Origin of the sequence: Pseudoalteromonas sp. McH1-7 (assembly GCF_013366255.1) — a bacterium.
Classification (GTDB): Bacteria; Pseudomonadota; Gammaproteobacteria; order Enterobacterales; family Alteromonadaceae; genus Pseudoalteromonas; species Pseudoalteromonas peptidolytica.
This window is the reverse complement of record NZ_JABWPQ010000004.1, coordinates 1-57671: the sequence shown is the minus strand read 5'-3', so window position 1 is coordinate 57671 and position 57671 is coordinate 1. Positions and strand designations below refer to the sequence as shown.

30 protein-coding genes (1 of these 30 running past the window's edge) are annotated in these 57671 nt (G+C 44.4%); 18 read left to right on the top strand and 12 right to left on the bottom strand.

The window, feature by feature from the left end; genetic code table 11:
* The 7 genes from HUZ36_RS03840 to ahpC form a co-directional block, all read right to left on the bottom strand.
* Positions 1-82, bottom strand: partial view of a type I polyketide synthase gene (locus HUZ36_RS03840; RefSeq protein ID WP_176032039.1) — the 5' portion only. The gene continues 4004 nt to the left of window position 1, outside the view; only the first 82 of its 4086 coding nucleotides appear in the window; it begins with the start codon at positions 80-82; its stop codon lies off the left edge, out of view.
* On the bottom strand, positions 76-21237 hold the full coding sequence (locus tag HUZ36_RS03835) for a non-ribosomal peptide synthetase (protein WP_176032038.1): 21162 nt from the start codon (positions 21235-21237) through the stop codon (positions 76-78). The genes HUZ36_RS03840 and HUZ36_RS03835 overlap by 7 nt, the downstream gene beginning before the upstream one ends.
* Before the next feature lie 36 nt (positions 21238-21273).
* Complete coding sequence (locus tag HUZ36_RS03830) at positions 21274-22422, bottom strand: retropepsin-like aspartic protease (protein WP_176032037.1); 1149 nt, start codon at positions 22420-22422, stop codon at positions 21274-21276.
* 40 nt (positions 22423-22462) lie between these two features.
* Positions 22463-23761, bottom strand: a complete 1299-nt coding sequence (locus tag HUZ36_RS03825; RefSeq protein WP_176032036.1) for an amino acid kinase family protein — start codon at positions 23759-23761, stop codon at positions 22463-22465.
* Between the two features lie 5 nt (positions 23762-23766).
* Complete coding sequence (locus HUZ36_RS03820; protein WP_128731656.1) at positions 23767-25140, bottom strand: diaminobutyrate--2-oxoglutarate transaminase family protein; 1374 nt, start codon at positions 25138-25140, stop codon at positions 23767-23769.
* 498 nt (positions 25141-25638) lie between these two features.
* A complete protein-coding gene (gene ahpF, locus HUZ36_RS03815) occupies positions 25639-27207 on the bottom strand; it encodes an alkyl hydroperoxide reductase subunit F (RefSeq protein WP_176032035.1) in 1569 nt (522 codons plus the stop codon).
* Positions 27208-27313: 106 nt separating this feature from the next.
* A complete protein-coding gene (gene ahpC / locus HUZ36_RS03810; RefSeq protein WP_125251725.1) occupies positions 27314-27883 on the bottom strand; it encodes an alkyl hydroperoxide reductase subunit C in 570 nt (189 codons plus the stop codon).
* A gap of 228 nt (positions 27884-28111) precedes the next feature.
* Between ahpC and HUZ36_RS03805 the strand changes: the two genes are divergently transcribed.
* From HUZ36_RS03805 to HUZ36_RS03785, 5 genes are all read left to right on the top strand, one after another.
* Positions 28112-28534 carry a DUF3429 domain-containing protein gene (locus HUZ36_RS03805; protein ID WP_176032034.1) on the top strand — a complete coding sequence of 141 codons (423 nt, stop codon included), beginning with the start codon at positions 28112-28114 and terminating at the stop codon, positions 28532-28534.
* Positions 28535-28601: 67 nt separating this feature from the next.
* Positions 28602-29444: a GGDEF domain-containing protein gene (locus HUZ36_RS03800; protein WP_254879459.1), complete on the top strand. Its 843-nt coding sequence runs from the start codon at positions 28602-28604 to the stop codon at positions 29442-29444.
* 148 nt (positions 29445-29592) lie between these two features.
* Complete coding sequence (locus HUZ36_RS03795) at positions 29593-30675, top strand: methyl-accepting chemotaxis protein (RefSeq protein WP_176032033.1); 1083 nt, start codon at positions 29593-29595, stop codon at positions 30673-30675.
* 260 nt (positions 30676-30935) lie between these two features.
* A complete protein-coding gene (locus tag HUZ36_RS03790; protein WP_176032032.1) occupies positions 30936-31724 on the top strand; it encodes a class I SAM-dependent methyltransferase in 789 nt (262 codons plus the stop codon).
* Between the two features lie 178 nt (positions 31725-31902).
* Positions 31903-32751, top strand: coding sequence for an EamA family transporter (locus HUZ36_RS03785; protein ID WP_128731660.1), 849 nt, complete (start codon positions 31903-31905; stop codon positions 32749-32751).
* A 321-nt stretch (positions 32752-33072) separates the two neighbouring features.
* On the opposite strand, the gene HUZ36_RS03780 is transcribed toward HUZ36_RS03785, so the two are convergent.
* On the bottom strand, positions 33073-35556 hold the full coding sequence (locus HUZ36_RS03780) for a prolyl oligopeptidase family serine peptidase (RefSeq protein ID WP_444428302.1): 2484 nt from the start codon (positions 35554-35556) through the stop codon (positions 33073-33075).
* 270 nt (positions 35557-35826) lie between these two features.
* Here HUZ36_RS03780 and HUZ36_RS03775 point away from each other — a divergent pair, with 270 nt between their 5' ends.
* The 4 genes from HUZ36_RS03775 (at position 35827) to HUZ36_RS03760 (ending at position 43212) form a co-directional block, all read left to right on the top strand.
* Complete coding sequence (locus HUZ36_RS03775; RefSeq protein ID WP_128731662.1) at positions 35827-36855, top strand: LacI family DNA-binding transcriptional regulator; 1029 nt, start codon at positions 35827-35829, stop codon at positions 36853-36855.
* Between the two features lie 523 nt (positions 36856-37378).
* Positions 37379-38605 carry a threonine/serine ThrE exporter family protein gene (locus tag HUZ36_RS03770; RefSeq protein ID WP_176032031.1) on the top strand — a complete coding sequence of 409 codons (1227 nt, stop codon included), beginning with the start codon at positions 37379-37381 and terminating at the stop codon, positions 38603-38605.
* Positions 38606-39048: 443 nt separating this feature from the next.
* Positions 39049-41625, top strand: coding sequence for a TonB-dependent receptor (locus HUZ36_RS03765; RefSeq protein ID WP_128730816.1), 2577 nt, complete (start codon positions 39049-39051; stop codon positions 41623-41625).
* A gap of 258 nt (positions 41626-41883) precedes the next feature.
* Entirely contained in the window at positions 41884-43212 is a 1329-nt protein-coding gene (locus HUZ36_RS03760) for a TonB family protein (RefSeq protein ID WP_147390853.1), read from the top strand.
* A gap of 35 nt (positions 43213-43247) precedes the next feature.
* On the opposite strand, the gene HUZ36_RS03755 is transcribed toward HUZ36_RS03760, so the two are convergent.
* Complete coding sequence (locus HUZ36_RS03755; protein ID WP_176032030.1) at positions 43248-45353, bottom strand: winged helix-turn-helix domain-containing protein; 2106 nt, start codon at positions 45351-45353, stop codon at positions 43248-43250.
* 99 nt (positions 45354-45452) lie between these two features.
* Here HUZ36_RS03755 and HUZ36_RS03750 point away from each other — a divergent pair, with 99 nt between their 5' ends.
* Complete coding sequence (locus tag HUZ36_RS03750) at positions 45453-48053, top strand: TonB-dependent receptor (protein ID WP_176032029.1); 2601 nt, start codon at positions 45453-45455, stop codon at positions 48051-48053.
* Here the strand turns inward: HUZ36_RS03750 and HUZ36_RS03745 are convergent.
* Positions 48036-48941 (bottom strand): LysR family transcriptional regulator, encoded by a 906-nt coding sequence (locus HUZ36_RS03745; protein ID WP_125251738.1) that lies wholly within the window; start codon positions 48939-48941, stop codon positions 48036-48038. The two genes, HUZ36_RS03750 and HUZ36_RS03745, sit on opposite strands and share 18 nt — an antisense overlap.
* 95 nt (positions 48942-49036) lie before the next feature.
* Between HUZ36_RS03745 and HUZ36_RS03740 the strand changes: the two genes are divergently transcribed.
* The 3 genes from HUZ36_RS03740 to HUZ36_RS03730 all read left to right on the top strand — a co-directional run bounded on the left by HUZ36_RS03740 (position 49037) and on the right by HUZ36_RS03730 (position 52121).
* Positions 49037-49342: a hypothetical protein gene (locus tag HUZ36_RS03740; RefSeq protein WP_128730812.1), complete on the top strand. Its 306-nt coding sequence runs from the start codon at positions 49037-49039 to the stop codon at positions 49340-49342.
* A 118-nt stretch (positions 49343-49460) separates the two neighbouring features.
* Positions 49461-51515 carry a S9 family peptidase gene (locus HUZ36_RS03735; protein ID WP_128730811.1) on the top strand — a complete coding sequence of 685 codons (2055 nt, stop codon included), beginning with the start codon at positions 49461-49463 and terminating at the stop codon, positions 51513-51515.
* A 60-nt stretch (positions 51516-51575) separates the two neighbouring features.
* Positions 51576-52121 carry a GNAT family N-acetyltransferase gene (locus HUZ36_RS03730; RefSeq protein ID WP_176032028.1) on the top strand — a complete coding sequence of 182 codons (546 nt, stop codon included), beginning with the start codon at positions 51576-51578 and terminating at the stop codon, positions 52119-52121.
* A gap of 35 nt (positions 52122-52156) precedes the next feature.
* Here HUZ36_RS03730 and HUZ36_RS03725 read toward each other — a convergent pair whose 3' ends face one another.
* Both HUZ36_RS03725 and HUZ36_RS03720 read right to left on the bottom strand, forming a co-directional pair.
* Complete coding sequence (locus HUZ36_RS03725; RefSeq protein ID WP_125251742.1) at positions 52157-52408, bottom strand: TIGR03643 family protein; 252 nt, start codon at positions 52406-52408, stop codon at positions 52157-52159.
* Positions 52409-52744: 336 nt separating this feature from the next.
* Positions 52745-53626 (bottom strand): LysR family transcriptional regulator, encoded by an 882-nt coding sequence (locus tag HUZ36_RS03720; protein WP_125251743.1) that lies wholly within the window; start codon positions 53624-53626, stop codon positions 52745-52747.
* Between the two features lie 124 nt (positions 53627-53750).
* On the opposite strand from HUZ36_RS03720, the gene HUZ36_RS03715 reads away from it, so the two are divergent.
* The 5 genes from HUZ36_RS03715 to HUZ36_RS03695 form a co-directional block, all read left to right on the top strand.
* Positions 53751-54365: a glutathione S-transferase family protein gene (locus HUZ36_RS03715; RefSeq protein ID WP_176032027.1), complete on the top strand. Its 615-nt coding sequence runs from the start codon at positions 53751-53753 to the stop codon at positions 54363-54365.
* Between the two features lie 7 nt (positions 54366-54372).
* Positions 54373-54741: a nuclear transport factor 2 family protein gene (locus tag HUZ36_RS03710; RefSeq protein WP_125251745.1), complete on the top strand. Its 369-nt coding sequence runs from the start codon at positions 54373-54375 to the stop codon at positions 54739-54741.
* A gap of 10 nt (positions 54742-54751) precedes the next feature.
* Positions 54752-54964, top strand: a complete 213-nt coding sequence (locus HUZ36_RS03705; RefSeq protein ID WP_128730807.1) for a tautomerase family protein — start codon at positions 54752-54754, stop codon at positions 54962-54964.
* 256 nt (positions 54965-55220) lie between these two features.
* The gene (locus tag HUZ36_RS03700; RefSeq protein ID WP_176032026.1) at positions 55221-55667 is read left to right on the top strand and encodes an Hsp20 family protein; all 447 of its coding nucleotides are present in this window, start codon (positions 55221-55223) and stop codon (positions 55665-55667) included.
* Between the two features lie 288 nt (positions 55668-55955).
* Positions 55956-57671, top strand: a 1716-nt coding sequence (locus HUZ36_RS03695) for a hypothetical protein (RefSeq protein WP_176032025.1), incomplete at its 3' end; no start/stop codon positions are given.

The following is a 57671-nucleotide window of genomic DNA, read 5'->3' as shown; positions in this document are numbered from 1 at the left end:
AACGTCCAGCCATACCTATGATGGCAATACTGTCTTCCAATTCTTCTGCCAGCTCAGTTATTGTTGTTGGTTCGCTTAGCATGTTTCTTTCCCTCTACGTTGACGTTGACGCGCTTGGCGTCGTTTATTACCAGCTTGACTACCTAGCTTGGGCTTAGCTGCAACTGTCTCATCACTTAACCAGCTGGCTTGTGCCGAAATTGTGGTGTGTTTGAATAAGGCCAATAGTTCAACTTCTTTTTCGAATGCTTGATTTATCGCCGCTTGTAATCGCGTGGCGAGAATCGATTGGCCTCCAACATCAAAGAAATTGTCGGTTACTCCAAAGTCGCTATGACCCAAAATCTCCTGCCAGAGTGTCATTAAGGTTTGTTGTACCTGACCACTCGCTTGTTGCCTTGGGCCAGAACTCACCACCTCAGCAGCGGGTAAGGCTGAGCGCTTGATCTTACCGTTGACGTCGGTGGGTAAAGCTGCAAGTTCACCCCACAACTGAGGCACCATGTAACTCGGTACTAGTGATTGCAATTGCGCTTTGACTTGTGCGGCTGGAGCTGTGGTTACAATATATGCAGCGAGCGCTGTGACGGTTTCGCCTTCGTACTGCGGCACCACCGCGGCTTGGCTTACTTCGGCTAAGTTGCACAGTACCGCCTCAACTTCTTCAAGCTCAACACGGTGACCACGCAGCTTTATCTGATTATCGGCGCGGCCAATAAACACCAAGTTACCGTCGCCGTCATAGCGCACGAGGTCGCCAGAGTTATACAAACGGCCATGGCTTGGATGCGTGGTAAACCGCGCGTCTGTCACGTCTGGCTTGCGCCAATAACCTAACCCCACACATGGACCGCCGATGTATAGCGTACCAACAGCCCCAGGTGGCACTGGTTGTAATTGGTCATCCAATACAAACAACTTACTGCCTGGGCGTGGGACCCCCATGTGCGGTTTGCGATTGCGACTAATATCAAAATCCCCCAATGACACACCTACCCCCGTTTCACTCGGGCCGTAGGCATTAATAATGCGGCGCATTGGTGCACTCCAAGATTGCAACAGTGCATAGGAAGGCGCTTCACCTGCCGTTAAAATGGTGTTTAGTGCTGGATACGCATGAACAGGAGTATTGGCTAATACCGATGGGAATAGGATGGCAAAATTTACCTGCATGGTTTCAAGGGTTTGGGCCAAAGCAATGCCCGGCATAACAGCCATTTTGTCTGCTAACAGTAAAGTTGCACCATTCATTAACGCCGCCCAAAACTCTAATACGGCAGAGTCGAAGGCGATGGAAGCAAATTGCAACACCCGAGTACCAACTTGAATATCCAGTAAATTATCTGAATTACGGGCAAAGCCCATGACTGCACTATGCTGTAACAATGTGCCTTTAGGACGCCCAGTAGTACCCGAGGTATAGATCACATAAGCCAGTTGATCGCAACAAACCTTGATTTGAGGATTTGTCCGCTCTATAGACGCGATAATATGCTCAAAATCATCCAAAAATAAGCATTCCCCTTGCACTGACTGAGCAGTTTCTTGGGTACACAGCAACAAGTCAGCATCACTGTCTGATAAAATATAATCTCTACGCTCGCCTGGTAACTCAGGGTCTAACCCAATGTAAGCGGCACCCGCTTTCAACACCGCAAGGGCAGCAATCACACTGAGTTCATTACGCGGCAGGCACAGCGCCACCCTCGAACCTACTTGCACGCCTCTAGCTAATAGAACACGTGCTAAGCCATTGGCCTTTTCGTCGAGCATGCGATATGTCAGCGAAGTGCCATTTAACACCTCAACAGCAACGGCATCGGGATAAACTTCTGCGCGGCGTTCAAACTCTCCGTGTAAGGTAGCGGTTTGCGGCCACTGACCATCAACTTGACTCCAATGACTAAGTTTTTGCTGTTGCTTAGGAGAAACTACACTTAGCTCATTGATAGGCATTGCTAACCAACTCGACAGTTGCGTTAATGCATATTCATAGCTACCAATTAAGCTATCAATCAGTCCGGCTTCAAACAAATCAACATCATACTCAAGTTGGATCACCATGCCGTCGTCGCTATGCTGAACAAACCAGCATAAGTCGAGTTTTACACTCTCAGGTTCACTTTCAACTGGAGTGATAGTTAACCCGTCTAATGTGACCGAATCCGAAGGCAAGTTGTGCAACGAGAAAGTGATCTGAAACAGTGGATTCATCCCAGCTAAGCGGTTGGGCGCAACAGCTTCAACAATTTGGCTCAGTGGTATGGTTTGATGATCTAGCGCATCAAATGCACTGTCACGCACCTGTGACAAGAATTGCTGGAGCGTCTGCTGAGGATCCAACTGACCGCGCAGTGGTAACGTATTCACAAACAAACCAATCGTGCGCTCAAACGCCACGTCATCTCGTCCCGACACAGGGAAACCTGTCACTAAGTCCGTTTCTCCGGTGAATTTATGCTGTACCAACTGCCAAGCTGCCAGCAGTAACATAAAGCTAGACATGCCTTGAGATTGTGCCAGTTGGGTCAAATCGTCAGTGACATCCTGAGTTAATACCACCTCTCGTCTTGCGCCTTGTTGACGACTCACCTCTCGTTCCATCTGTAGCGGCAATTGGTGACTTTGCGGTGCAGCAGCCAAATGACCTCGCCACCAGTATAAGCCTTCTTCAAGCTGCGTTTGCGGCAATGCCTGATACTGCCAGTAGTCTGAGCCACTGATCATGGTTGTGTTTTTGGCTTGGTATAAAGCCATAAACTCTTCAGCTAAAATGGTCAGTGACCAACCATCGGCGATTAAATGCGAGACTACAAATTGTAAGCACGCCTGCGCACCTTTGGTCAGCAATACCACTTTAAATAACGTATCTCCATCAAAGCTAAAGGGTTCTGCACCAAGTTGTTGCGCATGTTCGATTAGTGATTTATCTGTCCCTAAATTGATTACTTCAAAGGGCGCAGGCGCAGTCGCTTCACGAGCATGCTGCCAAAGACCTTGGGTGTCTTGTTTTAGATACACACGTAAGGCTTTGTGACCCTGCCAAAGCGCAGTAACCGCGTGCTCGATACGAGCAAGGTCATAGGTTCCATCAATCAATAACGCCAGCGGCATGTTGTAAGCACTCTTATCACCTAGCAAGCTCTGTGCAATCCAAAAGCTTTGCTGCATCAAAGTCGCGGCTTTACGCTCCACCTGAGGTAACTCTGCCAACTCGGTTTTTTCTTGCGTAAGCGGTTCGTCAGGACCAACCAAAGCAGCCAGTTCACGAACAGTTGCCATTTGGAAAAAGTCACGCATGGCAATTTTGTAATTGAACTGCTTTTGTAAGCGCGATATGACACGAGTTGCTAACAGTGAGTGTCCACCAATTTCAAAGAAGTTGTCGTCTCGGTAAACCACTTCTAAGTCGAGTAATTCAGCAAATACTTGGGCGACAAACTGCTCAGAATTGGTTTGTGGCAATTCGCCCACTCGAGCTTGCAATGCAGCCTTAGGTTCAGGCAATGCACGGCGGTCGACCTTGCCGTTGGCAGTCAGAGGGAAAGCTTCCATCATCACAAAATAAGCAGGCACCATATATTCAGGAAGACGCTGTTGTAACGCGGCTCGAAGTTGCTGTTCACTCGCACGACCTTGGCTGTCCATGATATACGCCACCAAAGCAGTACCTCCCTGAGGCTCTTTGTGCGCCATGACCAACGCTTCATCGACACCTGACATGTCACTTAGCAAGGCCTCGATTTCACCAAGCTCAATTCTAAAACCACGAATTTTTACTTGGTTATCGCAACGGCCGAGATATTCTAAATCGCCATCAACCGTTACCCGTGCCAAATCACCCGAGCGGTAGAGGCGATCTCCATTGACTGTAATAAAGCGATCTGCGGTTTGCTCTGGTAAGTTGAGATACCCACGAGCCAGACCAGCACCTGCAACATAGATCTCTCCTGCTACGCCCACAGGCACTAGGTGTTGATGTTCATCTAAAATCAAAATATCAAGATCGGCTATACCATCACCAATTAAGCTGGCAGTGGCTGTCTGCTCAAGCACATCACTAGCTTGAATGCGACGATGGGTTGCATGTACTGTGATCTCGGTGATCCCATACATATTGATAATTTCAATTTCATCTTGATAACGCTCAAACCAGCCCCGAAGCGCCGTAAAATCGATTTCCTCACCCCCAAGTACCACGCGGCGCACTGGCAGTTGCTGACTACTTTGTAGGTTTTCTCGAACCACTTGTAAAAATGCCGATGGAGTTTGACTTAACTGAGTGACGCCTTGCTCACACAACAGTTGATGGAACGCTTCGCTGTTGCGTGTTGTTTCATAAGGCACCACCACCAATTTACCACCATGTAATAATGCCCCCCAGATCTCCCATACCGAGAAATCAAAAGTGCATGATGAGAACAGACTCCACACATCGTTTTCAGTAATTGGGATCCGTGTAGCGGTCGCATCAAACAGACGCACCACATTGCGGTGCTCTAGTAACACGCCCTTAGGCGTCCCGGTAGAGCCTGAGGTATAAATTACATAGGTTAAATCCTCAGGTTGACAACGCACCGGCGGGTTATCGCTGTTGTGGCTAGACATCATGGTCATTGCCGTATCGAGATACTCGACCGTGCTAAATTGCCCGCTGTACTGAGTATCACCAATCACCAACGTAAGGTCAGCGTCATTAACAATATAATCAATACGCTGCTGCGGATGTGTTGGGTCTAGCGGCACATAAGCACCACCGGCCTTCATCACACCTAAGATTGCAATCAGCATATTAATTGAGCGATCTACACAGACACCCACTAAACTCCCCGCCGTAACGCCTCGTTCAATTAACTGCCAAGCAATACGGTTAGCGTGTTGATTGAGCATTTGATAGCGGATTGATTGTCCTTCACACACAATCGCAATGTGTTGCGGATATTGCGCAGCGATCCGTTCGAATCGGGCATGGGTCGTTTCATCGCACATAAAGTCCTGACGCGGTCGCTGGTATAGCTCACACACCTTACTCGCCACCTCATCACTAAGTAGTGGTAAGCTATCAAGCTGTGCCGTTGGCTGCGCCAACATACGCGCTAGTATCGCGGTAAAGTTAGACATCATGTCAGCAATTGTGCTTTCATCGAATAAGGCACTGCTATATTCCATTGTCAGCCATGTCCCCTCAGATTGAGGCGTAACATTGAGCAGCAAGTCGTACTTAGCTACGTCCAATTGTGGGTCGATGGCGCTTACCTCAAGACCATTAAGCTCCAAGCCGTCATAGGCCAAATCTTGATAGGACAGTACCGCTTGGAATACAGGCGTGCGGCTAGTATCTCTAACCTTTACGACCTCTTGCACAATGCGCTCAAATGGAACTTGTTGATTCGCCATCGCCGCTGCCAATTGACGTTGTACAAGAACCAGCAGCTGCTCGAAGCTCTGCTGCGCATCGAATTGCAACCGCAGTGGCAGCATATTGACGAAGAAACCCACTAATTGCTCAAGTTGCGTCGTCGCTCGGCCCGCCACTGGAGTACCAATAACAATGTCATCTTGGCCGGAGTAACGTCTCAACACAGTGGCAAAGGTCGCCATCATCACCATAAAGCCGGAATAACCTTGGCGTTCATAGCTATTCAATGTTGTCACCAGCGATTGCGGCAATAGGCAGCTATACGTCGCTCCAGCTTCACTGCGGGTCTGCGTGCGAGGTCTGTCGGTATATAACTGCAGATCGGGAGCATCGGCCAATGTATCACGCCAGTAATCCAGCTGTGCGGTAAACGCATGATCATCAAAATGTGATCTTTGCCACTGAGCAAAATCACCATACTGACAGCTTAGTACCGGCAACTCTGGTGTTTGCTGGTCACAATAAGCACGATAGGCCTGTCGTAATTCATCAGCAATAATGGCCAAGGACCAGCCATCCGCCATGGCGTGATGTACATTGATAAGTAGTGCTACATCCTCGCTATCTAGCATAAAGACATCAGCACGAAATACTGGTCCTTGGCGTAAATCAAATGGCGTCGCGGATACCTTAGCCATCATAGCTTCAAGCTCATCCTCAGCGCAGTAGTGCAGATTAAAAGGCACTTTGGCGCTGGGGTCGGCTTGCTGGTAGGCTTGCTCATTGTCTAAAACAACACGGCTTTTTAGCACTACATGACGATTAGCAACCAATTCAATGGCTTTACTTAATGCGTCTAGCCTTACCTTACCGCGCATTCGGTAAGCAAGAGGGAGGTGGTACGCTAAGCTTTCTGGTTCCATATCGTGTAAGAACCACAGTCTTTCTTGAGCAAACGATAAGGGGTGTATCGCGTCAATAGCAGCGGCTTGGATGCGTTCTTGTTGCCCTGCCGCGCCATCGTTTTGAGCTTGTTGTAGCAGCGCTAGCTGATCCCCTAACCGCTGTTTTAGGAACACTTCAGCAATGGGCAGTTCGATATCAAATTCATCTTTTACTCGGTTTACAAGCTGCATAGCAAGTAACGAGTTACCACCTAAGGTAAAGAAACTATCTTGTAACGAGGGCTGTTTACCTAAAAGCTCTTGCCAGATATCAGCAAGCTGTGCAGCTTGACCTTCCAAGACACCGCTACTTGCCAATTGTCCCCAATCTTCTGCACTTGGCGTTGGCAATACTTTGCTGTCTATCTTGCCGTTTGCATTCAACTTAAAGCGCTCAACAAAGGTAATCGTCGACGGCAACAAATAGTGCGCCACTTTATCTGAGAGCCACTGCTGAAGAGATTGGCGAGTTAACGCATGACCTGGTTTTAGCTGCACATAAGCGGCTAAATAAACCTGCTCTTCGTCTTGACGAACTTGAACATAGCTAAGCTCTACGGCGTCATGTTGGTTCACCCGAACTTGCAGTTCTTCAGGTTCGATGCGGTGTCCACGAATTTTCACCTGATTATCAGTACGACCAATAAAGTGCAGTACACCATCGCTATCTTGACTCACTCTATCTCCAGAACGATAGAGTTTTTCTTCACTGTATGGGGTGAAAACAAACGCCTGCTCAGTTAAGTCTGGACGGTTTAAGTAGCCATGGGCGACACCTGCCCCACCGAGGTACAGCTCACCAGGTACGCCCAATGGTAACAGGCTACCGTGGTCATCCATTACTAAGTGATAACTCCAAGCACAGGCACGGCCAAGTGGCACATCTTGACCAGCAAGAACACTTGGTGTCAGCGCAAATGTGGTTGAGAAAATCGTATTCTCTGTCGGTCCATAGGCACTACACAATTGCCCCTGATAGCCACTAGCTAGTAAGTCACGGCAATAGCGGATTGGGATCACTTCACCGCCAGTCCAAAGTACCCGATAGTGATGTAATATTGTCGGGTCGGTTTGCACATATTGATTAAACAAGGCCACCGTCATAAAGCCATAGTCAACGCCATAATTCGCTAAAGCCTGCCCAAAGTCAGCGGGCGACAATACTTGCGAATGGGAGATCACGGCTAAGCATGCGCCACTTAGGAGCGCAGACCAAATTTCGAAGCTTGCGCCATCAAAAGCAGGGTTATTCATAAAGCTAACCACATTATTTTGGGTTAACTCACCTTGCTCTGGGTTAAGCACCAAGCGGCTGATCCCACGATGAGGAGTGATCACGCCTTTCGGCTTTCCGGTAGAGCCTGAGGTATAAATAACATGGGCAACGGTCTCTGATGAGACACTCTTAAACGGCGCAAGGGTAGAATAATGAGTGAGCGCTAAGTCCCTACTATCAATTGAGGTTAACTGGTTACTACTGAGCGTTGCTTTACTGTGCTTATCAACAAATACCAACTGCATTGCTGCTTGCTCGGCCACAAAATCTATTCGCTCTTGCGGCCAAGCTGGGTCTAACGGCACATAACCTGCGCCAGCTTTTATGATAGCCAAGGCATTGATAATCCAGTCTACCGAGCGAGACATCGCGATTGCAACCAGCGTATTTTTTTGCACACCTTGCTCAATAAGATAGTGTGCCAGCTGGTTAGCCTGCTCGTCTAATTGTCGGTAACTCAGTGCGCTATCTTGTTGTTTTACCGCTATACGCTCGCCGTGCTCGGCAACCACATGCGCAAAACCAGAGACGAGATCACTAGGTTCAGCCTGCGCCTCAAAATCGGCTTGTCCCAGCGCCATTAATTGCTCAGCTTGCGCTGCGGACACCAAAGAAAGTGATGCAATGGATGCCGATTGCGCTAAAACAAGCTCTCCAACAAAATGGATAAAGCCATTAACTAGTTGGTCGCCTAGCGCTTTAGGGAAGACATCCAGTGCAAACTCAAATTCACCAAACACCTGTCCTTCACGTTCAGCCATCGCGAGCAAGAGATCGAATTTAGCGGTGTCATGACTCATTTCAAGCTCGGAAAATTGCACCGTCTCTAGCTCAGCTCCCCCTCCTTGTTGGTCAAGCGTAAACAAAGTCTGTACTAAGGGGTTAACACCAGCGATCCGTTCTTGTTCAAGAGCGTCTACTAAATGTTCAAATGGCACATCTTGATGTGCAAGTACTCCTAACCACTGCGATTTAACCTGGGCAAGATAGTCTGTGAACGCAGCTTGATGCTGACACTGACTACGCAGAGGTAAAGTGTTAACAAATAACCCAACTACCCGTTCAAGTTCTGAATGTTCACGACCAGAAACAGGCACTCCAACTATCAGATCTTGTTGCCCAGTTAAACGCGATAAATAGGCATTATATGCAGCTAACAAGACCATAAATAATGATGCATCTTGCTGCTGGGCGAGCTTACTTAACCCAAGGCTAGTAGCATCATCCAAAGTAAATGCAATACTATAGCCAACAAACGAGCGCTGTTGTGGACGGCGATGTGGGGTTGGCAAGCTTAGCACCGTTGTCGCATCACCCAGCGTTTCTTGCCACCAATTGAGCTGCTCGGCAAGCTGCTGCTGATAACTATCACTCATTTGCCAGTGGACAACATCACTGAAGGTGATTACGCTTGGGTTTTGCACGGCTTCACCGCTTAACAGCCCCCGTAAGTCATCAAGCAGTAACTGACTGGACCATGCATCCGTGATCACATGGTGCATCATTAGCATCAGCACTTGCTCACCTTGCTTTGAACGCAACAGGTAAGGTGCAAATAAACTCGCAGCAAAGTCAAAGCTTTGTTCCGCTCGGTCGCGACACCAAGCCATGAGTGCCGCATCGGTATCAAATGTTTTAAGTTCAAGTGCTTGAATATCATCGCTGATATACTGTTGTTGCTGTGCCAGTTGCACCCTTGCTCTTAACATCGGATGTTGCTGCTGCAACTGCTCCATCGCGAGGTTAAGCTGTGCCTCATCCAAGTGTCCATGCACGCGCCACAACGTTGGCATATTGTACAGTGGCGTGCCCGGCTGTAAGGTCTCAAACCACACCATTTGCTGTTGTATCGCACTGAGTGGGAAATGCTGCAGTGGCATGAGTTCATGATGACTGATCTGCGCACGCGCCTCAGGCTGTAACTGAGTGATATATTGTGCCAATGCCTGTGGACTCGGCTGTTCAAATAGGTCTTTAACGGTAAGCGCATTACCTACTTCCAATACACGGCGTAATGTTGAGATCAGGCGCATTGCAAGTAGTGAGTGTCCTCCTAATTGGAAGAAGTCAGACAGCCTACCGATCCGATCGACATCAATTTTTAGTAAGGTCGCCATATGCGCCGCAAGTTCAGACTCCAGTCCCGGTTGGGGCGCTTCACCACGCTCGTCAATTCCCGCCTCCGCTAAATTGGGGAGAGATTTGCGATCCACTTTACCGTTGGCAGTAACAGGGATCTGAGCCATCAAGATATAATGGGTTGGCACCATAAAGTCCGGTAACCAAGCGGCAGCATGACGTTTTAATTCAGCCAATTCAGCGCGGCTTTCTAAATAAGCAATGAGTACCCCGTTTTCGACACTGACGACACAGCGTTTTGTCTCTGGAGCTTGTTCCATCACAGATTCAATTTCGCCCATCTCAATCCGCATTCCTCGGATCTTAATCTGGAAGTCGCGGCGCCCCAGGAACTCAAGCTCGCCAAGATGGTTATAGCGTCCTAAATCTCCTGTTTTATAGAGTCGGCTGCCCGGTTCTCCAAATGGATTGGCAACAAATGCATTGGCGGTTAATGATGGTGCATTTAAATAGCCTCGACCTAATACCACCTCACCTGCAACACAGATCTCCCCTACCGCGCCTTGCGGAACAGGCAGCAGATCGGCATCGAGTAAATAGATGGCCGACTGATACACGGGCTTGCCAATAGGAAGTTGCGCGTAGAACGCTGCCGGTGTTTCTTTCATCACATGCAACGTCACATCATCACTACATTCCGCAGGGCCATAGGCATTCATCATAGGAATATGGGGGTAACGCTTAAACCACCTTCTTGCCATTTCTGGCGGCAGTGCCTCACCGGTAGGAATAAGATGGCGCAAATCACCTAAGCTGTCATAGGCGCCTGCAGCAACTTCATCCATCAGTTGCTGAAGCTGAACTGGCACTGTTTGTAATACCGATACTTGATGACGTGTTAGAGCCTGTAAAAACAGCAATGGGTCAAGCACAGTTTCATCACTGAAAATTGCCACGCAGCCCCCTTTCATCAAAGCGCCAAGGTACTGCCAAACACTGATATCAAACGACAATGCTGCGGTCTGTGCAAAGGTATCGACAGCGCTAAATTTAAGGGTATCTAGCGCCGCCCAATTATGGTTTACCATGCCCTGATGGGTGGTCATCGCCCCTTTAGGTTTGCCCGTTGTACCTGAGGTGAATAACACATAGGCAAGCTGCTCTGGATGTCGCACTACAGCGCTAAGATCAACGTTTTGCGTCGCTCGGTCATTTGGGTGTACCACACAAACGTCATCAAATGGGCCAGCTCTATCTGTGATCACTTGTTTTATATGATGCTCGTCTAACAACATGCGAATTCGCTCGGTTGGTAAACGCGTATCCAGCGGTAGGTAACATCCACCAGCTTTAAATATTGCCAACATCGCAATCATCACGTGGCAACTACGAGTGAGGTGAACTGCAACCGGATGATCCGCCACAGCACCTTGTTGTAATAACACAGCGGCCAGTCGATTGGCTTCGCTGTCTAGCTCTCGGTAGGTCAGGCTACGCTGGCCATCATCAACAGCAATTTTATCACCATATTGTGCGACGACTTCATCGAAGACATCCAAGTAATGTGCATTACGATGTTGAGTCGCGGGCAACGTTGCAAAGTCGTGCCAAATGCTGTTGTCGCCTTGATCAAGTAGCTCAAATTCTGCAATCACCTGTTCTGGCTTAGCACTCGCTTGCTGCAATAGCGTTAAGTACTTGTGTGCAAATCGGGCGATGGTTTCAGGTTCGTATAAGGTAGCGTCATATTCAAAGCGCAAACGTGTACCTTGCGGTAACGACTCAAGCACCACAGTCATGTCAAATTGTGGCTGATCCGCTGGCAAATCGAGTAATGTCAGTGGCTGTCCAGCTAACTGAAGAGAATCACTTGAGAAACTATTTTGCAGATCGAACATCACATTAAATAGCGGTGACTGTCCGCCACGAGAGAGCGCACTCATTACCTCATCATAAGGCAACATTTGGTTTGCCATCATGGCACCAAATTCATGACCCGATTGCTTGATAAGGTCAACAAAGCGCATTTGTGGTGAGTAACGTTGCCGATAAGAAAGCGTATTAACGAACATCCCTAATGTTTGCTCAAAGCCACTTTGCGTGCGACCAGCTGATACGGTGCCAATCACCAAATCTCGCTCACCGCTTGCATGGCTGAGCGCCAAACTAAAGGCACACAAATAAAGGTTAAATGGTGTAACAGCATATCGACTAGCCAGTTGCTCAATTTGAGCCACGACACTCGCTTCCAGATTAATATCATAATAAGCAGCGACAGAGTTACGCTCTGGACGCTTTTGGTGGTCAACCGGTAAGCTAACCCCTTCATTGGCTTGCTCTAAATATGCTTGCCAAAAGGCGCGTTGCGCTTGTGCTTCGGCGCTTTGCATCCAGTTCGTTTGTTGATAGCAATAGTCGTTATAATCCAATGCAAATGGTTCTGCTACAGCAAGTTCACCACCTTCATACGCTACAGCTAAATCATTGAATAACTTGTTTAGTGACCATCCATCCAAGGCAATGTGGTGTGCACTCAACGCTATAAAGTGTCGAGATTGGCTGTTGATTAACGTAACACGTAAAGGACAGTCGCCGGCCAAATCAAAGGCTTTGCTAACACATTGCGCTGCATATCGCTCGACCTCATGTTGATCATCACTATCAAGCTCAACCACTTCAAGCTGGCATGGGTTTCCTGCAATGCGTTGGATCACACCCGCTTGCTCTTCAAACCGTTGACATAGCACCGGATGCATATCGCTCAGCGCTATCAAGGCTTGCTGTAGTTGCTTCGCGTCAAGCGCTGCACATTCAGCCACAAGATTGATGTTGTAAGCTGTACTTGTGGGCTCCAACTGCTGCATAAAATACATACGAGTTTGTGCAGGACTTGCTTGTGAGAATGATTCAGGTGTGGATATTGCAGCAACTTGAGACCGTTCAGCTTGCGTAAGTAACTCGGCTTGCCCTTCGAGCGTTTGCGCCATAAACAACTCAGCAATGCTTAGGTCTGTTGCTAATGCCATCTTCACTTCACTGACCAACTGCATCAGCAAAATAGAGTTACCACCAAGCGCAAAGAAGTTGTCTTTTGCGGTGGGTGTCACCTTTAATAGTTTATGCCAAATGGCGGCTAGTTTTTGCTGCTGTTGGGTCAGTGGCATGTCATCTATCACTTTGCCCCAATCAGCTTCAGTTGGCTCAGGTAAGGCCCGCGCATCTACTTTGCCATTGTGCGTAAGCGTAAATTGCTCAACTAGAGTAACAGTAGATGGAAGCAAATAATGGGCGACACGAGATTTCAGCCAAGTTAGCACTGTTCCACGGTTTATCTGCGCTTGAGGTGTTACTTTGATATACGCAGCCAAATACGCCAGCTCACCGCGTTGTTTCACGACAACAACGCTATTTTCAATGTCTGGGTGCTGATCTAACTGATTTTTTAGCTCTTCAGGTTCTATTCGATGACCACGGATCTTAACCTGATTATCGATGCGCCCAAGGAAATGTATAGTGCCATCAGCTGCCATATACACCTGATCTCCTGAGCGATACAAGTTCCCTTCACCATAAGGGTTTTGAATAAATGCTTGAGCCGTTAGTTCAGGACGAGCAAGATAACCGTGCGCCAATCCTTCACCGGCTAAACATAGCTCACCCGGCGTGCCCAATGGCACTAATTGTCCTGCGGCGTTTAGTATAAGGTGACTACCCCAAGCACAAGCATGCCCAAGTGGCACATCTGTCCCTTGCACCATCGCTAAGGTGATCTCACAGGTTACAGAGAAAATCGTATTTTCCGTAGGGCCATAACCATTACACAATTTGCCTTTAAAACCACTTTCAAGCAGTGCCTTACAGCTCGGAGAAGACACCGCTTCACCGCCAATCCAAAGACGTCGATAGCTGTGTAGCATGCGCGGTTCGGTTTTCACATATTGATTGAATAACGCAACGGTCATAAAGCCATAGTTAATTCCCGTTTGTTCAACCACTTTGGCAAATTCAGTTGGCGCAAGCACTTGCTGCTCTGTCACCACAGCCAAGCAACCGCCGCTTAGCAGCGCCGACCAAATTTCAAATGTCGCGCCATCAAACGCTGGGTTATTCATAAAACTGACCACACAGTGTGAATCTAACCCACCTTCTGCTGGGTTCAGTACCAGCCTGGTGATCCCACGGTGTGGCGTCACAACCCCTTTAGGTTGACCCGTTGACCCTGAGGTATAAATAATATTGGCAACACTGTCAGCAGTTACGCTCTTAATTGGCGCCGTGATTGCATAGTCATTTAACTGAGGAAGCAGAGTGGGCAAAGAAAGTGACGAGACTTGCTCAGACAACGACTGCTCAGCAAATGCAATATTAATATTGGCCTGTTGTAAAACAAAGTGAATGCGCTCTTGCGGCCAGCGCGGATCAATAGGCACATAAGCCGCACCTGTTTTGATTATGGCTACTGCTGCAAGGATCCAATCCATTGAACGAGGCATAACAATAGCAACATTACCTCCTGCCTGAACCCCACTTTCAATCAAGTAATGAGCTAATTGGTTAGTCACTCGATCAAGCGCTTGATAACTTAGAGTTTTATCTCCTTCACGCACGGCAATTCGCTGTGGATACGCGGTGGCGCTGGACATAAAACTGCTGATAAGATCGCATGAAGTATGCTGAGGAGATACCAAAGACTGACCAAGCTTAAGCACTTGCTGTTGCTGCGCCGTATCAATAAGTGGTATCGCCGCTAATGGTTTGTCTGCATCTTGAACCACTTGCTCAACAAAATAAGCAAAGCCATTAACAAGTGCCTGCGCTTGAGCGTCATGGTAAAGATCGCTAGGAAGCTCAAAGCTCCCCTGACACAGCTGACCATCATAAGACATCGATAACAGGCAATCGAATTTGGCGGTATCGTGATCTGTGACTATTTCAGTGCAAGTCAATCCACCAAAAGTTTGCGATGCGCCACCTTGTTCAAAGTTGAACATCAGCTGCACAAGAGGGTTAATACCCGCGCTTCGCTCAACACCTAAACCATCAATAATAGCTTCCAGTGGGGCTTGTTGATGCGCAAGTATCTCTAACCATTGTTGCTGTGTTTTTGCCAAGTATGCTGTAAAACTGAGCTCAGGCTGGCACTGGGCTTTGAATGGCAGCGTATTCACAAACAAGCCAACTACCTCATCAAATTCAGTGCGGTCACGGCCTGCAACAGGCACCCCAGTTATTAATTGTTCAGCCCCTGTCAACAGCGACATATAAGCCGTATAGCAGCTTAGCAATAAGGTAAATAAGCTAACTTCAGCATCCTGCGCCAACTCAGCAACCGCGCTAGATGCCTCAGAAGACAGACTAAAACTCCACGTTTGACCTTGGAACGTACGTTGCGGTGGACGCTTTTGCGCCGTAGGTAACGCCGACACATGCGGTGCATCATGTAAGTAGTCGCACCACCAAGATACCGCTTCTTGAACCTCTTGCTGATAGCTCGCTTGCTGCTGCCAATTCACCAAATCAGCGTAATGATAGGTGTTTGTGTCTTGCACTGGCTGATTGCTGTAAAACGCCATCAAATCCGCCAACATCACTTGGCTTGACCAAGCATCCGAGATCAAATGATGCATATTAAATACTAATACCTGCTCACCACTTGGCCAGCAAAGTAAAATGGGCTCGAACAAGCCAGCTGACAGATCAAATGGCTGCTTGGCTATCAACTTAACTGCTTGCGACATAGAGGTGGTTTTGGGCACTTGAGTCACAGTCAGTGGTTGATTGTGTTCAGAGATAAACTGTAGGTTGTGGGCCTCATCAATACGTGCGCGCAACATCGGGTGTTTGCGTTGTAAAAATGTCACCGCGGCCTCTAGTTTGGCACTCTCTAGCTCGCCATGAATTTGCCAAGCATTAGGCATATTATAAAGCGCGGTGCCCGGCTGCAGTTTCTCAAACCACAACATTTGCTGCTGCGTTTGTGTTAATGCAAAATGCTGGTTATCGGCAAGCGTTACTTGGGCCAGTACCTCACCCGGTGCAATAGTCGATTGGGCAACAAACGTGGCCAGTTCGCTTAAGTTAGGATAATCAAAAATCGCCTTAACGGTTGCTTTTTCGTTGAGTGAATAGTGCTTACGTAAGGCAGAAATTAGCTTCATCGCCAACAGTGAGTGTCCACCTAAGCGAAAGAAATGCGCATCGCGGTACACTTGGCTTACTTCTAAATCAAGCAGTTGCGCGTATTGCTTTGCCAAATACTGCTCAATTTCCCCGCAAGGTGACTCACCCACTTCCGTTGTTCTAACTTGTGCCAATGTTGGGAGTGCTTTTCTGTCTACTTTGCCGTTGGCAGTCACAGGCAAATTATCCATCACCACAAAGTAGCTCGGCACCATATGCTCTGGCAGTTGCTCCTGTGCATGTAGGCGCAGTGTATCGACGCTTAATTCACTTTCCAGATATGCTAATAAGAGCCCTTGTTCAGCACATACGATACAACGAGCTGTGTTAGGTGCCATTTCCATCACAGACTCAATCTCACCAATTTCAATCCGCATACCACGGATCTTAATCTGGAAGTCGCGACGACCAACAAACTCCAATTCGCCTGCAAAATTAAAGCGACCTAAATCACCGGTTTTATACATTCTGCTGCCAGGCGCGCCAAACGGGTTTGCCACAAAAGCATTGGCGGTCAGTGCTGGAGCATTCAAATAACCGCGTCCAAGTACCACTTCTCCTGCAATACAAATTTCACCGATAGCGCCAACAGGTACCGGCTGCAGTGCTTCATCTAAAAGATATACACCACACTCAGTAATGGGTTTCCCAATAGGTAAAACGCTTTGATGAGCAGGAGGCGCTACAGATAAATGATGCAACGTCACATCATCACTACATTCTGCGGGGCCGTATGCGTTAAACATTGGAATGGAATAATTATCAAACCAAGTTCTCGCAAGACTTGGAGGCAGCGCTTCTCCGGTTGGGATCAAAATGCGTAAGGCAGCAAGCGGGTCATGTGCCAATTGCGCTGCTTGATCTATAAGTTGTTGCAGCTGCGCAGGCACCACCTGCAACACACTCGCGTTATAATGTGCTAGCGCTTGCAAGAATAACAAAGGGTCGAGCACTTCTTGGTCGCTTAAAATAGCCACCCGAGCACCACACATTAATGGTGCTAAATGCTGCCACACGCTAATGTCAAAAGATAATGCAGCCGTTTGCACAAAACAGTCAGAAGTTGAGAATGACAGTTCGTCAAGCAATGCATAATTGTGGTTCACCATACCTTGATGGGTTGTCATTGCCCCTTTTGGCTTGCCCGTGGTGCCAGAAGTAAATAGCGTGTACGCCAATTGAGCAGCAAAGCGTGGGATCTGTGTTAACTCTATGGTGTCACAACCAACTGCGTCCGAATCCACAACAGTAACGCCAGTAAACGGACCTTCACTGTCGCTAATCACAAACTCTATGCTTTGATCTTCGATGAGACTGCGGATCCGCTGCGCAGGTAAGCGCATATCAAATGGTAAATAACTGCCACCCGCTTTAGCAATGGCTAACATTGCCACCAGCACTTTATGACCGCGCGCTAGATGGACCGCAACGGGTTGCTCTAGCTTCACTCCAGCCTCAACTAAAGCCCTAGCTAATGCGCAAGCCTGTTGGTCTAGCTGAGTGTAAGTCAGTGTTGTATGACTGTCTTGAACCGCGATAGCATCAGCAAACTCAGCTACACTGGCGTCAAAGGCGTCGAGATAGTGCTGATGGGGATACGAATTAGCTCGAACCGATGCATAGTTATCTACAAGCTGCTGCTCTTGGCTAGTAAGCGCCATTAGCTCGTATAGGGGTTGTTCTGGATGTTCGCATGCTCTGCCGATTAGCTCACGATAAGCGGAAATAAAACGCACAATCGTGGCTTCTTGATAGAGGCTCGCATCATACTCACAAATAATGTTAAGGCCGTCATGCTGAGACTCTAAAGTGACCGTCAAATCAAACTGGGGGTCATCAACACGCATCCGCGTGCTAGACCAGTTCCCTTCACTGTTGCCGCCCCAAGTGATTGCGTTTTGCATATCAAACATCACGTTAAACAGGCTTTCACTGCCACTAATGCTATGCTGCACTCGCTCATAGGGTAGCTGTTGCTGTGCAAATGCTCGCTGATTTTCCGTGCCGACTTGTTTGCAGATTGCTTGAAAACTATTGCTAAGATCAACACTGAAGTTTAGCGCTAGCGTGTTGACGAACATGCCCACAGTATCAGCAAACCCGCCCCATTCACGACCAGCAACAGCAGTACCTAAAGTAAGCTGCCTTTCACCATTTTGATAGCCTAGTTGCGCATAAAAAGCACTGAGGAAAACGTTAAATGGCGTTAGCTGCCAGCGCTTAGCCAGCTCAGTTACCCGCAGATTAATATTGTTACTGATCACTTGTTTATGCACAGCTGCACGTGCCTTATGATCCGCTTTTTTCGCAAAATCAAACGGCAATGCACTGCTAGGGTTATGCTCAGCTAAGTATCGAGACCAAAAGTCGGTACTCAACTCGGCCTGCTCACTGGTTAACCATTGCTGCTCTAGTTGGCAATAGTCGTCAAAAGCGCGGGCTTCTTCGTTGTGTTCAGCACCATGATAAAGGCTATGTAGTGTCCGTAAAATAATATCTAGTGACCAGCCATCCACGATGCTGTGGTGTGCACCAATATATAACGTGGCACTATTATTATGAGTTAACAAAGCAACCCTAAAGAGACAATCTGTGTTTAAGTCATACACCTGCTGATTAAGTAAGTGCAGCTGTGTATTTACGTCTTGCTCGCTAGTACAGGCATGCTCTGTTACGCCATCAAAACGACGTGTTTCGCGCCATAATTTACCATCATAAGCAAAGCCTTGTGTCAGCACTTCATGTTGATGAATTAACTCGTTTACCGCGACAGCTAACCGTTTTGCATCAATGGGTGTCTGGCTCGTTAATGTTACTCCTAGGTTATAGGCAACACTATGAGGGTCTAATTGCTGCATAAAGTACATCCGCTGCTGCGCCGCTGATGCGAGCTTTTTACCGGTAGCACAAGCGGCTTGAAGCTCGACGTTACGCAATGGCTGCAGATGTAAGGCCATTTCATGTAACCTTGGGTGTCTGCTAATACAAGCAGGGTCTAATTCAAAGCCGTGTAAATAAGCATGATGAACAAGCTTCATTGCAGCGATGGAATCACCACCCAAGTGATAAAAGTTGTCGGTTCTGCCTACCTTCACCTCGAGCACGGTTTGCCATAACGTCGCCATCGCAGCTTCTAACTCACCTTGTGGGGCGATGTATTCAGATTGCTCGCCACGATCAGCTGCGCTCGGCTCAGGCAAAGCTGCTTTATCAATCTTGCCGTTGGCATTTAAAGTAAAGCCAGAAACTTGAGTAATACTAGACGGTAACATGTATGGTGGAAGACGCTCAGCAAGCCAAGATAACAGCTCGGCTCGGCGCTCCACCGACAATGTCGTCGTATTGGTAAAACATATAAATGCGGCTAGATACTTTTGGCCGTTGCGCGTCATAACACGAACATGACTTTGGGCAATATCAGGGTGTTGACCGAGTTGCACCTGTACTTCCTCAGGTTCAATACGATGTCCCCGGATTTTTACTTGGTTGTCAGCACGTCCAACAAAGTGCAGTACGGCATGTTCATCCATCCACACCAAGTCACCAGAGCGATACATAGTACCTAAGTTAAATGGATCACTCACGAATGCTTGTTCTGTTAATGTTGGTGCGGCTAGATACCCTTCCGCTAATCCATCACCCGCTAAGTAAAGTTCGCCGGTGACACCAAGTGGAAGTAGCTGCCCCTGAGGATCCAGCACATAATGATTGGAATAGGCACAGGCGCGTCCCAATGCAACCGAGTTTTGCTCCAGCGCTAACTCATCAAGCAGATGCGTGGTAGAAAACACCGAGTTTTCTGTGGGTCCGTAGCAGGCAATCAGTTTCCCTGAAAATGAATGTTGTAATAGGCGACGACAGGTTTCGACAGGGATCACTTCTCCACCGAACCACAAAGCCTCGAGACCACATAAGATGCTCGGATCAACTTGCACATACAAATTCACCAGCGCTACGGTTAAAAAACTATGCGTGACACCATGCTGAGTAAGTGCATTACCAAAACGCCTTGGATCTTGAACCTGCTCTTGTGAAATAACGGCCAACGATGCCCCATTTAATAGCGCCAGCCACATCTCAAAGCTACAAGCATCAAATGCGGTATTATTACAAAAGGCAACCACACTGCTTTGGTCGGTATCAACATGGTCTAAGTTGAGTGCAATACGATTGAGGCCTCCGTGCTTTAATATCACACCTTTTGGCTTCCCCGTAGAGCCCGAAGTATACAAAATACAAGCTCGAGTACTCGGGTCCAACTCACTTATCACAGGTTCAATAGCCGCTTCACTTAACGCTGTTTTATCAAGGTTTATTACCGCAACGTCGGGCACTCGCAGAGTAAAGCTTTCCCCGCACACAAGAGCGGCAAATTGACACTGTTCATGCAATAAAGTCAGGCGCTCTATGGGAGTATTTAACGCAATCGGTACGTAGGCGGCGCCCAGTTTAACGATTGCCAAGCACGTCTCAACCAGTGCAACTGAACGTGGTAGCGCCACCGCTACGGTATCTCCACTAGAAACACCAAGCCCCTGTAAGATGTGCGCCAATTGTTCACTGCGCTTGTCCAACTGCTCATAGGTAAGGTGAAGCGCTTCCTCTCGTACTGCTATTTGCTGCGGATGAGCTGCGACTCTTGCCCGAAAGACACTGACTAAGTCGCTGATCTCAGCTTTTGCCTGGTAGCTTGGCTGTCCAAGCTCTAGCAATGTTTCTGCTTGCTCTCCAACCAGGGCTAAGGTGTTTAATGGCGCTTGCGGTGTCGAGGTTGCAGCCTCTAAAAAACCTAAAAAGCCGCTAAATAGGCTATGAGCAATCGCTTCACTGTAAAGTGCGGTTGCAAATGACATCTCACAGCTATATCCAGATTCGGTATGGCGCAAACATAATAATATCGCCATTTGTGACAAGTTGACTTCAGCGCTTTGGCTGCAACTGGCAAATCCAAGTTGTGTAAATGCAGAGCAACCGGCATGACTTTCTAGTTCATGTTGCTGCGCCATCTGGCTAAGCGCTTCATTTGATACGGGCGCAGCAGAGGCTAAAGTGGTCTCACATTCTCTAATTGCCTGAGAAAAGTCTGACGTAAAGTCAATATTGAACAACGCTATTTGCTGCGATAGAGGTGCAGCCTGTACTGCAAGCACTTGCTCAGAATGCAGGGTAAGTCTTGCTAAATAAGCGATAAACGCGGTGAGCAAAGTACTGCTGGCGGATGCTTCAGTTGCACTTAGTAAGCTTGAAACATCGGCTACATAGTGCGTATGCTCATGATTTGCCGAATGCTGTGTATTTTCTGAGGCCGGTATCGCTGAGCGAAACCCACGTTTCGCTTGACTTTCGAACCAGCGCGCTGCTGTCGATAATTGCATTGAAGTCTTAGAATTATTGTTCATTTTTGTATTCCGTGAGTAAAACGTTCCTAGGGAAGCTCAGTGTTTATGGCGAATGTCAAAACTGGCGGCGTGAAAATTAATATGCATGCGAAGGCTGTCTGCGGTGTCGACACCCAATCGACCATCGCAACGACTATGGCTGCAATCTTGATGGTCGGCACGTACCGTCAGTTTTTTAAAATGCTGTGTGATCGATGGAAAATGGATGCTGATAGGGCCAAATTTAGCGGTTTTCTCCACCGCCCCTTTTCCCCCTAACCCATTAAACTTTCGCTCTTTCCACGTAATGGAATGGTATTGTTCGGGACTTAAGTAATCTCTGGTGATTTGACTCTCCATTGCGCCGGTATCTAAAAACCAGAGTTGATTTGTATTGTTTGCCTTGGTGATCACCATAGGGTCGTCAAACAGCCAGACGAGATTTCCGCTTTTCTCTTGCTGCAGCGCAGGCTTTTTGATTTCAGCGATTTGTTCTTCAAAATCAAGCGTTAAATCCAATGCTTTTATAATTGGCCAGCCGATAATGCCATCAAGTTGATACCAATTAATCCCCAAAAACCGCTGTTCGAGTTCAGTGTGATCAACAACGAGCGCAAGCTGATCTTGGGCTTTAACCGGACCGAGCTGAAACGGTGGCAAGCGCACTAAGTCAGCCTTGACTGTATTTGCAGTTGCAGTATCGATTTCGACTTGCTGCTGTGAGGCAATATCAAGTTGTAATTGCTTCACCACTTTGTCTGTCACTAGACTTTGAGAAGCACCGGTATCGAGCACAAAGTAGAATTCATGTTCATTTAGCCTCAGCTTTACTCTTGGCAGAGGCACTAACCAGTGGCCTTGCAACGGGATGGAGGCTTGTGATTGTTCGAAGTAAAGTTGTGGTAAAGAGCCAGAAGCGAGCGTGTTGGCTATCACAGCACTACTATGCGTAGGGGAAACAATTCCCTCGTCAACTAACTTGCGGATCTTTTCGTATTGCTGTTGCTCAGTCAGCAACGCAAGCCACTGCGGTAATACTTGCGGGACTTCCTTATATAGCTTTGCCAACTCGGTTTCAGCCAACGTAAAGTTGCCAGCTAACATATGACGATAAATGTCGTTTAAAGTGCTTTGCTGCTTCTCGGTGATGGCTTCTAGTTTCGGTGCCCAAGCGTTTATCGCTGGGTCAACTTGTGCTTGGCTCATTGATATACCTAGGAATAAAATCAAAATAAAAAACAAGGTTCTATACTGCATCGTTCACTTCTATACATTGACTTTGTGTAATTTGCTGGCGTAACTGGGCATGTGCAATCCGCATTGCTTGCGCTTTTTCTTCCGCGACAATAACGAGATTCACGCATTCGTTGGCACCATCGGAACACACTGCCAATACCGATATCCCGTGCTTGGATAGCTGACTTTTTAACGCCTGAATATCAATAGCAAACTGATTGCTGAATAACGTAAGCAGCAACAGGCTTTGACTTTTCTGTATCTTTTGAAGAGCATGTAATATTTTGTTTTGTAAGAATAATTCCATAACAAAACGCAGTTCAGCGGCACCTTTATCCACACAAAATAGTCCTAGGTGTTCGCCATGGGGCAAGACTTGCACGCCACTCAATAGTGCTAATGCACTTACAGGGGGGCGCTCGCCACCAAAATGAATATGAGTGGCTTTTGGCGTGTTTGGATTTTTTGGACACTTTAGCGAAAGTATTAAGCGCTGTTGTCGCAATAATTGTAACGCGGGGTAATGGATCACAGATGCACCAAATTGTGATAAAACACACAGATCGTCAAACGCAATATCGGTGATTAAATTGGCTTCTGGAATAATGTTAGGATCGGCATTACATAACCCTTTTACTTCTTTCCAAATTTCAAGGCGACTTGCATTTAACGCAACAGCCCAGATTGCTGCAGTTGTATCTGAGCCATTGCGACCTAATGTGGCGATTTGTCCATCTTCCGCGCGAGCAATAAAGCCTTCACTGACATTAACGTGCTTGGCTTGTCTCGCAACCTGTTGCAACAAACGACTGATCTTCTCAATGGCTGGCTGATGTTCGGATTTTTCACCGCATAAATGAATAAACTCTGCGGCATCCAAATAGCCACAACTGAGCCCTAATACACGTAAAACACCGATCATGATCTGTGCGCTCAGCCGCTCGCCGAGTGTGAGTAAGTCATCATGAGCCACCTCCGGATAATCAAGCAGCTCAAGTGCGTGGTCACATAGATCATAAATCACATGTTGGGTGGCGGTGAGTTCAGGCTCTGCCTGTAAAGTTAGGGCGCATTGCCGAAGTAATTCACTGTGGAACAACTTGACTTGTTCTAATGCGCGTTTTTGGCTCGGTTTGTGTGGGTCAGCAAGAATGGTTTCAAGATCATTTGTCACGTTGCCACAGCCTGACACTATCACGATGACTCGAGTGTGCTTCTGCTGTTGCTGGATAAGCCTTGCGACACGTAATATCGATTCAGCACATCCCAATGATGCACCGCCAAACTTCATGACAACGGGACAATTCATCTTACTTACCCCTGCGCTAGTTGACTCATGCTAAGATCAAGCAGTTCAAGCGCACGCTCGAGCTCATCCATCGAGATAGTTAAAGCTGGTAATAAGCGCAATACAGCCCCAAAGCGACCACCAGTTTCTAAAATCAAGCCATTGGCAAAGCATTGTTTTTTGATTGCTGAAGCCAATGAGCCATCGCCCAAATCAGGGTGCTTTGGTGATCTGGCTGTGTTTGGGTGAATAATTTCAACTCCTAACATCAAGCCCCGCCCCCTAACATCCCCGATAAAGGTGTACTTTTGCTTCAGTTTTTCCAACTCGGCTTTAAGCCATGTCCCTTTTTTTTGAGCAGCTTCGGCCAATTTATCACGACGGATAATTTCCATACCTTTGCGACCTGCAATCATCGCCAACTGGTTTCCTCGGAAGGTGCCGGTGTGCGCCCCAGGTTTCCAGTGATCATATTTTTCACGATACACAACAACTGACATTGGCATGCCGCCACCAAGTGCTTTTGATAGTAAAATCGCATCCGGCATGATGTCAGCACTTTGAAAGGCGAATAAATCACCAGAGCGAGCGAAACCGCACTGAATTTCATCGAAAATCAGCGGAATATCGTATTCATCACACAATTGACGTAAGCCTTTGAGCCACTTGGCAGGGGCAGGAATACAGCCACCTTCCCCCTGGATTGCCTCTAATATCACAGCAGCAGGCTTGGTTATACCGCTTTCTGGGTCGCTAAAGACGGTTTCAATATGGTGTAAAGAAGTCTCTATTAACTCGTCACCTTGTACCAAGTAAGGTGAGCGATAGTCATAAGGGAAAGGAAGATAATGCACATCAGGCATCAATGACGCTACAGCATCTTTGGCACTGAGATTACCGGTAAGTGATAATGCACCGGCTGTCATACCGTGATACCCACCATGAAACGCAAGTACCGTGCGACGTTTTGTTGCAGTTTTGAATAGCTTAACCGCAGCTTCAGTGGCATCTGCGCCAGATGGGCCGCAAAATTGGATACGTGCTTCATCACGAAACTTTTCTGGCAGTAAACCCAATAACTCTTTAGTAAACGCATATTTTGCGGGTGTTAAAATATCCAATCCTTGCATCACTTCATCTGTATGAAGGTACTTAATTAGCTCTTGTTTAATTTCTGGATTGTTATGACCCAGTGCTAATGTCCCTGCACAAGCTAAAAGATCGACATATTCTTTTCCATCAGCATCGGTAAGGATTGAACCTTTACCAGAGACGATGACTTTATCGATAACTCTCGAATACGTTCTTGCACTTGACTCTACGTAGCTTTGATAGGTGTACCAGCTTGCTGTATCTTGTGATTCAGTGTAGTTGCTTGTTAATTCCTGTGTTCTATCCATTGTGTTATCCCCCTCATTGTTACATTGAAGTTTCATTCACATTACAATTAAGGCTGGTCAAGATATAGAAATATTCACACAACAGCAACGACTGTGAAATAATTTAAAACAAAACAAACCTTAAAATTAACACTACAAAAACAAAACCAAACCTTTTCATAAACACTAAATCCATATTAATCAAACAGTTACAAGTCATTTAAACTAAAAATTCGATTGAGTTGCTTTATTTTTGCTATTTACTAAAAGACTGTTGGAGCATAGAAAAGCCACTTCACAGCGGAAAAACAGGCACATTAATGCAAATATAGGGATAAAAATCACTTTTAGTCGTGCTGCGATGACTGCTCTTATCATTTCGCTACCCTATGTGTAAAACAAATGCTGACAGCTTAAGGTGGGAGGAGGGATAAATAAAAAAGCCACACTGCTGGAGTGTGGCTTGGGAGCATTGCATGGGTGTATAGTTGCAATGATTCTTTGTGATAATGCAAATACTTAAGCAGCTTGCTCGTCGTCTTGTCCTAACCGAATTAGATAATCAAAAGCGCCTAAACTTGCTGTCGCTCCCCCACCCATCGCAATAATAATTTGCTTAAACGGTGTGGTGGTTGCATCGCCTGCCGCGTAAACGCCCGCTAAACTTGTCGCCCCTTTGCTGTCAATTTCAATTTCACCAAAGCGACTAAGTTCGACTTCACTCGATTTTAACCATTCAGTATTTGGCACCAGCCCAATTTGTACAAAGATGCCAGCGAGTGCTAACGAATGAGTGTCACCGCTTACCCTGTCTATATAGTTAAGACCGGTTACTTTGTTGCCATCTCCAACGACTTCAGTGGTTTGTGCGTTTTTGATAATGGTAACGTTGGTAAGGCTTTTTGCTTTTTTGATCAGCACTTCGTCAGCTCTAAGTGTATCGGCAAACTCTAATACCGTGACATGCTCAACAATATTTGCCAAGTCGATGGCAGCTTCTATACCCGAATTACCGCCACCAATTACCGCTACAGGTTTCCCCTTAAATAACGGACCATCACAGTGCGGACAATAGGCAACCCCTCTTCCTTTATATTCGGATTCACCAGGTACATTCATACTTCTCCAACGCGCTCCCGTTGCCACTACCACCGATTTAGCTTTTAACACTGCACCGCTTTCAAGAGTGATATCAATGGTTTCGCCTTTGTTAATCGCCGCTGCACGCTGGTTCTTCATCACATCAACGCCATATTGGTTAACATGCTCTTCTAACTGTGCAACCAGTTTAGGGCCTTCGGTTTTTTGTACAGAGATAAAGTTCTCAATGCCTAAAGTATCCGCAACTTGACCACCAAAGCGTTCAGCCACAACACCGGTATTTAGTCCTTTACGAGCGGCATAAATAGCAGCTGATGCGCCAGCAGGGCCGCCACCAACAACGAGCACATCAAACACGTCTTTGTTGTTAAGTACAGCTGCTTGTTTTTCGCCAGCTTTGCTATCAAGTTTTAGTAAAATATCGCTTAGGCTTACTGCGCCTTGACTGAATTGCTCACCATTTAAGTATACGGTTGGCACGGCCATGATGTTGCGTGATTCGACTTCTTCTTGGAACAAAGCACCATCAATCATCGTAGTCGTAATATTTGGATTAACTGCCGCCATGAGATTCAATGCCTGCACGACTTGTGGACAGGTTTGGCAGCTCAGTGAAATGTACACCTCAAAGTTCAATGGGTTATCAATACCCCTGATCAGTTCGAGATCGTCTGCCGATGCTTTAGTGGCATGCCCGCCTGAGTGCAATAATGCAAGAACCAAGCTGGTAAATTCATGCCCCATAGGTACGCCTGCAAACGTAATTTCACTCTTTGTGTCTACGCCGCGAACTGACATTTGTGGTACGCGCTCGCCTTCACTCGATTCAGATAGTGAAATTTTATCGCTCAAAGACGCTAAATCTTGCGCCAACTCTTTTAGCTCTTGCGATTTTTTACTGTCATCAAGACTAATGACGAGTTCAATCGGGCGTTGTAGAGAGCTAAAGTGGCTTTGTAGTTGAGTTTTAATTTGGTTGTCTAACATAAATGGTAACCCTCTGCAGAAACTACAGTAAAAATTCGCAAAAACAATGAACTCTGTTCATCTGGATGGTTGATTTGGGAGTGCATACTGCACTCCCTTTGACAATTTAGATTTTGCCAACTAGGTCTAGTGAAGGTGCTAATGTTTCTTCGCCTGGCTGCCAAGACGCTGGACATACTTCTCCATCATGAGATGCGATGTATTGAGCAGCTTGTACTTTACGTACTAGCTCTTTAGCGCTGCGACCGATACCTAGGTCATGCGTTTCAATAACTTTGATTTCACCCTCAGGGTTGATTACAAAAGTACCACGAAGCGCTAACCCTTCCTCTTCGATCATTACACCGAAGTTACGAGTAATACGGCCTGTTGGGTCGCCAATCATAGGAAACTGGATTTTCTTAATCGTTTCTGACGCGTCATGCCACGCTTTGTGTGTGAAGTGTGTGTCTGTTGATACTGAATACACTTCAACACCCATTTCTTGAAGCTGTGCGTAATAATCAGCTAAATCACCAAGCTCTGTCGGACATACAAAAGTGAAATCCGCTGGGTAGAAGAATACGATTGACCATTTACCTAATAGGTCTTGCTCAGAAACTTCTACGAAGTCGCCACCATGGTATGCTGTTGCGTTAAAAGGTTTAATTTTTGTGTTGATTAATGAAGTGCTCATCGCTTTCCTCACTGTTGTTTAGTTTGAATTAATGTTGGCGATTGCTATTCGCCTTGGCTTGAGTACAAAGATAAGGGGAAGTGATATTTAAATAAAATGGATTGTTTGAATCACTGTAATCGAAAAAAATGATAATAGTTTTTTGAGTGATCAACTAATTTAGCATAAGAGTATAAAAGTACTGTAAATACGGTATGATCCAATCATCAGATATAACAGAGCGTTACTATGCACCCCTATTTTAATCATATCCAACTTGGCTACCTTGGTTTTGTTCCCTTTCTTGCCTGTATTGCATGGACCTTAATGACCGGCGCATCAGCTAACACAGTACAAGCGTTTCAATTTTATAGTTTTGGTATTTTAGCCTTTATGGCTGGCAGTTTATGGCGTGCAGGTCAACAAACGCAAAGCCAAGCGATACTGGCTGTTGTTGTTGTGATCCCCTATCCGCTACTGAGTTTTCTAACGCTCGAGTGGTCATTGGTATACTTATCCGTGGCGTACTGGCTGGTCTATCTGATTGAACGTTTATCCCCAATGTGGCAAGAATACCATAAGGATTACCAGAAAATGCGCACCGTGCTAAGCGCAATGGTTTTCGTCGGGCACCTCTTTATGATTTCTCAAGCCCTTGAACTCAGCGCTTAGGAAACTTGCTTCCCATGACCCATTAACTATAACTAACTGTAGGCGAACCATAGCGAGCTAAATTACTTTGATAAAAACGGCAGTTCCATTGCTACTGATCTGGATAGTGAATATCGCGTTAGCGGCGTTTATGTTCACCAATGGTCACACAGATTACGAGAGTTTCGAGGAGCTTTTTTGGTTTGCTGTTTCGTTCACGTTATTTTTTATCATTACCAAAGAAGTCGTCAATAAACTATTACGTGTAGCATTACTTGTTTATTCCGTTGGCTTACTACTGGATATTTTTGACAGCTTTATCGGTAACGCAAATCTGCCTATTTTAGGATTAGATACTTCTATGAAAAACTTAGGTTTTTTATTAATAAGTGTTGGCTTTTATCGTATGATCAAAGAAAAGCGCAAAGACGTTCATAAATTAAAAGCAGAAGTAGAAAGAAGAAAGCAACTCGAAGAGCGAATGCGCTATGAGGCAAATCACGATTCGATGACCGGAGTGGGCAGCCGCAAGGCTTGCTTCGAAGGGCTACAAGCACATAAGTTTGCGGGTCTATGGTTACTCTATCTCGATGTCGATAACTTTAAACAAGTAAATGACACGTATGGGCATCATGTTGGCGATAAAGTCCTCATGAGTTTGACCCAAAACATGCAGCAATATTTCGGCTTGTCACATTGCTTTCGGATAGGAGGGGATGAATTCATTGTTTATGCGGATTGTGAGCAGCCAAACCTAGATGAAATCAGGAGTGCATTACTAAACGGGCTGCTTGAATACAATATCAATGTCAGTATAGGACAGGTTATGGTCGACCCTGCAAAGCAAGCTGATTTACTTATCCATGAAGCAGATAAACAAATGTACGGTGATAAGAAAGGTAAATCTCTTCGTTCCAGCTCTAGAGGCTAAAAGACCCAAAAGCGGTAAATTTGTAAACAAAAACTGACTTTTTTGCAGTAAGAATCATCAGTTGACTTGCTGCCCTCACTAAATTTGTAGCACTAATACACAATAATTGCTAAGCTATCGTTAATATTAAGTTATAGGGAAATGTGCAGTGTTTGCAAAGCTATTTACAAACAACGAGACCCAGCAAGCGCTCGAAAAAGCGCAACAAGAACTGCTCCAACTGAAACAACAAAATGAACAGTTAAGTGCCGAAAATGAATCACTCAAAGCAGAGATGGTCAGCGCTCAGGAGTCTCTGAATGACAACACAGATAATCAATTACTTCAATGTGCGCTGACTGGACTTGGTCAAGTGCAGGGGATCCGTGAAACAGTACTCGCAAGCTTTATGGGGATCGAAGAAGAAAGCCATTCTATAGAGAAAGTAAACGCTGCCTTTTCTAAGTCGGAAACGGCATTACGAAAAATACTCGTAGGCATGGATCAGCTTGGAACAAATATGGACAAAATGACGGCCAACATCTCCGGCTTGTCGCAAATGGCTGATAGTATAAATACGTTTGTAACCACGATTTCTAAGATTTCAGATCAAACTAACTTACTGGCGCTTAACGCCGCCATAGAGGCGGCGAGAGCTGGCGAAGCTGGCAGAGGGTTTTCTGTTGTAGCTGATGAAGTAAGAGCACTTGCCACCAACACGAATGAATCAGCGAATGAAGTTTCAGATCTCGTCAAGAAAATCATCGACACGACGCACACAACCGTGAATGCTGTAGAGGAAATTCAAGCCTCCAATATTACCCTGTCCGACAGTATTGGACATTTAAATGATGAATATGAAGGGATTGTTGCATGCTGTGATTCAATGAAAGACACAATTTTAGTGTCTACAACACAGACATTTATCCAAACAGTGAAGCTTGACCATGTGGTGTGGAAGGGGGATGTTTACAACGTGATTATCGGTAATAGTCACAAGGGAGTAAATGATTTTGCCGACCATACAATGTGCCGACTAGGAAAGTGGTGGAGCGGCGAAGGCGCTGACAAATTTGGAGCTCACAATGCCTTTAAACGTTTAGATGCGCCACATAAAGAGGTACACCGTGCAGGCGTGGAAGCAATTAGAAAATTCCAATCCGGTGATCCTCAAGGCGCAGTTAAGCAGCTTAATCAAATGGAACGAGCAAGTGTCGAAGTAATGGACTTACTTGACCAGCTAGGGCATTGATAAGTAAAGCGATACACTGTTTTATCGGATACCCGCTTTAACATTAAGGGAAATTATACGACGCCATAGTAAATGACCTATAGGCTGTATGTTTCTTTGTGTATTTTGCGGGTATTGCAACATTTGCTGCCGCGGCGAATTTATCTAATTTATACGAATTATATTCATTAATTGGTATTAATCCCCCAGACAAGAGCCAACCGCTACAAGATACCAGCCTAATTTGGTAAACTCTCCGTTTTGCTGATTTAGACAGTTCCATGATCCTTGATAAAAACTGGCGTATTCTCACTGTTGGCGATGGTGATTTAAGCTTTTCTTACTCTCTAGCAAAGTACCTAAAGCCAATTCATCTCACTGCCAGTATTTATGACAGCGAAAGTGCGCTTAAACATAAATACCAAGACAACGCATTTGATAAACTTGCAAATATTGGTATTGATATTATCACCGAGTTTGATGTTACCAAGACGAGCTGCTGGCATAGGCTCTCTAAGCAAAGCTTTGATGCGGTGATATTTCAGTTTCCATTGATCCCGGCATTTGCCTCTTATGAAAGCTTCCAGCAGCAAACACTGAGCGTAAACACGTTAAATCGCCAGTTGCTAAGAAAGTTTTTACTCAACGCAACAAAGTATGCGTTAGACCCAGCAGGTGTAAACCTTGGGATAATCACCTCTAAAGACGTCAAGCCCTATATTGAGTGGAATATAGAGCAGAGCCTGATAACAAACACAGACTTGTGTTACCTCGGTCAGTCTACTTTTGATATTTCAAAATTCCCTGAGTATCTTATCCGTAATGTAGATCGAGATAAACATGTAAAGGATACTAGTGGCGTCAGCTATTACTGGTCGATAAATCACTCGCACCCAATAACCTCAAAACTGCAAATGCCACATTACTTAGCGCCAAATCACTGTACTATTTGTAGAGCAGGCCCATTTGTCAGCGAAGTTGATGCGCTATCACATCAAGAATCGAAAAAACATAAAAGTATGCAGAAACACGAAGACCAGTGGCAATTATATTTACAGCAACACAAGTAAAATAAAGGTAAAAAGTAAAACAAAAACCTCAATTAAAAGCAGCCTAGAGGTAACGTTTAGAGAGTCTGAAAAATAAAAAGAATAAAATATACAAAAATATTTGAGCCGCTCACTACAGAAGATTAGACTAACGCCATCTGCAAACTCTTTACCTGCTTTTTTATCTACAGGGGGCATAATGCCACTCATTAACCGTGACTTTATCATCGCGATTTTATGTCTACTGTGCGCTATGATAACAATCCAATCAGGTGCTTCTATTGCCAAGCAGCTGTTCCCATTCGTAGGCCCTGAAGGAACAACCGCATATCGCCTTGGCTTTTCAGCGTTAATTTTATGTTTGGTATTCAAACCTTGGCGACACTTACCATCAAATTGGCGGCCGCTTATTGTATATGGTCTGTGCTTGGGCGGCATGAATATCACTTTTTATTATGCTATAGAGCGTATTCCAATAGGCATTGGGGTTGCTTTAGAGTTCACCGGACCACTCGCGGTCGCGCTATTTTCTTCTAAACGTAAACGTGATTATTTGTGGGTAGCCTTTGCGATTGCGGGCATTTTATTGCTATTGCCTGATCTGGGTGATGTAAATGGACTTGACCCAATAGGCGTCGTATTGGCGTTAATTGCTGGCGCTTGCTGGGCGGGGTACATTTTATATGGTAAGCGCTCAGGCAGTGAGAGTTCTGGTGGGGCAACAGTTGCCATTGGTATGAGTATAGCCGCGCTCGCGATTGTGCCATTTGGCGTGATCTCCCAAGGTACCGCTTTACTAGATTGGTCAATTATCCCGTTAGGGATTGCCATCGGCCTGCTTTCAAGCGCCCTACCCTACAGTTTAGAGATGGTCGCACTGCGAAAAATGCCAGCACAAGGTTTTAGCATCTTAATGAGTGTGGAGCCTGCAGTTGCTGCATTGGCTGGTTTTTTAATTTTGGGAGAGTTACTCACTGTATGGCAATGGCTGGCAATATTGATGGTTATCACTGCATCTGTTGGCAGCTCAGTATCGAGCAAAGAGTAATACCTATTAGACTTAATACTTGCTCAATTTGAAGGAGTAAATCTGACGCTAACCGCGTTAAAAATTTCCTATTTAGAACAACTAAATAGCAAAATTTTTGCCTTGCCTACAGGACGTAGATACCTCGGCGTGAACAGGACGCGGAAGCGCTGTTATCGACAAGGTTTTCTCACCTCAAAATAGACCACTTAATTAAGGAAATTGGTATAAACTCACATAAAGAGGCTTCAATAGCGAAGCCTTCTATACACTCATAACAGTAATTATCTCGAATTTTTAGTTTTCATCTAAGCGCAGTACTGCGCTTAGATGAAAGTATGTTTACTGCTCAACAATAGCTTGTGTTGCAATAGAAGTCGGTTCATTAGGCAACATTTCTATCTCTTCTTGCGCTTTTTCTGGAAACAAATAGGTATCGAGCCACTGCTCTTGCTCCCAAAGAACATGTAAGATGCTCTCTCGTGCTTTATACCCATGACCTTCCTCAGGTAACATGACTAACCTTGCATTACCACCCAAGCCATTCATTGCAGCAAACATCCGCTTAGACTGCATTGGGAAAGTGCCTGAATTTGGGTCTTCCTCACCATGGATCATTAACATAGGCTCGTTAATCTTTTCCGCGTGGAAGAAAGGTGACATATTGGCATACACATCTTGTGCCTCCCAAAAACTACGAGGCTCACCTTGGAAACCAAATGGAGTCAGTGTCCGGTTATACGCACCACTGCGTGCGATACCGGTAACAAATAAATCACTGTGCGCTAAGAGATTCGCAACCATAAATGCACCGTATGAATGACCTGCAATCGCGATACGCTCAGGGTCAGCAATCCCTTTCTCAACTAACGTATCCACCGCAGCTTGAGCACTTGCCACCAGCTGCTTTCTGAAAGTGTCATTCGGCTCGGAGTCTCCGGTTCCCACTATAGGCATAGTTGGATCATCAAAAATAGCGATACCTTTGGCAAGGTAAGGCATGGGTCCCCAGTAACCAATATAAGGAAATTGATAAGGTGACTCTCGTACCTGAGAAGCAACCGCTTTATCTTTATATTCAAGTGGGTATGCCCACATTAATACCGGTATTCTGCCTTTAGAGGGATCATAGTTGGTTGGCAAATACAAATTACCCGATAGTTCAACACCATCATCGCGCTTATATTTGATTTGCTCTTTCACGACACCTTTAAATGCAGGATATGGGTGTGGAAACTTTGTTAACTGTTCTAGCGTATCAAATTGTAAATCACGGACAAAAAAGTTAGGCTGCTCTTGACGTGACTCACGTACAGTAACAAACCGCATTCCTTCGTCATCGAGTAATGCCCGAACTCTTTCATAATAAGGTGCACTAGATTGCCATAGCCGAGTCGATGTATTCGTTTTTACGTCAAATCGATCTAGAAATGGGATATTGCCTTGATCAGATGCGCCATTGCCGGTTAAAAATAAATAGCGACCACCAACTAGCTTCAGCACACGAGAGCCTAAATCACTGTTTTCATATACAAAACTACCAGGGTCTTTGTAGGCATCATTATAACTGCGCTCTGAAAATACCACGCGGTTCATATCTGGGTTGCGAGGTGAGAATATCGAAGCGCGCACACTACGATCTGAAAAGCGCCACTCATTTAAAATAGCGACATTATTATCAGCCCACTGAATACTTGCAAAGCGTCGTTCAACTTTTGCAAATAATTCAGGCTCTTTTTTGAAAGGTGCACTAATTGTGTACAAATAGTCATGATATTCAACATCTTTACTCATATCACCACCATCTTGCGCCTCAGCCCAGATAAGAGTTGCCCCTTTGTCGTCCCGCCACTGGATTTTACGAGGCCCTTCTCTCACACTGTCAAAGCCCGCGGGTAAGGCGTCTGCAACAGGTTGCCTTGCCACTTCAAATAGCGGGAACCCTCTCATGCCCCACACCTGCCATACCGCAGGGAAACGGCTATACGGTACTTGGTAAGAAAATGGGTCATCCATCATGCCTACAATTAGATTGGTTGAATCAGGAGAGATTGAAAAGTCTTTCAAGTAGGTGGGGTTACCAATTTTTTGGGCACCTGAATTAAGGTTAATTTTTATCAGTTGGCCTTCAGCATAAAATTTAAACAACTGAATATCATAAGGGCTTGATAATAAGTTTTGATAAGTTCTGGTCGATGCTTTTTTACCAGATGTTGTCTGCACGATTGGCGCCAACTGCGACCTATCACGCTCGCTCGGTTGTTTGCCATGGTTAACCGCAATGTTTGCAACAATTGCAGTGCTGTCAGGCAGCCATTGATAAGGGGTTGAGGTCACTATTCCATTTAAAGTCGATTGCGTTAATTGCTTCAGAGCGCGCTTTTCTATATCAAATGCCCACAGCGTAGAGCTGTTCGCTTGCTCAAGAATAAACGCCAGATAACGGCTATCTGCACTCCAGCTAGGTGCCTTTATTTTACCCTCAGGTAGACCCTGTACTTTGATCAGCGCCCCAGTATCCACATGTTTAAATTCAATTGAGCTATATTGTCGACTGGACGTTCTCATAAAGCTCTCAGGATTAAATTTAATGCCTGCTAATGCTTTTTCCGGTGTACCTAGCTCTTCAAGAGAAAGGACTCGATTACGCTGCATTAGCGCAAGCCATTTTCCGTTAGCGCTCAACTTTGAAGCTGGAATGAGAGGAGCATCAACTAACTTAGCAAGTTCTGAAGAAGGCCTCATATAGCCTTGTTCATTTGCAAATACCGTTTGTGATACGGCAGTTATCATTATGATAAATGCAACTTTTTTTAATAATTTCACTGTATTCACCTATCTTGGGCGTTCATTGTGCGATCATATAATGATTTTTGGAAAATGTGCACAGATTTGCGATGTTATGTAAAGAAAACTTGCGGTACCATTAACCCTGAAAAATCGCTGTTGGTGAGTCTGGTCAATCTGAAAATTTTGATACAGATAATACCAGTTTGACTTAATACTTGCTCAATTTGAAGGAGTAAATTCAGCGCCGTTAGCATCACATCTAGATGTTAGAAAAGTATTCATGATCCGAAGTTCAGGTTAATTAGCATGAAAAATGATAAAAAACGCGCTAATGTCACCATCTTTGATGTTGCCAAAGAAGCACAAGTTTCAAAGTCTACGGTCTCTCTCGTGCTTACTCAAAGTGAGAAAGTGAGCGATAAAAGCAAAGCCAAAGTGCTACATGCAATTGAAAAGCTGGGCTATGTCTACAACCGAGAGGCTGCTGCACTTAGAAGTAAGCGTACCAATTTAGTTGCCTTGGTGATGAATGACTTAACTTGTCCTCTGTGCGCACAACTAGCTGTTGAACTCGAAAAGCAGGTATATACGTTAGGTATGGTTCCCATGCTGGTAAGTACGAATGAATGTATTGAACGTCAACAGCAAGCGGTACAGGCATTTAAAGAATATAATGTTTCTGCCTTCATTATGATCCCTGCCAAAGGTACTTCCCGACAGTGGCTAGACAATCTTTATGACTCCGGTTTTTTAGTCATCACAATAATGCGAGAAATTGCTTTTGCCAAAGCCCCCTCGATTCTGCCCGACAATAAAAAGGGGACTCACCTTGCAACTTCTCACTTGATTGAAGTTGGAGCTCGACATATTGCTGCACTTGGTGAGCAAGACTGCTTTGAGTACCAGGCTAAACTGGCGGGTTTTCAAAGTGCATTAACATCACACCACGTTAAGCATCAGGCGACTGTTATTGACGTCCAAAATAACCGTCGAGCCGGCAAAAAGGCATTCAAACAACTGATCGAAACTCATCGTAATATAGATGCGGTTATGTGTTTTAGTGATTTTATTGCCTATGGCGTTGTAGATACGATGCGGGAGATTGGACTTTCACCAGGTAGAGATATAAAAGTGATTGGTTTCAATGATTTTGCTGATTCTCAGTTTATGACCCCCTCCTTGAGTAGTGTAAAAATAGATATTAACGAGATATGTAGACGCACTTGTCAAACCCTCTCAGAGCAGCTCAGTGGCACAACTCCTGCGGCGACAACCATAGTCGATGTAACGCTTCAATTGAGGGATTCTTCGCAAATATGCGAAATCGGCGTATAGACAAGCGCTTTGATTACTATCAAATTACATTTTAAAAAAATGCAAATATTTGCGGCCAAACCTATAGACATTGTTGAGAATCTGGATAGAATTCGCAGCAATCTCAGCCGTCTATATTTACATTTAGGAAATATGCACAAGTGACTGATGTCGACTTACACCAATTATCTTAATACTGTAGTCTATTTTGAGGTGAGTAAATCTTTTCGATAACTCCGCTACCGCGTCCTGCTATCGCTAAGGTACCTACATCCATATAGGCAAGGCAAAAATTTTGCTATTTATATGTTCTAAATAATAAATTTTTAACGCAGTTAGCTTCAGATTTACTCCTTCAAATCAAGCAAGTATTAAAGATAATTGGTATTAAATAAATCTAGTAAAAGCAAATAGATGTACCATACTAGAATGGCGAGTTTATACTTGGCACAACGTTACTTTTGTTGTCATATTCCTGTTTTTTAACACTTTTACCAATCGTATTTGAAACCGACTGGTAGTACACATTTAAGGTTCTCTTTCGTTGAATAACGCAACCTTTACAGAGAAACGCCGCTTTATTGTGAAGTTAGGCAAAATGCTTCATAAATACGGCACCCCTGCCTATCGGCTCGAAGCACACTTAATGGAAGTTGCCACTCACTTAGGGTTAAAGTCTTCTTTTGTTATGTCCCCAACATCCGTCACATTTGTGATTTGGACTGAAGGCCATGAAGAAGAGTACACTCATGTGGCACGGGTTGACCCAGGCGATCATGACTTAGGCTCGCTTGCTGATACTGATGGCGTAGTAACTCGAGTGCTATCCGGAGAGTTATCACTGCAAGAGGCAGAGCAATGCCTCGAAGCCATTTTGCATGCCCAGCCCCCATATAATAAACTCCTCACTGGACTTGCTTTTGCTACTTCTGGTGGTGCGTTCGCAATGCTAATGGGCACCAGCTGGAACGACGTCGTGTGGTCAGCATTACTTTCCTTGTTGGTGTTTTTGTTTGTACTTTGGGCGAGTATCTCCAAGCGCGTGACCCATATGCTTGAGCCTTTGGTTGCCATTGTTTCGGCTGTAGCTGCCTGCGCAGTCTCTGTGTATATCGATCCACAAATAAATATCCGTTTGGTTGTGCTATCGGCGATTATCGTGTTTATTCCAGGGTTAGCACTCGCACTTGGATTTGCTGAATTATCAGCTCGGCATTTGGTCTCTGGAACCGCTCGAGTCATGGACTCGATCATGTTGCTGTTTAAGCTCTATTTTGGTGCTTTTTTAGGTATCACGCTAGGGTTTGCGTTATTCGGGAAAGTCGATTTTGTCCAACCCCTACCATTACCAAGATGGACAGCGTGGCTTGCTGTGCTTTTGCTTTGTAGCAGTCTTGTGGTGATATTTAGAACTAAATTAAGACATGCGAGTTGGTCGCTAGCATCAGGTTTTATTGCTTATGCAGCAAACATCAGCTCTGCGGTTTACTTTGACTACGCACTTGGTACGTTTGTCGGTGCATTTGCAGTGGGTGTCTTTAGCAATATCTTTAACCGCGTTGTCAACGCTCCAGCTTCTATTGTTGCAATGCAAGGTTTGATTGTACTGGTCCCTGGTTCTAAAACTTATATTGGACTTAATTCACTGATCGAAGGCCAAAGCTTTGTCCATGCGGATCATATTGGCCAACAAACCTTCTTAATATTTATGTCTCTTATTGCTGGCCTTATCTTCTCAAACGTTGTGCTGCCACCTAAAAAGAGCTTATAACGTGTAAAAAGAACTGGAAAGGTGACTTTCCAGTTCTTTGTAGTTGTGAATGTTAACAAAAGACTAAGCAAAATCATTCAAGTAAACTTAACTTAAACTACAAAACCTCCAACTTAACTTATTTTATATCTATATATTTCAGTACAATGGTAATTATTGAAGTAGAAATCCATTGAATTCACAACTATTCATTTCAATTCAAGATTTAACAAACCCCGCTGGTGTTTAATCTTTCTCGAGGTCAACCTCTCAATCACAAGTAATACCAATTATCTTAACTAAGTGGTCTATTTTGAGGCGAGAAAACTTTGTCGATAACAAGGCAAGAATTTTGCTATTTAGTTGCTCTAAATAAGAAATTTTTAACGCAGTTAGCGTTAGATTTACTCCTTCAGACTGAGCAAGTATTAAGGCTAATTGGTATAGGCACTCAAGGGGAATGTATGTTTCGCAATAATAAGAAAAAACTAGTAGTCTTAATCAGCCAATCTTTGCTCGGCTCGGTACTTTTTACACCAGGTATAGCGCTCGCTGAAGAGAGCAATAATCAAGAAGCAGCTAAAAATGGTGAAGTTGAAGTTATTCAAGTCAGAGGGATCCGTGGCAGCGTTGTTCAATCACTCAATACTAAAAGATACTCTGACGCCATTGTCGATGCAGTAACTGCCGAGGATATTGGTAAATTTCCAGATCAAAACGTTGCCGAATCGCTACAACGCATTACCGGTGTTTCAATCACCCGCAGTTTTGGTGAAGGTGAGCGCGTTAGCATTCGAGGCACAGGTGAAAGCCAAAACCGAACCTTATTAAATGGTCAAGCCGTTGGTTCAGCAGATTGGTGGACCAACTCAGCGGCGAGTCGTGGTTTTAACTATACAATGTTACCCTCAGAAATTATTTCTGGGCTTGAAGTTTACAAATCACCCGAAGCCGATATTGATGAAGGTTCTATTGGCGGCACCGTGATTGTGAGAACACGTAAGCCACTTGAGTTAGAGGCAAATAAAATTGCAGGTTCAATTATCGCACAGCACAGCGAAGTATCAGGTGAAACCGATCCGCAACTATCCGCTATGTACAACTTTAAAACCGATGATGAATCTTTTGGTGCATTAATTTCTGTTGTTCGCCAAGAACGTAACTTGCGCCGCGATGGTATTGAAGCATGGTCTTGGACATATCGTGATATCACACTTGAAGATGGTACCGTCGTCGACAATGTATACAGCCCTGGCGGTGGCGGCTCAGCTATGTTCTCACAGCAACGTGTGCGCACGGGCATAAACCTCGCCCTGCAATATCGTCCAAGTGAAAATATGGACATTGTATTCAATGCCTTAGACTCTACACTAGAAGCCGATAATGAAAACCAAAACTTCCTTTGGTTACCCGGTTACGGCGGCTCACAATACACTGACATTACCATTATCGACCACCCCGTAGTTGGCAAGATGGCCGTTGGTGGTACGCTTGGCTTATCTCCAAATGCCAATAATATTCTGGATGAGACCAAAGTACGTAACTCTGAGCTCAAAACCAAGTCGTACGACTTAAAAGTTGAACATCAAGGACAACTTTGGGAATCGTCATATCACTTAGGTTACACAGAAGGTTCGGGGGGGTCGCAAGCTGATCGCTCCGTTGGCTGGGAAGGTAATTATGTTCACAGCTTTGATACGTCACAAGTAGAAGATGTAAAAACCAGTTATGCCGCCGATCCAAACGACGGAGAGAAGTGGAATTTAGGTTTTTTACGCTATGACAGTAATGATGCCAAAGATGATGAAACTTACTTTCAAGCCGATTTTAAGCGTCCAATTGATGTTGCCATCTTCAGCCAGATCAAAGTCGGCTTTAAATACCGTGACCACAGCCGCTTTAATACCAAACACACCACAGACAATCGTACCGACTTAAACTGGAGTCTGGCTGACTACTCCAAAGCCATGCCATCTGATTATCTATCAGGCATAGGCTCTTCAGGCACAACACGCAGCTATGCGATTACTGATCCGGACAAAATACGCCAAGAAGGTGATGCACTAGGTTGGAATTACCGAGTATTGAAGGCCAGTACTTTCGATATCAATGAAAAAATTACCGCAGGCTACATTAAAGCGAACCTGGATGCAGATGGTCTACGCGGTAATTTAGGTGTAAGACTTGTAAATACCAAACAAACCTCATCCGCGTTTGCAGGTGAGTCAGGTGCTGAGGTCTGGACAACGGAAGAAAAGGACTACTTCGACATTCTTCCAAGCATTAACTTGGCAATTGACTTAGATGATGATTTATTAATGCGCTTTTCTGCGGCACGAGTTATGTCTCGCCCAGATTACGCCGATATGACCGCATCAACTTCATACAACCTAGAAACACAAACCGGCACTGGCGGTAACCCTGACATCGACCCCTATCGAGCGACGCAGTTTGATACCGGTATCGAGTGGTACTTTAGCGACGCAGGCCTTTTTTCTGCGGTATTTTTCTACAAAGATATTCAGTCGTTTATCGAGAGCCAACCAGCACTTGAAACTCACGAAGGTAAAGAAGTGCTGATCAGCCGCCCTGTTAATGGGAAAGCAGGCCGCATTCAAGGCCTAGAAATCGGTTATCAACAAGAGCTATACGAAGGTTTTGGCGTTGCCGCTAACTATACCTATGTTGATGGTGAAGCAAAAGATGATGAAGGTAACGACATCACTATCCCTGGTAACTCTGAGCATACCGTTAACCTAAGTTCTTATTATGAAAACGAATTCATTAGTGCCCGCATCTCATACAACTTCAGAACAGGGTATGATACCGGTCGAGACTGGCCAGGATACATTGACGATTATGGTCAAGTAGATGCCAACCTTACCTATAACTACAACGAGAATGTGGCGTTTATTCTTGAGGCCATCAACTTGACTGATGAACATACATTTAGCTATCAGGAAGAGGGAGTTGAACAAGCACTGACCGGTGTTTATGCCGATGGAAGGCGCTTTAGCGCAGGAGTTAGATTTAACTTCTAACTCTGAAAAGTGAATGAAACTTTTACCACTAAATCTGGTCTTACTAGTTGCATAGGAATAGTTTCATGACTCGAATTAAGTCGCTTCCAAGCTAACACAGGTTCGACTTAGTAAACTCCCTGCCCGGAGTTCCAAAAAGCTGATAGCATTTGCTATCAGCTTTTATTATTTAAATTTCCTTTATATTATGGTTATATAGCGTATTAAAAATGACCATAGCAACCCCACAGAGCAGGCCAAGGATGAGTAATCAATAAAATGCGCAACAATCTCATTTCTGGGCTTATTTTTTCATTTTTTCTAGGTATGAGCTGGCTAACAAAAGCCGATCTTTACGACGCCACTCTTGCCTATCAAAACGAAGAATTTACTCTCGCATTTTCAAAATTCAGTCGCTTAGCGCAATTAGGAAATGCTGACGCTATGTATAATCTTGGGGTGATGTACTTGTATGGGCAAGGCACCGAACAAAGTGCTGCAAATGCCTTTGCTTGGTTTTCATTGGCTAAAGAGTTTGGTATCGCTGAAGCATTCCAAACTGCACAACTTGTTTTGCAACAGTCAAACGACCAAAGTGGCCTAAAGGACTTTTTAAAACTTCAAAAAAGCCGCTTGTCAAACACCTACTTGCTTGATTCAACGCTCACTAAGCTTAAACAACACAGTACTACACCAACACTGAGTAAAACCCACGATGTTTTACCTGAATATCCAGATGAAGCGGTAAGACAAGGGATTGAAGGCTGGGTTTGGTTGGAATTTGACATCGACCAAAGCGGTAAAGCAACCAATATTGAGGTTATTGACAGCTACCCAAGACATGTATTTACTGCAAGTCTGCTAAATGCTGTGGAGAAGTGGCGATATACGGGTTCAAAACAAGCACACACGTTGATCTACCACTTTGCAACGCATAAAGATGAGCAATATCGCGAAACTTTGGCTATTCAAAAAAAGGCTTACGAAAAACAACTAAGGCAGAATATCGACGCTGCGGAGCGTGGTGTGGCGCAAGTACAATACTATATTGCTAACTGGTTGAGTATGAAAGAGTACAACGCCTATCAGTTACTGCGCTACCATTGGCGTTCTGACGAACCGATGAATGAGCTCTATCTCGCTGCCGCCAAAAATGGCTTGGACTTGGCACAATATCGCTTAGCTACTCAGCTTATTAATGCAGGAGCACATCAGCTTGGTGTACTCTGGCTCGAACACGCAGCACAGACCATGGATATTGCAAAATATCGTTTAGCAACTGTGCTGCTTAACACCGGTGAACCTCAAGATGTTCCTCATGCACTACAGGTACTCATCGAGGCATCGAATAACGGCCATTTACGCGCCACACTGTTATTAGTAAATACGTATTTAACTCGCCTCAGCGATAAAGCTCAGGCCAAGGCTTGGCTGCGCCATGGTCTCATCATCGATCCCGAACACCCTGAGCTGCTGCTACTTTTGGCACGGCTTGCAGAGAATCAGGCAGAGGCCAAAAAGCTTGCTTCTCAAGCATTAAAGTCAGCATCTCAGCGCAATTGGAGTAGTCATGCAATACACTTATTCCTGCAAAAGCTTGCTAACTAACAACATCTATTTAGCGCTTCTCAACATTAATGTCTTCACCTGTTACCGTACTCCAATAACACGATGTCGCTTTCATAGTTGTTGATCCGATTGAATATTACGTGCCTGCCATCAAAGCTTGCTAGTATCTGTAGCTCGCTAACCCCTGCATAAAGGTGTAATCCAATAGGTTGAATTTCTTCAACCTTATTTTCACTACTTAAATAGCGGTAAAGCACCAATTGATGACCTCTTTTTAGTACAAAGTAAATTCCATCTCTATAAACCGCCGGTTGGTAGAGCGATAAAGATCCGCGTAACTGCTCAATATCAAATATCTCAGCGAGTGCCGTAATTAGGTATTCCCTAACTTGTTCTTTATACCCTACAAAACTAGAATTCTTATGAGTAAGAGGTAGATCAGGGAAATAAGTCGCCAAGGGCTGTTGCTCACTGCGCCCTTGAGATACGGTAAATTGCCATGCCTGCCATTTTGCTTCCATAGCAGGCTTCGCTCGATAATACAGCTTTCTACCATCCTGTGACCAATGCAAATCAGCAATTTCGGTAAAGTTATCAACTACTTTTTTAACTTCTTTAATAAAAGAGCTGATTAAATACACTTTATGCGACTTTGATAATACAGCGAGATACTCGTTATTAGGCGAAAGTAATAACAGAATAGGCACTTCCCCCTGGGGCATGGTTCCAAGCAAACTAGACGTTGGTCGAAAAGCATGTTTATGCCACAACTCAAATTGTGGCGCATCATTATTTTTGGTTGTCACCGAAGCATACACAAAATGCGCACCATCACCAGATAAAGCAGCAAGTAAATCCATCCTTGCGGGTGACGTTAACTGCTTTTGCGCCGCTTTGTTTCGTGAGTCTACGTCAAGCTGATAATAGTTTATCTCAGCTACCCCCTCAGTGTGCGCCGAAACACGTAACTGCGCATTTACATCAATTTCAGATATCACGCCAAATCCAGAGTATAAAACTTGTTGAACGCGACCTTTAAGTACACTCAAGTTTTGTTTGGCAAGCATGATAGTATCGTCCTGATACCCATGGCTCAGCGCGGAAAAAGACTGTTTAGAGAGCGTGATTTTTTGGTTTTCAGACTCTGTAAGTTGATTTAGGTTGAGCTGATAAACCCCCTGCTCTTTTATCTGATACAACAGCGTTTGTTGATCCACTTGGTAATGTGTTACGTCGCGAATAGGTAACGCAACGATGTTGATCACCATAGGGTTATTGTCTGCAAAAGTAACCTCTACAGATTGCAGATAGGTTCCGGCTTTGTCCCAAGATTTAGTGATAAAATGGCCTGCTCGATATTCAAACCAAGGCGCTGAGTCTTGTGCACTATTACAATTGCCAAGCACGCTATCGCGCGCGAGTCGCCACATTTCTATTGGGCCTTTGACGTGTAACGCCCGTACTTCGCAGGAAACCGGATCCGAACGCGAATAAATCAGCCAATTACCATCTAAAGACCAGCTTGCCGACTCTTCACTATACCCACTGTTTTTAATGGTATGGGTTGTTTTGGTCTCAAGATCATAGACTGCAAGATCAAACTGATCAGCGCCCTCTGCTAAATAGCTGTATGCCAAATATTTACCATTTGGAGAAAAGCTAACAAACACTTCAGCACCCGGGGAGGACGTGATCCGAGTAGCAGAGACTGGATCTTGTTGCACGTCACTTTGCCACTGCTCAGCGATGAATAACGCAAGTACAGTTACCAATAAACCAATAAAAAATCCGAACAAAGCAAACTGTACACCGCGCCCACGAGACAGCTCCTCTATTTGCTCAAGTAACGTCGGGGCTTTTTCAATTTGCGCAATACACTGATAACCTAGGCGCGGTACTGTTTTAATTATTTTTGACTCGCTTGAGCTGTCACCAAGCAGCTTACGTAGCTGTACCACCAGCTGGCTCACAGAATTATCACTGACAATAGTACCCGGCCACACCGTGTCTAAAATGACTTCCCGACTGACCGCCTGCCCCTTATTGGCAATCAACAGACGCAATAGTTCAGCATGCTTCGCTTCGATGCTTCTCCAAGACCCGTCAACACATACAGATAAATTACTCAGGTCAACAAGTATCTCATTGATTAAAAAACGTTTATCTAAGCTTTCAATCATCAACCACTAAAAATTTGTGAAACTATGGTTAGGCTCGTAATAAAAGCGTATTATGAGCATTAACTAAAGGTAACTTACTCGTATTATAAGTTGAGCACAATGTCAGCATCTCTCATCCGAACCGTTTCTTGTTGTGTATTATTTATTACAACTGCAAGTGATGCCGTTGAGCAAAATCAGGCTGCTGAAAACTCCATAGAACGCATCGAAATTCGTGCCTTCCATGACAGCGTTGTCAAGTCTCTCAGTAATAAACGCCACAATCAACAAGTTTCAGATACGATCAGTGCTGAAGACATCGGGAAGTTTCCGGATAAAAACGTCGCAGAGGCGCTGCAACGGATCACTGGTATCTCACTCTCTCGAGCACAAGGTGAAGGTGAACGGATCGGCGTGCGCGGCACAACCCCTGAGCAAAATAGAACCTATTTGAATGGCCAATATCTCGCCTCGGCTGACTGGTGGATCTCAAGTCAGCCAAGCCGAGGTTTTAACTTTATCTTATTACCCAGTGAAATCGTTTCCAGCCTAGAGGTATTCAAGACACCACAAGCTATGCAGGATGAAGGCTCACTAGGTGGCGCAATCAATATAAAAACCCGAGACCCTCTGTTTACACCTTCAGGCTATGGCGTTACAACAGCCCAATTCCAATACAGTGACTTAAGCGATAAACTCGACCCACAACTATCTGCAATTTACAACTACCATAGCAAAAGTGGCGATTATGCAGTGCTTTTTACTGCGACACGACGAGATCGCAGCCTCAGGCGCGACGGCTTAGAATCTTGGGGATGGCACGATAGGACGTTATACCAAGGTGATAATGATACTTGGTATGCCACCCAGCAGAGCCCACAAAATAAAAGCCAGACGTTATGGTTTCCAGGGGGTGGGGGATCTGCGATTTTTCAGCAGCAAAGAGAGTTGCACGCTTATACAGTCAATGCCGCGTTCCAGCTTTCCCCGCGGCTTCGATTAAATAGTCACTTACTTTATTCTCATCTAAACGCAGACAATAACAATCAAAACTTTCTCTGGCAAAGTGCAAAGTCTATTGACCTAGGCGGCGGGGTAACCGATTTACACGTACAAGATGGTACTTTGGTGAGCGGCCATTATTTACCCACAGCTGCACTGTTCAATACCAGCATGGAAGCCATTTGGCGAGACTCGCAGGTCAGCACAAAAAGTGCCCACCTAGACTTGGTCTATGATGGCATTTATTGGTCAAGCCAGTTTCAAGTCGGTCTAAGCCAAGGTTCAGGCGGTACCAAAGAAGACGTCACCTCACAATTTTCTGCTAACACCCAGTTTCATGTTGATACATCAATGCGAAAAAACATCGTTGCAAGTTATGGTATTTCACCGTTAGATGCACCAAGCTGGTTTATCACCGAAGCTCGAAATGACAGCCAAGATGGCAAAGATAAATCATACTTCGCGCAAGCTGATTTTGCGTACGATATCGACTTTAAACAGCTCGACGCGATTAAATTTGGTGTTAAATTCAAAGACCATCAACGAGACTTTTTGCGCTATCGCTCCAAAGATGGAGGGCTTGATGGTCTAGCCGGTGAGCTTGGCACTACCCTGGCCGCCTATCCGGGCACTTTTGTGGATGATTATTTGCGCGGCGTAGGTAGTGACAACACTTTAAAAAAGTACAGTTTTGCAGATATTGCACTGCTTGCCAAAGACTTTAATACGCTCAATTTTGAACAAGAAATAGAAAAAGCCAGTCGTTTTCATATTACAGAAAAAACCGCCGCTGCTTACGGTCAAATGCAACTCGCTGGTGAATCCTATGCTGCCAACATTGGGGTTCGAGTGGTCAAAACCTTTCAAGACTCTGGCGCATTTAAGCGTGTCGCCTCCCCCATCGATGCGCCAGACAGCTATATTTGGCATGAAGAATCTCGGGATTACAGCGATATTCTACCCAGTGCCAATATCAAGTTTGACTTAAGCGAGAGCCTAATTAGCCGTTTTTCCATTGCACGCGTCATGTCACGAGCGCAATTTCACCATCTTATGCCCTCCACCAATTACAACGTGACGCAAGCTCAAGGACAAGGTGGTAACGCCAATCTAGATCCATATAGAGCAGCGCAATTTGATGTCAGCCTTGAGTGGTACTTTGACGATGCTGGGCTCGCCTCAATCGCGCTATTTAACAAAGAGGTGGAATCCTTTATTGAGTTTGAACGAAAACTTGAGCGTCATGAAGGCATTTTAATGTCTATCGATAGACCCAATAATGGCGCTGGCGGCAGTATCCGTGGCGTTGAACTAAGTTATCAGCAAACACTTGCGTACGGATTTGGGCTAATCGCCAATTACACCTACGTTGATGGAAAACGTGATAACGCTGAAGTTGGCTTACGGGACAAAGTGCCTGGCACCTCTAAACACAGCACTAACCTCACTGCTTACTACGAAAACCACCAATTTAGCGTACGGCTTAGCTATAATTATCGAACTCAGTTTGCCACCGGTGTAGGCGAGACCATGATGGATAATTACGGCCAATTGGACGGCAGCCTCACGGTGAAACTAAGTGATAATCTCGATGCACAATTTGAGTTTATTAATTTAACCGACGAACAGATCTATACCTATGATCGCAACGAGTACGCACCAACCGGAGTATATGTTAACGGCCGACGTTACTATGCGGGATTAAGATATCAGTTCTGATCGCGATGATAATCGTTCCTGCACAAACCCTAAAAATAAATCCAATTTAGCGGAATGCTCTCGCTTCACTTTATAAATGGCATGCAAAGGAACTTGTGGTCTATGTAGTTCAGTAAATAGTTCAACCAAGGCTCCTGAGTCTATATCTTTTTGACAAAAATAAGACGGCAGTATGGCAATTCCTAAACCAGCCAATACTGCCTCTCTAATATGAAAACGGCTGTTTGCTATTAGGTTACCTTGAAGCGGATAACTCTTAGTTCCATCATGCCAGCTATCCTCGACATGATTAAGTTTAGATAACAATATGTTATGGCTACTTAGCTCATCAAGCTGTGCAGGTTTACCACGCGCAGCAAGATAACTAGGAGCAGCAACAAACGTCGCGTTTACGCTAAGCAATTTCAACACATAAAATTGACTATTTTTCAATGCTGCTGAGAACCTAAAAGCCACATCTATCTCGTCTTCGATTAAGTCCTGATTTGCCGCGGTAAACATTAATTCAAGTTTTATTTGTGGATAGCACTTTTGAAAATCGATACAGATTTGGCTCAGAAGCATACGACCAATCGTATTTGGGAAGGTAATTTTTAGATGCCCTGAATGATGCACGCCAACTTGCTCGACCTCCTCTTCTAAATCGCGTAATGCGCGGAGGATCTTTTTTCCTTTCTCGTAAACCAATTTACCCGCATCCGATAATGCAAGTTTGCGTGTTGTGCGATTTAACAATACTTGGTCATACACAGATTCTAACTGTGCAATCGATTTACTCACCGCTGATGTTGTGGTGCCAAGCTGCTCAGCTGCACGACTAAAGGAGTGCTGTTCAGCAACGCAGCAAAATATCTTGAGTAAGTGAAGTTTGTCGTATTCCTTCCTCATTGTTTCTCATTAGGAAAAAGTCTTTGTATTAAATCAATATATATCAACTAAAAATAAAAAGTAAACTTAACACATCAAACAAAAAGGACATCAACATGATCAGCACATCTTGTCACTGTGGACAGATCCACTATCGAATTTTTACCACTGTCACCATCACACAAGCTTCTACGGGTGTACAGTTCATTAAAGCAAATGGCCTTATCGAAAACTCAAGTCAATCTTTGGAAAGGTTTGTAACTACACGCTCAGAAACACAGTCAATCCGAGAGCATGGTTTTTGTGGGCACTGTGGTGCATCTATCTATATTTTGGATAACCAAGGTTATGTTTCCTATGCGATTAATCACCTTAGTGCATATCAAGTCGAGCACTCAGGTGCGTTGAACTTTGGATTATAAGTGCCACCGCTTCATTTTATCAGCCTTAACCGGCAACTAATCGCAAACATTGGTTTTTATTTTCGTGACAAGTAGAATATCGAAGCTACAACAAGTGAGTAAAAATTCAGGATAAATAATGAAACTACTTAAGTCTGCTTTGGCTTTAGCGATGGGCTTTACCAGCGCTGCTAGCCTAGCTAGTGATACTATCACCATTGAAGATATACCTAAGATCCAGTCGGTAAGTTCAACGTCTGTCAGCCCTGATGGAGAGCTTGTTGCTTTTACACGCTCAGTACCACGTGAGCTTTACGTTGACAAAAATGGTACAAACTACAACGAACTTTACGTAGTTGATGACGAAGGTGTTGAGCGCCCATTTATCACCGGAAAAGTCAGTATTTCAAGCATTTCTTGGTCGGCCGATGGTCAATTTATTTATTTCCTTACTAAGAAGAAAGAAGATAAGCAACGTGCGCTTTATCGCATCGCCGTGAACGGTGGTGAAGCACAAAAAGTACTTGCGCTAAAAGGCAGAGGGATCTCTTCATATAACCTAAGTCCTGATGGCAAAAAAGTAGCTGTTTTGGCAATGCCAGCCGCTGAGAAATCAGAAAAAGAGCTGAAAAAACTTGGTTTTATGGCTGAAGTATATGAACTGGGTTTAAAAAACAAACAGCTTCATATTATTGACCTTACGGCTTCTGAAAAACCGCTGACCCCAGCGGCTCTTAATATCGAAGGGTATGTGAGTGAAATCAACTGGGCTGACGATGCCTCAAAGTTGCTCGTTAAAACTCAGCCAACCGCACTTATCGATGATAAGTACATGAAGTCACAATGGCATGTACTTGATGCGAAAACACAAAAAATCACCACTTCGTTCAAAACAGAAGGTAAGCTTGGCACCGCTGAGTTTTCTCATGATGGTAAATACATCGCGATTTTAGGTGCTGAAGATAAGCACGACCCTGCAACTGGTCGCTTATACCTTGCCGATGCACAAAGCGGTAAAGTAGAAGAGTGGATCCCGAACTTTATGGGTCACATTGGTGATTTTGAATGGTCAAACCGTAAGAACCAGCTAACTTTTATTGCAAACGTAGGTGCTGAAAGCTTTGTAGGCCAAATTAAAGTCGGCTCTAAAAAATACAAGAAGCTTATCAAAGAAGGTAAGTTCATCGCATCGAATCTATCTATCTCTGATTCAGACAAAACCATTGCTCTACGTGCAAACACCGCTAAGCACCCAAATGAAGTGTTTATGATCCGCTCAAGTAAAGCAACTCGCCTATCAAACTCTAATCCATGGTTAGATAACAAGCGCTTTGCAAAGCAAGAGGCTATTAACTTTAAAGCTCGCGATGGCGTTGAAATTGGTGGTGTATTAATTTACCCACTGGATTATCAAGAAGGCACCCGTTACCCATTGATCATGTCAGTGCACGGCGGTCCAGAAAGCCATGATAAAAATGGTTGGCTAACAAGTTATTCAGATCCAGGTCAAATGGGTGCGGCACGCGGCTATGCGGTATTCTATCCAAACTACCGTGGTTCGACAGGTAAAGGCGTTGATTACTCAAAACTTGGCCAAGGTGACTACGCAGGTAAAGAGTTTGACGACTTGGTAGACATGAAAGAATACCTAGTCAATACCGGTTTAGTAGACACTAAGCGCGTTGGTATTACTGGCGGCTCTTACGGTGGTTATGCGTCAGCTTGGGGTGCGACAAAATTAACCGAACACTTTGCAGCAAGCGTGATGTTTGTTGGCGTAACCAACCAGCTGTCTAAGTTTGGTACTACCGACATCTCAAACGAAATGTACTTAGTACACGCTCGTTCTTACCCTTGGGATAAGTGGCAGTGGTACTTAGAGCGCAGCCCAATCTACTGGGCTGGCCAGTCTAAAACGCCATTACTCATCATGCACGGTAAAGATGACCCACGTGTACACCCTGCACAATCTATGGAGCTTTATCGCTACATGAAAGTACAAGGTAAAGACGTACGCCTAGTTTACTACCCAGGTGAAGGTCACGGTAACCGCAAAGTAGCTGCACAGTACGACTATAGCTTACGCTTGATGCGGTGGATGGACAACTACCTAATCGAAGGCAAAAAAGACATGCCAGATTACGAAATTGACCATGCAGCAAAGCTAAAAGCAGTTAAAGACGCGAATAAATAAGCAACTCAGTTTGTTGTGAAGGGCGCTAATTTGCGCCCTTTTTTATCAAGGAAAAAGATATTGCAATTAACTACAATCAAACTCGACACCGAGCGATTCACCCTTAGACCCTTAACCTCACAAGACGCCGAAGCGCTATTTGCCATATTCTCAGACACAGACGTCATGCGATATTGGAACACGCCACCTTGGGATAGCCTCCATGATGCAACGCAATTTATTAAGCAATCACATGAAGATTTGACCACTCAAAAAGCGCTCACATTGGCCATCGTTTCAAAAGGTGATAAAGCATTAATTGGTAAATGTTTACTGTTTAGCTGGGATAAAGAGTCACGCCGAGCCGAGATTGGCTTTGGTATTGCCAAATCTCAATGGGGGCAAGGTGTTATTCCAGAAATTGGCACTGCGCTCATTGACTATGCCTTTTCAACACTAAAGTTAAGACGCATTGAGGCGGAAATTGATCCCGCTAATATTGGCTCAGCCAAAGTACTCGCAAAACTTGGGTTTACTAAAGAGGGACATTTGCGCGCTCGCTGGGAAATCGCTGGCGACGTATCAGACTCTGCGCTTTACGGCTTACTTGCAAGCGACCCTCGGTAAAGAAAAGAGTAGAGATCAAAGGTATGGATACAGAGTTACCTTTGTTTGTATTGGGTTTTGCAATACCCGCGATTGACCGCTTTGCTTCTAAGTTTAACATGCTTGGTGTTGCGCCCACTTACTCGTTGCCGCCAGAGCTTAAAACTACTGGGTTTTAGGCTGCTACGCATTAGCTTGATCACTTCAGGCTCACTCAGTTCAAACTGTCGTTCGATAGCTTCAAATGGCGTTCTATCTTCCCACGCCATTTCTATGATCCTGGAAATTTCTGAGTCACTAAATTGCACTTACTTAATCTTGTTGTCTTTTAATCGGAACCACAGATACGCATCAAGTGTCAAAAAGGATTAAAAATACTTACGGCCAATCAAGATTGCCATCGCAATGCCGATAGGTAAGGTGTACATGATTTGCCCAGATGCAACGCCCACCGCTGCACCAATCCCACCCCGATAGTCAGCCCCAAACCTATTTTTCCATTGGTATTTTGCTTATCACATTTCATTGACCGTTCCATCATCCAAACCCGTAGTTATACCAATTTGACTTAATACTCGCTCAATTTGAAGGAGTAAAACTGACTGCTAGAAAGGCATTAATTATCAGCAACTTAGGTTATATAGTCAGTGCCCTTCTCGTTTAAACCAAGCCTGTAAAAACTCGATACACTGAAGTACCGCAGCTGGCACAAATTGGCGTGCTGGATATAGCGCATATAAAGTTAACTTAGGCTTTTTTGCATCCTGTAAAATACTCACAACTTCGCCCTTATCAAGCGCTTCCCTGCAAGCAAATTCAGGTAAAAAACCGACGCCCAAGTGGCTTTTAATTGCTTGCAGCATAAAAAGAACATTATTCACTTTAAGAGGGCCTTTTACTCGCACACCGTCGTCTAGTGGCCATAAATTTTTACGTTTTGAATAACTGTATTCAAAACAATTATGATGCACTAAATCCTGTGCTGAATGGATAGCGGAATGACACTCTAAATACTGTTTTGATGCACATACATGATAAGTAAATCGAGTAATTTCCTTACCTATATAGCTTGAGTCAAACGGGCGACTAGAAGCCCGAAAGCCTAAATCGAACCCTTGCTCTACTAAGTCGACATCCTCATCTCCTAAATGTATTTCGAGGTCGACATCTGGATGCGCTTGCATGAAATCAGCAAACATTGCAGCCAAGTCAGTGATCCCAAGCACCATTGGCACATTTACCTTTAACTTGCCTTTGGGTGCTTGCTGTGACTCTTGAACAAAGGTATCTGCGTCTTCTAACTTATTGAGAATATCTTTTGCCCGTTGCAAATAGCCTTCTCCCACGTGCGTAAGCTGCAAATTACGTGTGGTGCGGTGTATAAGCCTAGCGCCAAGCTCAGCTTCTAGTCGGCTGATCTCCTTACTGACCATGGATTTAGACGTATTGTACTGCTCTGCAACACGAGTAAAACTGCGTACCTCAGTCAGTTTTACAAACATTTCTATCGCTCGTAGCTTGTTCATACTTTCCTTGATAATTGTTTCCACTATGTGAACTCTTGGTTCTCATTGTAGCTATATATCAAACATCATCAAGTTTATACACTGAGCATATCTTTTAGCCAAGAAGCAAATAAGGAAAGCAACTATGTATACGTTATATTACCTACCGGGTGCTTGTGCGCTAGCAACACAGGTCATACTAAGAGAATTAAAGCAACCCCTTGAACTTGTTGACAAACGCGGTGTAGATAACTTTTTAGCCATTAACCCAACAGGTAAAGTCCCAGTTCTTAACGATGGCGAAAACACGTTAGTAGAAGGAGCAGCAATCCTACTTTATCTACTCAATAAACACGAAAATAACCTTCTTCCTAAAGCGGATGTTTTTCATAAGCAACAAGCAATAGAAAACCTTCTTTTTGCCAATGCCACGATGCACCCAGCTTACAACCGCCTATTTTTTGCTACAGGTGCAATTGCAGATGAGCGTGCACGTCAGCCATTTTTAGAAGCGGCAGCGATTGCCATCAACGAATTATGGATGTTGGTCGAGAAAAAGCTCGAACAGCAAACATTTTTAGGGGGCGATCAAATTTCCGCTGCGGATATCATGCTGGCTGTATATGCACGTTGGGGAGCCTATTTTCCAGTCGATATTATCATTCCCGAAAAAGTACGAAAGATGTTAGCGGCGGTTGAAGCAAGGCCTAGTTTTACCGCCTCGATAGCGGCAGAGCAAGCACACAGCAAATGCGCATGAGCTTAATATGACTAAGGCTATTTCTAAACAACAAGATTTAGACAAAGTAACCGAGGTTATCCAGCAATATTTTGAAGGGCTACACCAAGGAGATATTAAAAAGCTGGATGTAATTTTTCACGCAGACGCGGTGCTCAAAAGTCCTGGGGTGAGGCGCACTAAATCACAGTGGCTAGATTTGGTTTCATCTCGACAAACGCCCAAAAGCCAAAATGCAGCTTTTAATTACCGTATTTTGTCCGTGGATGTTGTAAACCATCAAGCAATGGTCAAGCTGTATTGCCCTCTGTTTGAACATCACTACATCGACTTTATTGGTTTACTTAAAGAAGATGGACAATGGTGTATCGTCAATAAGATGTACGATGACCTGTAGGAGGTAACCTGTGCCAATCATCAATATTAAAATCACCAAGGAAGGCGTTACACCTACTCAGAAACAAGCCTTAATAAAGGGGGCAACTCAGCTTATGGTGGATGTCCTTGATAAAGCGCCGCAAGTTACTTTTGTCGTCATTGAGGAAATTGAAACTGACGACTGGGGGATAGGGTTTGATCAAGTCTCTATGTTGCGACAGCAAACCTTAAGCCCGAAATAATGCACTAAGAAGGAGGCATCAAATGATGCTTCTTTAACCTGCAAAGACATTTTTTTTTTAAAGAACCTTATAAAATTCAGGTAAATAAAAATTTTTTTAAAAAAGTTTCTTGAAAAGTATTTGCTTCGTCCATAAATAGTATTGTGAGGACGCCGACAGGGTCCCAACCCAAACTAAGTAAATGTTTTATATACTATTTATTGGCTTTAATTGAAGCAATAAATAGCTTAATTATCGCTTTATGAGGATACAAATTATGCGTACAGTAGACCTATCTCCACTTTATCGTTCATTCATCGGTTTTGACCATTTAGCACAATTAATGGATGCGGCATCACGCAACGAAAAGCAGCCAAGCTTTCCGCCATATAATATCGAAGCTACCGGTGAAGACAAATACCAAATTACCATGGCTGTTGCTGGATTTACTGAGCAAGAGCTGAGCCTTGAGTCAGAAAACAACACCCTGACAGTCAAGGGTGAAAAGCAAAACAAACAAGACAAAGCCGATCGTAAGTTTATTCACCAAGGTATCGCAGAGCGTAACTTTGAACGTAAATTCCAACTTGGTGACCACGTAAAGGTGATTGGTGCAGGCCTTGAAAACGGCCTACTATTTATTGACCTTGAGCGCGAAATTCCTGAAGCACTCAAGCCAAGAAAGATTGAAATTGGCAAAGGCACACTCATCGAAAATAAATAATCGATTGAGCTCCCCCCTGTTTTTACATGATGTCACGTTTCCAAGTCGCCCTCGGGCGACTTTTTGTTTGCAAATAACTAAAGTAAGCAGTTCAAAACAGCCTTAAAACAAGCAAACATAGTGTCGTGACATACTTATTTTTTAAGAGCTGCTAAAAAGTTAACATTCGCTTTCTCCATACCCTTCCCTAATTCAGTTACAGAATAAAGCAAATTATGCTAACCTTGTTTATGTCACCTATCGCCAGTATCAAAGTACATTGATAGTATAATAGTTTAAAGGAATAGCATGAAATTTATCATCACGTCTACACTTCTCACCTTGCTATTAGCAACCCAACAATCACAGGCTCACGTCGAGAAGATAAAGCATTTCTCAAGCTTTAGAGACTTGAGTAATATCAGAATCATCGATGTTGATAATGATAATAAAAAAGACATCGTTACAATGATTAATAACGACAAGCAACGATTGTATATTGTAAATACACCTTCTGAAAATGAAAGTATAAAAACAACACTGACTGATTCAATAAAACTCGAGAGCGACAATGAATCAATAGATTCTTTTGAAATTTATTATGATAGACGATCTGATAATCACTTTGCTGTTGTTATAAGCCAGGCACAAAACGTACACCTTCTCAATTTAACTGCTAGAAAATATGTAAAAGCGCTCCCAAATGTAACCGCTGATATCGTTAAATTTAAAGACATAGATAACGATGGTGACGTCGAAATCCTGCTGATAAATGAAAGCAGTATGTCTACGCTCGACATGCACACACTAGAAACCAAAGCGCACTACAACTTACCACACTCTGACTTTGTTGTTGGGAAGTTTACCAATCATCTGTTTAATGAAATGCTGACATGGGACGGTAAAATCTACCGAATTCAAGATAGTGAAATGAATCAAGTTGGCACGCTTGCGGTAACAGGCACTTATTTATTTACTAAAGATATAAACGATGATGGAACAGATGAAGTAGTTAGTGAGGACTGTACGATCGACGTAAAAAATGGCAGTGTTATTTGGCCTGTAGGGAATTCTCTAGAAAATTGTAATCAGGAGCCTGGCTATTCAAAGTATGGCCGAGCATCAAAGTTCAACAACACTTTATATCAACTTAATACGAAAATTATTAACGGTTACGATTTTCCCTATAATCATTACCTTTTAGATATTGAATACTATGATTACCTAACTCGAGAAAAAGAGGTTATCGGTAAAAGTTTCACAGAAGGAGGTGGAGATTATCAACCTAAAATCTATCACCATATCTATAGCTATTTAGACTTGTATGGTGATGAGCAAAAAGAAAAGATTGAGCAAAATACTAAACTTCACGTCGAAGAAGTTTTATTTGGTGAAATAACTGAACTGGGATTCAATGGTGATGTGTATTTAGCCAACCAAGATGGTGAATTAAGGATTATTGATGTAAATAAAAAGATTTCAGCAGGCGCTTACCCCTGGAAATCACCGTACCCACCGTTTATATTCCAAGATATTGTAACATTCAGCAATATATCCCCTATCACGCAAAGTGAATTATGGGCAAAAGAAATTGCTGGTAAAGACACTACGCAACGGTCAGTGTTGAGAAAAATTTCTGTTGATTCTTTTGGAAGCAACCTTGTTGATAAAATTGTATATCAGACCAGAGGTGAACCATATGACGAATATATTTATAAAACTAAAATAATGAATATGGATGGCTCGTCATACACAACAAAACCTATTCTTGGATATTTTCAGTTCTTGGGTGATATTGATGGTGATAATAATCCTGAGTATCTTCGCCAAAATAATCACTTAATACTTGACATTACAAGGCCATTCGAAATCAAAGACTTTAATAGTGACGTGGCTAAATATAGCATTTCACTGGTTGCTGAGCCCAACTACAAAACAGGATTAACAACATCAATAGACTTTGATGGTGATGGTGTTAAAGAGTTAGTATTCAAACATGAAAATCAAACGACAATTTATAATCTT

Excerpts from the sequence above, each read along its gene's own strand:
- HUZ36_RS03835 (WP_176032038.1), bottom strand. The coding sequence starts at position 21,237 with ATGAACAATAATTCTAAGACTTCAATGCAATTATCGACAGCAGCGCGC.
- HUZ36_RS03700 (WP_176032026.1), top strand. The coding sequence starts at position 55,221 with ATGCGTACAGTAGACCTATCTCCACTTTATCGTTCATTCATCGGTTTT.
- HUZ36_RS03755 (WP_176032030.1), bottom strand. The coding sequence starts at position 45,353 with ATGATTGAAAGCTTAGATAAACGTTTTTTAATCAATGAGATACTTGTT.
- HUZ36_RS03820 (WP_128731656.1), bottom strand. The coding sequence starts at position 25,140 with ATGGATAGAACACAGGAATTAACAAGCAACTACACTGAATCACAAGAT.
- HUZ36_RS03750 (WP_176032029.1), top strand. The coding sequence starts at position 45,453 with ATGTCAGCATCTCTCATCCGAACCGTTTCTTGTTGTGTATTATTTATT.
- ahpF (WP_176032035.1), bottom strand. The coding sequence starts at position 27,207 with ATGTTAGACAACCAAATTAAAACTCAACTACAAAGCCACTTTAGCTCT.
- ahpC (WP_125251725.1), bottom strand. The coding sequence starts at position 27,883 with ATGAGCACTTCATTAATCAACACAAAAATTAAACCTTTTAACGCAACA.
- HUZ36_RS03735 (WP_128730811.1), top strand. The coding sequence starts at position 49,461 with ATGAAACTACTTAAGTCTGCTTTGGCTTTAGCGATGGGCTTTACCAGC.
- HUZ36_RS03790 (WP_176032032.1), top strand. The coding sequence starts at position 30,936 with ATGATCCTTGATAAAAACTGGCGTATTCTCACTGTTGGCGATGGTGAT.
- HUZ36_RS03760 (WP_147390853.1), top strand. The coding sequence starts at position 41,884 with ATGCGCAACAATCTCATTTCTGGGCTTATTTTTTCATTTTTTCTAGGT.
- HUZ36_RS03710 (WP_125251745.1), top strand. The coding sequence starts at position 54,373 with ATGACTAAGGCTATTTCTAAACAACAAGATTTAGACAAAGTAACCGAG.
- HUZ36_RS03830 (WP_176032037.1), bottom strand. The coding sequence starts at position 22,422 with ATGAGCCAAGCACAAGTTGACCCAGCGATAAACGCTTGGGCACCGAAA.
- HUZ36_RS03715 (WP_176032027.1), top strand. The coding sequence starts at position 53,751 with ATGTATACGTTATATTACCTACCGGGTGCTTGTGCGCTAGCAACACAG.
- HUZ36_RS03740 (WP_128730812.1), top strand. The coding sequence starts at position 49,037 with ATGATCAGCACATCTTGTCACTGTGGACAGATCCACTATCGAATTTTT.
- HUZ36_RS03765 (WP_128730816.1), top strand. The coding sequence starts at position 39,049 with ATGTTTCGCAATAATAAGAAAAAACTAGTAGTCTTAATCAGCCAATCT.
- HUZ36_RS03720 (WP_125251743.1), bottom strand. The coding sequence starts at position 53,626 with ATGAACAAGCTACGAGCGATAGAAATGTTTGTAAAACTGACTGAGGTA.
- HUZ36_RS03785 (WP_128731660.1), top strand. The coding sequence starts at position 31,903 with ATGCCACTCATTAACCGTGACTTTATCATCGCGATTTTATGTCTACTG.
- HUZ36_RS03825 (WP_176032036.1), bottom strand. The coding sequence starts at position 23,761 with ATGAATTGTCCCGTTGTCATGAAGTTTGGCGGTGCATCATTGGGATGT.
- HUZ36_RS03775 (WP_128731662.1), top strand. The coding sequence starts at position 35,827 with ATGAAAAATGATAAAAAACGCGCTAATGTCACCATCTTTGATGTTGCC.
- HUZ36_RS03745 (WP_125251738.1), bottom strand. The coding sequence starts at position 48,941 with ATGAGGAAGGAATACGACAAACTTCACTTACTCAAGATATTTTGCTGC.
- HUZ36_RS03805 (WP_176032034.1), top strand. The coding sequence starts at position 28,112 with ATGCACCCCTATTTTAATCATATCCAACTTGGCTACCTTGGTTTTGTT.